The following is a 52,269-nucleotide window of genomic DNA, read 5'->3' on the forward strand; positions in this document are numbered from 1 at the left end:
CTCAGCGGCCGGAGCCGGCTGCGGAGCGGGGGCGGGCTGAGCAACCGGAGCCGGCTGAGGAGCCGGGGCGGGCTGAGCAACCGGAGCCGGCTGCGCAACCGGGGCAGGCTGAGCGACCGGAGCCGGGGCGGGCTGAGCCATCGGAGCACTCTGAACAGCCGGAGCGCTCTGAACCGGAGCGGCCTGAGCAACGGGAGCGCTCTGGGCGACCGGGGCAGCCTGCACGTCCGGAACGCTCTGAGCGGCCGGCGCGCTCGGGGCGACCATGGCGTCCTGGGCGAACGCGGGTGTGGCGGAACCGGCAGCGATCAAGGACCCGGCAAAGACGGCGGCAGCCTTCAGAGACTTCATCGTGTTCCTTTCTTCGGCAACGCGCGTCGCCGGAGGGAATTCTGTCGCCGTGCCTAACGAGCCCTGGCCTGGGCGGAAACCGGAGATGCCCAAGATTGCCGATACCTCATACGAGATCTATTAACAGACCGGGCCACGGAACGGAAAATGAATCGGAGGAATACGCGAAGTCGGGCGGGAAGAACGACAGTCGTGGCGCCGCTCCCTGAGGTCGGCACCACGACTGGACGCGGTTCAGGAGGCCGGCGGCACCACCCGCGTCAGCAGCGGGACGGCCGGGTACGTGACGGCCGCGGGCATCGTCGTCGGCACCGATGTCGACGACGTGCTGGACGACGGCGACGAAACGGAATCGTCCTGAAGCAGGTTGCCTCCGATCAGTCCGGCGAGGAGGTCGTCCACCCCGTTCAGCAGGTCGTCGACGGAGGGAAGGATGCCGCCGACACCGGAGGTGATGGCCTGCAGGAGACTGTCGACAGCTCCCAGCACGAGGTCCAGCAGGTCGGTCACGGGGTCGGCGGCGCGCCGGTCGGGCGCCCCGGGCACCAGGGCGGGCAGGGCGGGAGCCGGCAACAGCACGACCGTCGACGTCATCGAGGTTCGCTCGCCCTTGGCGGCCGCCTCGGTCAGGGCGGCCTTCGCTTCGGCTCCCAGCTTCCTGGCCTCGGACGCGGGCAGTCGGCCGTCGCTCCGGAGCACGGCGTGCAGCAGGTCGGCGACCGGGGTGAGCTCACCCCAGTTGAGTCTGTCGATCTGCGCGAGACGGGCATCCGCGCCGGGAAGCCGGGCGTCGGGCGCCACATGAGCGTGCCCGCGAGCCGAGTCGGCCGCCATGGCTACGGGGCCGGTGATCCCGACCAGAAGGGCGGCGCACAGGGCGCTGGACGCGATGCGCCGTGCGGGCAGAGCACACATGGAGATTCCTTTCGACGGCGTTGGATCTTGAGCCCACCGTGAAAGCGCCCGCGACTTCCCGCAACCGCTCATAGGCTTTTCGGGATTTAACAATTCCCCCATTCGCCGTGCCCGCCCTGATCAGACGGTATGTCAGGACGCCCCCTTCTCGGCCCCTGCCGGAGCAAGGCACCGGCCTCCCCCGAATGGAGGCGCTGACCGAGGCCGGAGGCGACGGCCGGAACCAGCAAGGACTTGCTGCTTCACGATTCCGACACACTTGTCAGACTTCACCGAATTTCTTCGACTATGTCCGATTGATGACTAGAGTTGCGAACCGCCCGACGCACTTCTCAGCGCGGACACATCGCTCTCGTGGCACTGCTGCCACGGCCACCTGTTCCGAAAGGGCAACGACCGGTCATGCGCCATTCTCTGGGCCCCGTGTTTCGCCGCGCGACCGTGGGCGTCCTGGCCCTTGCGGCCGTGTGGGCAGCAAGCAGTTCCCCGGCCGCCGCTCCGGCCGCCGCGCCCGCGCCGGAGGCCGAGAGCCTCGGCTTCGCCGAGCGGTACCGCACGCTCCAGCACGGCGGCATCGTACGCGCGGCCAACGCGTCGATCACCTGCCGCACGGCCCAGGCGCCTTCGTGCCCGGACGCCCAGGCAGGCGGGTCCGGTGTGAACGGCGACTTCGACATGTTCTACGTCGATGTCGACCGCGACCCCAACACCTACAACTCCTCCCGCGCGGAGGTCCGCCTCCCCAACGCCTCCCGGGTGACGTACGCGCGCCTCTACTGGGGCGGCAACCTGCGCGTGGGCGAACAGAAGCCGCCGCAGGACAACGAGCGCGTGCTGATCGCCGAACCCGGCGGAGAGTACAAGGAGTTGCTCGCCGACACGACGGTCGGACACCGGGTGGCGGACGGCATGGACGCCTTCCAGGCCTCGGCCGACGTGACACGGCTGGTGCGGGAGGGCGGGCCCGGCCTGTACACCGTGGCGCAGATCAACATCGCCATGGGCAGATCGGCGGCCGGGGCGTGGGGTGGCTGGACGCTCGTGGTGGCCTACGAGAACCCGTCGGAGCCACTGCGTCACCTCGCGCTCTGGGACGGCTTCACCCCGCTGAGGCCCGGTGCGGCACAGGAGATCCGGATGACCGATCTGGGCTTCGCCGCGGGCGCGTGGGGCCGTGCCGGCCTGGTGACGTACAACGGCGACCGCGGCACCACCGGCGACTCGCTCACCGTGACCACCGGCCAGTCCGAGTTCGCCCTCACCAACGCCGCCAACCCCCGGGACGACGTCCTCAATTCCACCATCAGCGAGCCCGGGGCGGATGCGGCACGGGTGCCCGCGCACGCCAACAACCTCGGCTACGACTCCGACGTGTTCGATCTCGGAAGTGGCCTGCAGCAGGCCGGTGACCAAGCGACCTTCCGGCTCCACTCCCAGCAGGACGCGGCGTGGGCCGGCGTGCTCTTCGCCGCCGTCGACGCACGGCGGTGACTCCGTCGCCGCCCGCCCCGAACACCTTCGCGAGCGAGGAATCCGCCCACATGCACACCGCCCCCCTCCCAAGAGTCCTGCACCTCACCCAACCGGTGGACGGCGGCGTCGCGCGCGTCGTGACGGATCTGGTCCGCGCCCAACTGTCGGACGGCCTGGACGTCACCGTGGCCTGCCCCGACAGCGCGCTCACCACGAAGCTGCGGACGCTCGGCGCGCGCGTACGGCACTGGCACGCGACACGGTCGCCGGGTACGTCGCTCGTCCGGGAGGTGCGGCACCTGGCGCGGGTGATCGACGAGGTGCGCCCCGATCTGGTGCACGCGCACAGCGCGAAGGCCGGGCTCGCCGGACGGCTCGCGGTACGCGGGCGGATTCCGACGGTCTTCCAGCCGCACGCCTGGTCGTTCGAAGCGGTCAGCGGGGGCACCGCGGCCCTGGCGCTCCTATGGGAACGCTGGGGGGCACGTTGGGCCTCACGCGTGGTGTGCGTGAGCGAGGCGGAACGCGCCACCGGCATGGACGCCAGGATCACCGGCCGGTGGACCGTCGTCCCCAACGGCATCGACCCGGAGCGCTTCCGCCCGGCCCCCGCGGGCGCCGTACGGGCCGGGCTCGCCCCGCTCGCCGGCATCCGCCCGGCGGCACCGCTCGCCGTGTGCGTGGGGCGGCTGTGCCGGCAGAAGGGGCAGGACGTCCTGCTGCGGGCGTGGGAAGCCGTCGTGCGGCAGGTGCCCGACGCCCGCCTGGTCCTCGTCGGCGACGGGCCGGACCACGACCGGCTCCGCGAAGGCGCCCCGGAATCCGTGGTGTTCACGGGAGCCGTCGCCGACGCCTCCCCCTGGTACCAGGCCTCCGATCTCGTCGTCCTGCCGTCCCGCTGGGAGGGCATGGCCCTGGCGCCGCTGGAGGCGATGGCCTGCGGGCGGCCCGTGGTGGTCACGGACGTCGACGGCGCCCGCGAGAGCCTGCCACCCTCCTTCGCCGCCCGGTGCCTGGTCCCGCCGGAGGACCCGGCCGCGCTGGCCGGGGCCGTCACCGAGTTGCTGGCCGATCCGCTGCTGCGCGAGTCGCTCGGCAGCCAGGGCCGTCGGCACGTGCTGTCCACCCACGACGTGCGCTACACCGCCGAGGCCGTCTCGGACGTCTATCGCGACCTGCTCGGCCCATGGACCGCCGCCACCCCCAGCGCTGAGCACGGTCAGCCGCTCGGCACCGGACGTGGCGCCGAGGCGAACCGGACACCACAGCGCGTCGAGCCCACCGAGTACAGGGAGTCCATCCACTCGTGACCGCCGAACGTACCGTGCCCTCCCCCGGCGTACCGCCACGGGACCACGGATCCTCACCAGTCTCGGTCATGCCGCCGCGCGGCACCGCCACCGGTTTCCGGCCGTCCGCACCGCGGCGGCCGGCCCGTCCCGCCTCCCCCGTGGCGCTGCTCGTCGCGGACGGCGTGGCCGCCCTGGCGGGCGCGCCGGCGCTCACCGATGCCCAGCGCCACCCACTGCTCGTCACCCTGCTGATCGTCATGTCGCTGCTGCTGCGCCGGCGCGACGGGCGGCCGCCGGTACCGGGGCTGCTGGAGGAACTGCCCGCCGTGTGCGGCCGCATCGCGGTGGCCTGGCTGGCACTCGCGGCGCTCCTGGCGGCGTACCGGCCGGAGCACGCGTTGACGCTCCGTACCGTGCTGACGGGCCTTGCCCTGCACGCGGCGGCCGGCTGTGTGCTGCGCGGAGCGGTGCACGCGCGGCGGCGCGCCGCGCTGCTGCGGCACCCGCACACCGCACTCGTCCTCGGCCCGGCGGCGACCGCGCAGCGCGTGGCCGCCGCCGTACTGCGTCACCCGCGGTGCGGTGTGCGGCCGGTGGGGATCGTCGCCGAGCAGCCGGACGGCAGCGAGAGCCTGCCGGTGCTGACGACCCCCGAGGAGGTCGAGCGTGCGGTCATCCAGAACGGGGTGCGGGCGGTGCTGGCCGTCCACCCCTCCGTACGCGCCGAACAGGAGCCGCTGCTGCGGGCACTGGCCGAGTCGGGCTGCGTGGTCTGGGAGGTCGACGCCGATTCCCCGTCGTACGCGACGCGGGAGCGGCTGGCCGGGTTCTCCTGCCGGCGCCTGGACATGTCCCCCGCCCGGCGCGGCAGCGCGGCCAAACGGGCGCTCGACATTCTCGTGTCGGGAACGCTGCTGGTGCTGGTCAGCCCGCTGCTGCTGGCCTTCGCCGTGGCGCTGCGGATCAGCGACGGGCCGGGCGTGGTGTTCCGGCAGGAGCGCATCGGCAGGAACGGCAAGCCGTTCACGCTGCTGAAGTTCCGTACGCACCGCCCGGTCGACGAGCACGAGTCGGCAACCCGGTGGAGCGTGGCGAACGAGAACGAGATGCGCTGGTTCTGCCGGATGCTGCGGCGTACCTCGCTCGACGAACTGCTCCAGCTGTGGAACGTGCTCCGGGGCGACATGAGCCTGGTCGGACCGCGGCCCGAACGCCCGTACTTCGTCGCGCAGTTCGGTCAGACGTACCCCGGTTACTCGGTCCGCCACCGCATGCGGACCGGCATCACCGGCCTCGCCCAGATCCACGGTCTGCGCGGCGACACCTCGATCGAGGACCGCTGCCGGTTCGACAACGCCTACATCGACGACTGGTCCCTGTGGCAGGACGTCTGCATCCTGCTGCGCACCGCGGCCACGGTGGTACGTCCCACGGGGAGCTGAGAGAGGTGAGCCTCGCAACTGCACCGCTCCCCCGCCGCGTCGGAGCGCTGACACCGGCCCTGGCCGTGGTGGCCGTACCCGCCCTGCTGGCGCTGCCGCTGACCCCGGACGGTGCGGGGCCCGCCGACGTGTTCTCCGGGCTGGTGGTGGTGTACTGCGTGATCCGTCTCCTGTTCGAACGGCGGCGCCCGCTGTCGCCCGCCGCGGCCGTGGTTCTGGGCCTGCCGGTCGTGGGGCTCGCCCTCGCCGCCATGGGGGCGTTCTCGTCCCAGGCCGGGCTCACCGGCCTGGGACGCTATCTGCAGACCTTCGTCCTCGTCCCGGCGGCCGTGCTGCTGCTGCTCCGCGACCGGGCCGGCTTCCGGTTGGTGGCCTGGTCGTTCGTGGGGCTCGGTCTGTGTCAGGGAGCCGTCGGCGTCCACCAGTTCGTCACCCGGACCGGCGCCTCCTACCAGGGCGAGAACATCCGGGCGGTCGGCACCTTCGGTGCGCACGACGTGATGGGCATGGCGACGGCGGTCTCCCTCGGCCTGGTGTGCGCGGTCGGGATCGCGCTGGGCCGGCTGTCCGTACGGCAGCGGGTGGCCGCCGCCGCGTGCGCTGTGCTGTTGCTGCTGCCGCTCGCGCTCTCCTTCAGCCGCGGAGCCTGGATCGCGACCGTCCTGACGTGCATCCTCCAGCTGGTACTGGCCGGGCTGCGGCGGGCGCTCAAGGTGGTGGCGGCCGCGTTCGCCGCGGGTGTCATCCTGGTGGGCGGGTTCGGTGTGGGCTCGGCGGTTCTGCAGCAGCGGATCGACAGCATCGCCCAGGTCACCGACGCACCCGACCAGTCCGTCGTCGACCGGTACACCCTGTGGGCGTCCGCCACGGAGATCTGGCGCCAGCACCCCCTGACAGGTGTCGGGCTGAAGGGCTTCCCCGAGTACCGGGACGGGCACGCCACGCTGGCGCTGTCGTCGGGCAGCGAGACCGACGGCGCGGGGATGGTGTACCAGAGGCAGCCGCTGCTGTCTCCGCACAACATGTACCTGCTGGTGCTGAGCGAGCAGGGCCTGATCGGGCTGCTGGCGCTCACCGGGAGCTGGCTGGCGCTGCTGGTGTGCGGGATGCGGCGCCTGCTGCGCGTCCGCGACCACGGCCCGGGACTCGACTGCGGGCTCGTCGCCTGCGGGCTGCTGGTCTGGCTGCTGACCGACTTCATGTACGGAGACATCGGCGGTCCCGCGACCGTGCTGACGGCCGTGGCCCTGGGGCTCGGGGCGTGGTGGGCGCTGACCGGCGAGGCGCGGGTGGAGGCGCCCCGCAGCGAGGTGCGGGAACGCGCCGAGGAGGCCCTGGCGCGATGACGGTGGTGCCTTCGCAGTCCCCCGGCCCCGAAACGGACGACGCGGCGACCGTGCCCCCGGCGCGTGCCGCCACCAGGGCCGGGGACGGTGCCGACCCGGCCTCGGCGGCGTCGGTCTCCGGAAGCTTCCTGGCCAGGGCCGCGCTCGTCACGGCGTCGCTGTCCATCGCCGGCTCACTGCTCGGCCTGGTGCGCGACCAGTCGCTGGCGCGGCTGTTCGGTGCCGGGAGCGACACGGACGCCTTCCTGGTGGCGTGGACCGTTCCGGAGTTCGCCGCCACGCTGCTCATCGAGGACGGGCTGGCGATCGCCCTGATCCCGGCGTTCAGCATGGCGCTGGCCCGCCGCGCCCGGGGCGTCCCGGGCGACCCGGTCCGCGCCCTGGTCGGCGCCACCCTGCCCCGGCTCTGCCTCGCCCTCGCCGCGGTGGCCGCGCTGATCGCCGCCACGGCTCCCTATCTGGTTCAGGCCCTCGCACCCGGCCTGCCCGACCCCGGGCTCGCCGCCGACTGCACCCGGATCACGGCGACCTGCGTGCTGGCCTTCGGGCTCGCCGGGTACTGCAGTGCCGCCCTGCGGGCACACCGCTGTTTCCTCGCGCCCGCGGCGATCTACGTCGCCTACAACACCGGCATCATCGCCGCGATGTTCCTCTTCGGCGAAGGCTGGGGCGTGCGCTCCGCCGCGGTCGGGGTCGCGGCGGGCGGCTGTCTGATGGTGGCGGTGCAACTGCCGTCGCTGTGGCGGCGACTGGCGTCGCCCGCGCCGCCCCTCGCCAGGGCGGGGGCGGAGGTCGGGGAGCGGCCGATGCAACTCGCCCTGGTCGCCGCCGTACTCCTCTTCGCCCTGTGCCGCCAGTCGCAGGTCCTCGCCGAACGCTTCCTCGCCTCCGTCCTGCCCGCCGGCGCCATCTCGCACCTGAACTACGCGCAGAAGGTCGCCCAGATCCCGATGACGCTGTCGCTGATGGTGTGCACCGTCACCTTCCCGGTGGTGGCGCGGGCCCTCGCGGACGGCGACACCGCGCGCGCCCGCAGCCGCGTGGAGCGGGATCTGGCGCTCGCCTCGTGTCTGGTGCTGCTCGGCATGTGCGCGGTGATCGCCTGCGCCCCGCAGATGATCGAACTGCTCTTCCAGCGGGGCGCGTTCACCGCGAGCGACACCGCGGCGACGGCTGACGTCATGCGCGTGTACGCCCTCGGGCTGCTGGGCCAGACCCTGGTGGGCGCCCTCGTGCGCTCCTACTTCTCGGCGGGCCGGGCCAGCTGGTACCCCCTCGGCGCGATGGCGGCGGGCATCGCCGTGACGTCCTGGATCGGCGCCGTCACCGTGCACTCCTGGGGCGTGGCGGGGATCGCCGCCGCCAACGCCCTCGGCATCACCGTCACGGCCGCCCTGCTGCTCGCCGGGCTGCGAACGGGCCGGCTGAACAGCCCGCACAGCGTCTCGGTCCGTGTCCGGCGGGTCCTGGCCGAACTGAGCAGGCTGGTGTGCGCCGCGGTCGTCGCCACGGCCGCGGGGGCGTTCGCCGCGAGCCGGCTGCCGTCCCCGGCGGCGGGCCTCGCGGCCGGCTGCCTGACCGTGACCTTCGTCTTCGTCCCGCTCACCTGGGCCCTCGGTGCCCAGAGTCCCGCGTCCGCTCTGCGCTTCCTACGCGCCGTCACACGAAGGCTCACACATGGCCGCTTCCGTTGACTCCCTCGACACCGGCAGACCCCCGGCCCCGCGCAGCGGTCCGGTCCCCTGGGTGGCGATGTACCACTCGGTGGGCGACTGCTCGGACGACCCGTACCGCATCACGGTCACGCCCGAGCGGCTCGGTAAGCAGCTGGCCTGGCTGCGCCGGCGCGGGCTGCGGGGCGTGTCCGTGGCCGAGCTGCTCGCCGCCCGCGCCCGGGGCGAGGGGCGGAACCTGGTCGGGCTGACCTTCGACGACGGGTACGCCGACTTCGTCACCGACGCCCTGCCGCTGCTGCACCGCTGGGACTGCGGCGCCACCCTCTTCGTACTGCCCGGGCGGCTCGGCGGCGACAACGCCTGGGATCCGCTCGGACCGCGCAAGCCGCTCCTGACCGCGGACGGCATCCGGCGCGCGGCCGCCGAGGGCGTGGAGATCGGCTCGCACGGGCTGACGCACGTCGACCTCACCAAGGCGGACGACCTCACCCTCAAGGCCGAGGTCGCCGAAAGCCGCGCCCAGCTCGAGGAGCTGACCGGCGCCCCGGTCGACGGCTTCTGCTACCCGTACGGCACGATCGACGCCCGCGCCGTCCAGGCCGTACGGGACGCGGGGTACACCTACGCCTGCGCCATCGACCCCGGCCCGCTGACCGGCCCGCACGCCCTGCCGCGCGTGTACGTCGGCCAGGAGGACACGGCCTGGCGCCTGCACCTCAAGCACTGGCTGCACCGGTTGCGCCGGCGGCCGGTGGAGGGCCTGTGAGATGAGGGTTCTGCACATCATCACGGGCCTCGGCGTCGGCGGGGCCGAGCAGCAGCTGCGCCTGCTGCTGCGGCACCTGCCCGTCGACTGCGACGTCGTGACCCTCACCAACCCCGGTGCGGTCGCCGCGGGCCTCGAGGCCGACGGCGTCCGCGTCACGCATCTCGGCATGGGCGGCAACCGTGACCTGGCCGCGCTGCCGCGCCTGGTCCGGCTGATCCGCGCCGGCGGCTACGACCTGGTGCACACCCACCTGTACCGCGCCTGCGTCTACGGCCGGTTCGCCGCGCGCGCGGCCGGGGTCCGGGCGGTCGTCGCCACAGAACACTCCCTGGGCGACTCGCAGATGGAGGGCCGCAGGCTGACGGCGGGGGTGCGCGGGCTGTACCTCGCCAGCGAGCGGCTCGGTTCGGCGACGGTGGCCGTCTCCCGGACGGTGGCCGAGCGCCTGAAGCGCTGGGGCGTGCCCGCGCCCCGCATCGAGGTCATCCCGAACGGCATCGACCTGGGCCGCTTCCGCTTCGACCCGGAGCGGCGCGAGCACACCCGCCGGCACCTCGGCGTGCCGGAGGGCACCCGGGTCGTGGGCGGAGTCGGCCGGCTCACCGCGGGGAAACGGTTCGACGTCCTCGTCCGCGCGCTCACCCTGCTCCCGGACGACCACCGGCTGCTGCTGGTGGGCGGCGGCCCCGAGGAGCACGCCCTGCGTCGCACGGCCCACGAGGCCGGCGTGGCCGGCCGGGTGGTGTTCACCGGCGAGCGGCCCTACGTGCCCGACGGCTCGCCCGGCCCGGACCTGCCCTCGCTCATGGCGGCGATGGACGTGCTCGCGTCCCCGTCCACGGAGGAGGCGTTCGGTCTGGCGGCCGTGGAGGCGCTGGCGTCCGGCCTGCCCGTGCTCTACGCCTCCTGTCCGGCCATCGAGGACGTGCGGCCGCCCGCCTCCGGCGCCCGGCGGGTGAGCGGCGGCCCCGAGGCGTACGCCCGCGCGATCGCCGAGGTCCGCGAGGCCGGGGCCCGGCCGCGCACGGCCTCGGAGGTCGCCCACCACTACAGCATCACCCACTGCGCGGCCCGTCTGACGGACGTGTACGCGGCAGCGGTCTCCAGTTCGCCGTCCCTCTCACCTCTGGGAGCCACCTCCTCATGACCGACACTCCGCCCCGTCAGCGCCGCTCGACCCTGGCTCGTCTCAGAGGGCTTCCGCTGTGGTCCGTGCTCGCGGCCGGCACCCTCGTCGGGGGTCTGCTCGGCGGTGCGTACGGCTTGCTCACACCGTCCACGTACACGGCCACGAGCTACGTCATCGCCGTACCGACCGAGAAGTCCACGCCGGACGCCGCCCTCGGATTCGCTCAGGCGTACGGCCGGGTCGCCACCCAGCTCGCCGTGCTCGGGGACGCGCAGGTGTACGCGGGTGTGCCCGTGAACACCCTGCAGCGCAGTGTGCGTACGGCGACGTCGCCGGACGCGCCGATGGTCGCCGTCTCGGCCACCTCCTCGCGCCCCGGCCTCGCCGTCGACATGGCCAACGCCGTCACCCGCGCGCTGACCCGACACGCCGACGACACCAGGAGCAACACCAATGTGCGGCTCGTGCAGTTCTCGCGGGCGGTGGAGCCTAACGAGCCGACGTCCGCGTCCCCGGCGGTGACCGGTCTGGTGGGGGCGAGCGCGGGCGGTCTGCTGGGCGGCCTGGTCCTGCTGGCGCGGCCGAGGAAGGCCGGCCAGGACGACGAACCCGCCCCGGCCCCCTCGGTGCCCGGCCCGGCCGCCGCCGCCGATGTGCGCGGACAACGGTGACGGCGGCGGGCCTGTCCGGACACGGCACCGGGGAGCGCTGTTTCGCCGCGGTCTACCACCAGTCGAAGCGGAGGCAGAGCTTCCCGCCGAGCCACTCCTCCACCCAACTGCCCAGGTCGATGGGCGTGCAGTCCGCCGGGGGCGGCGGTGTGCTGGGCGGGGTCGGCTTCGGCGTGGGCGTGAGGGGCGGCGTCGCCTGGTCCGTGCGGCCGAACAGGGCGGACCGGTAGAGGTGGGCCGACCTCGGGTTGGCCCCGCACTGCCACACACCGTGCGGGCAGTAGTCGGTCAGCGTGTTGTACAGCGGTTTGTGCTCCTCCATCCAGGCGAGCATGCGCCGCATGTACTCGGCATTGTCACCGTTGCGGAAGAGACCCCATTCCGGATAGGAAATGGGTTTGCCGTGAGCCTTCGCGAAATCCACGTGGTGCTGCAGCCCGTAGGGCTCATTCACCTGCTGGTCGAACGACATCCCGGCCGGCTGGTCATAGGAGTCCATGCCAATGATGTCGACCGTGTCGTCTCCCGGATAGCATTTCGTCCAGGGAACGGCGTCCACGCCACGACTCGGCGTGAAATCGAACCGAAATTTCTGGCCCGGCACGGAACGCATGGTGGTGACGATCCGATTCCAGTACTTCTTCCAGGCCTCCGGGTCCGGCCCACACCGATGGGTGTACGTGGTGCCGTTCATTTCCCAGCCGAGCACGATGATCGTGTCCGGCACCTTCAACTCCACCAGCCGCTCGGCGAGGACACGGAAGTGGTGATCGAACTCCCCGGCAGCGCCCTGCCGCAGCAGCCGCCGGACCTCGCTGTCGGAGACGCCCTCCTCGTTGCGCTCCTGCATGGGGACGTTGAGGACGAGCATCCGGTCGGCCTTCTTGTTGCGCCAGTGCGCCCACACCTTCAGGAAGTCGGCGGAACCCTCGATGTCGCGCCAGCGGTGGCCCGGCAGGTAGGTGTGGCCGGCGCGGAGGTCCGCGCCGCCCAGCCAGTGGCTGAACAGCGGCATCCGGGCCACACCGCGGCCGTCGGACTTGAGGAAGACACCGAAGGCCGGGGCTTCCTGGCCCGCCACCGGGGTGGTGGCCGGGGTGGGTGCCGAGGGCAGGGGGACGGCCGGAGGAGTGAGGGCCGAGGGCGTGGCCACGGGCGTCGTCGGGCTCGGTGCCGGAGCCCGAGGATCGGCGGCTCGCGCCACCCCCACCCCCGCCGCGGGGCCGGACGCCAGGGCGGCCGACGCGGCGACCGCTGCCGCGCCCAAGGCCAGCCGGCGGACCCCGGCCCGCTTGTGCTGTGGGGCCATGCCTGTTCCTTTCTTCGCTCTCGTCCGGACTACTGCCACCGTTTGTGTTATTGACGGGCAGTCATATGAAGTCAGTCACAGAAAAGCCATGAGCGCCACAACCATTACGACTTTCGAGTGCCGGGCTCGCCCGTGCGGGTGAGCCGATCGAAGAGAAAGAGAGAATTCGTGTCGCTGCTCGACACCCGCGTCCCCGCTGTGCTGCTGCGGATCGACCGGAATCCCTTTCACCACGGAACCCTGGGGGCCGCGCGTTCGCTCGGCAGGTCGGGCGTGGAGGTACACGTCGTCGCGGATTCCGCGGAAAGTCCCGTGGGCGCGTCACGTTACGTACGCCAAATGCATCCCCCGCCCCTCCCGGGAGCGTCCCCGGACGACATTCTCGCCGTGCTGCGCCGCGTGGCCGACGCGATCGCGCGCCCCGCAGTGCTGGTCCCGTTGGACGACGCGAGCGCGATCGCCGTGAGCCGGATGCGGGACGAACTCGCCCCTTCCTACCTCCTGCCCTCGATGCCGGGCACTGTGGCCGAACGCGTCGCCGACAAGGCGGAACTGGCCGCCGTGTGCGCGTCCACCGACGTCCCGCACCCGACGACACTGATCCCGGACAGTCCCGCGGAGGTCGCCGACGCCATGCGGCGGCTCGGACTGCCGGTGGTGGCCAAGTGGAGCCGGCCCTGGCTGCTGCCCGCCGGCGGCGGGCTGCGCAGCACGGTCCTGGTCCGGTCCGTGCAACAGGCCCGGGAGCTGTTCCTGCGCACCGAGGAAGCGGGCAGCCGGCTGCTGCTCCAGGCGTACCTGCCACCGGGGCCGGACCGGGACTGGTTCTTCCACGGCTACGCCGACCACTCGGGCACCGTGCGCGCGGGCGGACCGGGCCGCAAGCAGCTGGCCTGGCCGCGCGGGGCGGGGCTGACCGCGGTCGGCTGCTGGACGCCCAACACGCAGGTGCAGGCGCTGGCCGAGCGGCTCACCGGCGAGTTGGGCTACCGGGGCGTCTTCGACCTCGACTTCCGCCGCTGCGGCACGACGGGCCGCTACCACCTGCTCGACTTCAACCCGCGCGCCGGCGCCCAGTTCCGGCTCTTCGCGGACAGCGCGGGCCTGGACGTCGTACGGGCCCTGCACCTGGATCTGACGGGCCGTCCACTGCCGGACGGGGCCCCGCTGGCCGGACGGGCGTTCGTGGTGGAGAACTACGCGCCGCTGGCGGCGCTGCGTGCGGCGCCGGGCGGGCGTGAACTGGCCTGGTACGCCGCGGACGACCGCGCCCCCGGGCGGGTCATGTGGGCCCAGTGGTGCCGGCACGTGTCCCGCCGGCTGCGTGAGCGGCTGGGCACGACGACGACGGCACCGACGGCCCGGCTGATTCCCCGGGCAGCCTCGCCCTCCCTGACCGACAACGAGAAAGCGAGCAGTTGATGGTGTACGACCTTCTGGTGGTGGGCGCAGGCCCGTACGGCCTGTCGATCGCGTCCCACGCCGCGGCCGCCGGGCTGAACCTGCGCGTGTTCGGCCGGCCCATGGCCTCCTGGCGGGACAACATGCCCCGCGGCATGTTCCTGAAGTCGGAACCGTGGGCGTCCAACCTCTCCGACCCGGCCGGGCGGTGGCGACTGGACGCCTACTGTGCGGAGCACGGCCTGACGGCACGTCACGCGCATCCGATTCCCGTCGAGGCGTTCGCGCAGTACGGCCTGTGGTTCGCGCGCCACGCCGTGCCGGAGGTGGACGAGCGCACGGTGACCCGTGTGGCGGCCGGGCCCGGCGGTTTCACGGCGGTCACCGAGGACGGGCAGGAGGTGCACGCGCGGACGGTCGCCCTGGCGGTCGGTGTGATGCCGTTCGTCGAGGTACCGCAGGCACTGCGCGGACTGCACCCCGCGCTGGTGACCCACAGCAGCCACCACAGCGACCTCGACCGCTTCCGCGGCAAGGACGTCACGGTGATCGGTGGCGGTCAGGCGGCCCTGGAGACGGCGGCGCTGCTCGCCGAACAGGGCACCCGCGTCCGGGTGCTGGCGCGGGCGGCGCAGCTGCGGTGGAACGATGTGCCGCCGCCCTGGGAGCGCCCCTGGTGGCAGTCGGCCCGCTCCCCCCACAGCGGGCTCGGCCCCGGATGGCGGAACTGGTTCTACTCGGAGCGCCCCAACCTCTTCCGGCGGCTGCCGGAGCCGACCCGGGCCCGCATCGCGACCACGGCGCTGGGGCCGGCGGGCGCGTGGTGGGTGCGGGACCGGGTGGAGGGCGTGGTGGAGCTGCTGCCGGGCCATGAGGTCACCGCGGCCAGTGCGGTGCCGGGCGGGGTACGGCTGGACACGGTGAGCCGCGCGGGTGCCCTGCGCAGCCTGGAGACCGAACACGTCATCGCCGCGACCGGGTTCCGGGCGCGTTGCGACCGGCTCGGACTGCTCTCCCCCGAGTTGCGCGGCACGCTCGCGGCACTGCCGGACGGCTCCCCGGAGGTCGGGCGCAGCTTCGAGTCCTCCTACCCCGGCCTGTTCCTCGCGGGCCTGGTGACGGCCTCGGGCTTCGGCCCGGCCATGCGCTTCGTCCAGGGCGCGTCCTTCACGGCGTCGACCCTCGTCCGCGGTGTGCGCCGCCGGCTCGGGGCGACACCGGCGGGCCGCACCGTCCCCGCACCGGTGGACGGCAGCCGGAGCGAGTCGCCGTCTCCGGTACGGCGCTGACGGGGAACCGCGCGGGTGACACGGGGGCCGCTGACGGCGACGGAGTCGTCAGCGGCCCTTCCTTGTGCCGGGGGCGGCGGTGGGAGGTGCGGTGTGCGCGACGGCCGACACCCCCCGGATCATGTCGACGGGGGGTGCGGGTGGTGCTTGTCCCGGGAAGCCAGGGCTCGCGCCGGGACCCTGGAAGGTGCGGCGTGTGGTCCCCGGACCGGCTGTGGCCCGCCTCGGGTGGTGGCAGGCGCCGGTCCGGGGTGAGGTGCGGGTGCCGGGCGGGTCGCGTCCGGCACCCGGCGACAGCTAGCGGGACCAGGTGGTGCGACCGCGGCGGTACAGCATCACCCCGCCGGCCATCAGCGCGGCGCTGGCGACCGAGGCGGCCACCAGCGCCTCACTGCCGGTCTCGGCCAGCTGGGGCAGCGGGCCGCTCTCCTCTTCCGTGGTGGACGGCTTCTCGCTGTCCTTCTCGGGCGCGGGCGGGGAGTCCGGGGTCTCCTCGTCGTGCGGCGTGGGACGCTCCTTGGCCGGGGGTGTCCGGTCCTGACCACTCGGCTTCGGGGTGTCGTCCTCGCCGCCGTAGCCGCCGTGGCCGCCGTACGAGCCGTTGTGGCAGGAGTTCTCGGCCGCCTCGTTGAACAGCCCGAGTCCGGCGACGTTGTTGCCGCACGCGTTCACCGGCACGTCGACCGGCACCTGCACGACGTTGCTCGACCCCACGCCGGGGGAACCCTTCGCGACCCCCGAGGCGTCCGCGCCGGAGCCCTTCGACTTGTGCGAGGTGTTGCGGCAGACGTTGCCGAACGACTCGTTGAGCGCAGCGAGCACTTCGACGGTGTTGCCGCACAGGTTGACCGGCACGTGGACCGGCACCTGCACCGCGTTCCCGGACAACACACCGGGAGAGTCCTTCGCCACTCCCGACGCGTCCGAGTCAGCGAGGGCGGGGCTGCCATACAGGGACAGAATCCCCGTGGCGGCGACCGCCGCGAAAGCTCCCTTGCTCAGGGTCTGTCGCATTGCAGTTGTCCTCCTGCTTGAAGAATTGGGGCAGCCGGCCGCGGAACGGAGATCCACATCCAAGGTCGGCGGTGTGGCGGCACGGAAGGTCGCAGCGCTGGACAGGAATGAGGCGTGGTGGATGCGCGCTCGCGCCGAAGGGGCTGCGGAGTCGGTTCAGCGCTCCGCGCCCTTGCCCATCGCGACGACCGGTCCGTCGGCGAGCGCCGGGGCAGCGGCCGTCACCGGCATGTCGATGGCAGGAGCGGCGGCGGCCGCGACGTTCATTGCCTCCTGGAGCACTGCGCGTTCCTTTCTCGTAGCGCCGCATGCTCTACTGCCTCATCAACCCGGTGCAGGAGAATTGGTTCCGCAGGTTCACCCGGTTGGCCCGCGTCGCATTCCGAAGACCGCAACTGTGTTCAACCGCGGCGGTCTGCCTGTTCGATGGCCTCGGCCAGTTCGCGCACCGCCCTGTCGTCCGTGGTCCCGGCCAACGCGCGAGCACGGCCGGCGAGTTCAGCGAGGGGGACCGGGGCTCCCGGGAGGCGGTGGTAGCGGTCGTCGCCCGAGCGGAGGGCGTCGGCGAAGTAGGCCGCCACCGCGGTGACCTGGAAGCGGCTGGGGGCGGCACGCAGGGAGTCGTGGAGGGCACCGGTCTCGAGGTCGCCGGACTCCTCGTGCGGGTCGCGGGTGTCCGGGTCGAGCCAGCGGACGGTGGCGGTGGCCAGGTGGCCTTCGGCGCCCGGCTCGGTGCGGACGGCGTACAGGGCGGTGACGGTGTGGCCGGGACCGACCTCGCCGCCGTCGACGCGGTCGTCGCGGAAGTCCTCGTCGGCGACCCGGCGGTTGTCGTAGCCGACCAGGCGGAACTCCTCGACGGTCTCGGGGTCGAAGGCGACCTGGGCCTTGGCGTCGCGGGCGGTGAGGTCGATGTTGCGCGGGAGCTCCTCGCAGAAGACCTCGCGGGCCTCCTCGGTGCCGGACACGTACACGGTGTGGCCGTCGCCCTTGTCGGCGAGGCGTTCCATCAGGGCGTCGCCGTAGTCGCTGCCGACGCCGACACCGAAGAGGGTGATGCCGTGCTCGCGGCGTTCGCCGGAGATCCGCTCCAGGATCGTGTCGGCGTCGGTGTCGCCGGTGTTGGCGAGGGCGTCGGAGACGAGGACGACCCGGTTGGTCGCGCCCTCGCGCAGGCCCTCGACGGCCGTCTCGTAACCGGTCTCGACGCCCGCGCCGAGGTTGGTGGAGTCCCGGGTGTCCAGCTCGGAGATGACGTCGTGGATCTCGTCGCGGTTGCCGTCGAGGCGGGTCATGGGCAGGACGGTCTCCGCCTCGTCGCTGAAGACGACGATCGCGACCGAGTCGTCGTCGCGCAGCCGGTCCGTCAGCACCGAGAGGGACTCCTGGGCGAGATCCAGGCGGCCCGGTTCGGCCATGGAGCCCGAGACGTCGATGACGAAGGTGAGGGCGGCGGGCGGGCGTTCGCCGGTGCGTTCCGTGGTGCGGGTGGCCAGGCCCACGCGGACCAGGGACCAGTCCTCGTCATCGGTGCGGGCGCCGTCGACGGTGACCGAGAAGCCGTCGCCGTCGGGGCGTTCGTAGTCCTGGCGGAAGCTGTTGACGAACTCCTCGGGGCGGACCGTCGAGGGGTCGGGGCGCCGGCCGTCGGCCAGGGCACGGCGGGCGTAGTCGTAGGAGGCGGTGTCGACGTCGAGGGCGAAGGTGGACAGGTGGTCGGGGGCGGCTTCGCGGTCCTCCTGCTCGCCGGTGCCGTCCTCGTCTCCGTGGGCGGGCGCGGGCAGGCCCGCGGTGTGGTCGGGGCGGTCGGCGGCCCGGCTGTCGCTCCCGCTGTCGGTGGTCCCGCCGCACGCGGTGAGCAGCAGCCCGCCGGCCGCCGTGAGTGCGAGCAGCAGGTGTCGCGTCCGGTACCGCTCGTGCCTTCCGTACGGCTGCATCGTTCGTGCCCCCTGGGTCCGTTGGCGTCGGCTTCTTGCGACTGTGACGGCGCAGGGGGCCGGAACGTGCGGTACGGGGCGTTGCGGAAACGTCTCGAAGCGGCCACGGGGACCGGCCTTCGAGACCGGTGGGTGATCCTCCGTTGACCTAGGAGACGACGTCCTTGCGGGCGAAACCGCGGAAGGCCAGGGCGAACAGCACGAGCGCGTACGTTACGGAGATCGACGTGCCCTGGATCATGTCCGTCCACTGCAACTGCGGCTGGACGGCGTCGAGCCAGGCGTACTGCCAGTGCGCGGGCAGGAAGTGCCGCCAGTCGCCGAGGGCCGTCACCTCGTCGAGGACGCTGCCGATGATGGTCAGGAACACCGCGCCGCCGACCGCGCCGAGCGGTGCGTCCGTCCGGGTCGACAGCCAGAACGCGAGGGCCGCGGTGACCAGTTGGGACACCATGATGTACACGACGACGATCAGCAGGCGCTGGGCGGCGGTGCCGGTGGGCAGGGTGCCGCCGGTGGGCAGCTGGAGCGGGCCCCAGCCGTAGGCGGCCGTGCCGACGACGAGGGCGACGATCGGCAGCAGCACCAGCGCGGCGAGGCTCAGGCTGAGTCCGACGGCGAGCTTGGACCACAGCAGCCGGGCCCGGGGCACGGGCGCCGCGAGCAGATAGCGCAGGGACGACCAGCTCGCCTCCGAGGCGACCGTGTCGCCGCAGAACAGGGCGACGGGGATGACGAGGAGGAAGCCGGCGGCGGAGAAGAGGTTGACGGCGGCGAAGTTGGCCCCGGACGCCGTCGCCGTGTCCATGAGGTTCACGCGGTTGTTGTTGCCGCCCGGGTCGCCGCCGACCTGGAAGGCGATGAGCAGGATGACCGGCAGGGCGAACAGGACACCGCCCATGACCATCGTGCGGCGCCGCTTCAACTGCCGGACCAGCTCGACGCGGAAGGGCAGGGTGCGGCCCGCGCGGTAGCCGTCGGCGACCTCGACGGGCTCGGCCCGGTCGGCGAGCTTGCTCATGCTTCGGCTCCGATCAGGGTGAGGAAGGCGTCCTCCAGGCGGCGGTGCGGGCCGACCGACCGCACGGGCACGTCCAGGCGCACGAGTTCGGCGACCAGGCGCTGCGGGCTGCCGTCGGCGTCGAGCTGGACCAGGATGCCCTCGTCGACGGGCACGGCCGAGGCGACGCCCGGCAGGGCGGCGACCTTCTCGACGACGGGCTCGTCCACGGGCGTGGCCGTGCCCACCAGGAGGGTGTCGCCCGAGCCGACGATGTCCTCGACCGGACCGGCCTGGACGAGCTGCCCGTGGTCCATCACGACCAGGTGCGTGCAGGTCTGCTCGACCTCCGCGAGGAGGTGGCTGGAGACGATGACCGTGCGCCCCGCGGCGGCGTAGCGGATCATCACCTCGCGCATCTCGCGGATCTGGGGCGGGTCGAGGCCGTTGGTCGGTTCGTCGAGTATGAGCAGGTCCGGCAGGCCGAGCATGGCCTGGGCGATGGCGAGGCGCTGGCGCATGCCCTGGGAGTACGTGCGCACCGCACGGGCGAGCGCGTCGCCGAGGCCCGCGATCTCCAGGGCCTCCTCCATGTGCGCGTCCTCGGCCGGGCGGCCGGTGGCGCGCCAGTACAGCTCCAGGTTCTCCCGGCCGGACAGGTGCGGCAGGAAGCCCGCGCCCTCGACGAAGGCACCGACCCGGGACAGGACCGGGGCGCCCGGACTGATGGCGTGGCCGAAGACGCGGACCTCGCCGCCGTCCGGCTTGATCAGGCCCATCAGCATGCGCAGGGTCGTGGTCTTGCCGGCGCCGTTCGGGCCGAGCAGGCCGAGGACCTGGCCCTTCTCGACGCGGAAGGACAGGTCCTTGACGGCGTACCGGTCGGAGGCCTTGGCGTACCGCTTGGTCAGGTCCGTGATCTGCAGCGGTACTTCTGCCAGCTCGGGGTCCGGCGGGGCGGGTGCGGCCGTGCGGCGGCGTCCCGTGACGATCAGCGCCAGGGCGATCGCGGCGCCGGCCAGGGGCATCCACCACACCCAGGCGGGCAGCGGGCCCTGTGGGTTGCTCTCGCCGAGCGCCGACGGAACCTTCAGAGCGCCCTTGAGGGAGACGGTGTACGTGGCCGGGGCGGTCGGAGAGGCGTAGCCGAGGTCCGTGGAGGCCAGGACCAGGCGCAGCCGGTGGCCGTCGTCGACCTCGTGGTCGATCGCGGGGAGGGTGATCGTGACGTCCTTGCCGGCCTTGGCGCCCTCCACCCTGAGCGGCGTGACCAGCTGGGAGGGCAGCACCGGCTGGGTGCCGCCCGGGCCGACGTCGTAGACCTTGGCGAAGAGCACCGCGTCGTCGCTGGTGGACTTCACGTGGACCGTGGCCGTCGGGGAGCCGGTGATCTGGACGTCGTCCCGGAAGGGGGCCGACTCGAACGCGGCGAACTGGCCGGGGAAGTCGAGGGAGACCCCGACGCCGAGCGAGGACAGCTGGCTGAGGCCGCCCGCGCCGCCGAGGCCGGGCAGGGCCGAGACGCCGGGCGGGCTCGCGCCGGGCGGGTTGTCGAAGCTCTGCTCGCGGCCGGCCAGGGCGATGGAGCGCTGCTTGCTCTCCAGGCCGGGGTAGCGGTCCGAGGTCACGCCGGTCAGCCGGGGTTCGCCGTCTCCGGAGCCGAGGCCGAGGGTGCGGGTGACGCGGAAGGCGGGGCCGGTGTCGACGCCGTGGTCGTCCTTCAGGTAGCGGTCGAACCAGCTCCGCACGCGGCCCTGGACTCGGCTCGTCTCCATGTCGCCGCCGTCGTGGCCGCCGGCGATCCAGTCGACGTCGACCGGGGCGCCGCCCGCACGGATGACCTTCGCGGCCTGGTCGGCCTGGCCGAGCGGGAACAGGGAGTCGGACTGGCCCTGCATCAGCAGCGTCGGCACCTTGATGCGGTCCCCGACCGCGGACGGCGAACGCTCGTCGAGCATCTTGCGCGCCTCGGTGTCCGGTTTGCCCGACTCGGCGACCCGCTCGTACATCCGGCACAGCGCGGGCTCGAACCGCTCGCAGCCGCCGCCGGAGTTGACGAAGATGCCGGCCCACAGCTTCTTGAACACGCCGTTCGGGAACAGCGCGTCGGCGAGGTTCCAGTACGTGATGGCCGGGGCGATGGCGTCCACCCGGTCGTCGTGTCCCGCCGTGAGCAGCGCGATCGCGCCGCCGTAGGAGCCGCCGGCCATGCCGACGCGGGGGTCGCCGGGCTTGTCGAGTTCGACCTGGGGCTGCTTCGCCAGCCAGTCGATGAGCTTCGAGACGTCGGCGACCTCGCCCTTGGGGTCGTTCAGCCCGATCTTCCCGTTGGACTTGCCGAAGCCGCGCGCCGACCAGGTCAGGACCGCGTAGCCGTCTCTGGCGAGATCCTCGGCCTGCTGCCGTACGTCGTTCTTGCTGCCGCCGAAGCCGTGGCCGAGCAGGACGGCGGGGCGGCGGCCGGCTCCTTGGGAGGTGAAGTAGGAGGTGTCGATACGCACCCCGTTCCCCGTGTCCAGGATCCGGTCGGCGCGGTCGACCGGGGGCGCCTCGTCGGACGCGACGGCCGTCCATGTCCCCGCGCCCGCGAGAACGACGACGGCGGCCCCGGCGGCGAGCAGCCTCCGGGGCCTCCGAAGCAGCCCGTTCAGTCCGGGCAGTCGAAGATCCATGCGTCAACGGTACGGGGTGAAGCTGTCGAACAGTTGTCGACCGGAGGCTGAAGTGGGGGGCCTCCTGGGGGAGTACGCAGGGCCTTCGGCGTACCGCGGGTGGTGTACGGCATCGAGCCCGGTCCCTGTGGTGCGCGGCCGTCCGCGGGTGCGCTGTGGCTTGTCGCGCGGTTCCCCGCGCCCCCTTGGGGCATGCGGTCACTCTTGCGGGATCGACACCAGCCAGCGGGTCTCCGGTCGCGGGCGCAGGTAGAGGGCCCAGTACAGGGTCGCCGCCGCCGTGATGCCGCCCGTCCAGAGGAGGTACGTCGGGTCCTGTTGGATCAGGATGTAGACCAGGAACACGATCAGGAGGAGCGGGGCGGCCGGCCAGAGGGGCATGCGCCAGGCCGGGGTGTGCTGGTGGGTTCCTCGGCGGGAGCGCAGCGCGGCGACGGCGACCAGGAGGTACATGCCCGTCACCGAGACGCCCGTGACGCCGTAGAGGGTGTCCAGGTTCACGAAGCACAGGGCGGCGCCCGGGATGCCCACCGCGAGGGTGGAGACCCAGGGGGAGCCGAAGCGGCCGAGGCGGGAGAAGAGGGTGTTGACCGGGTCGGGCCAGGCCTTGTCCCGGGCCGAGGCGAACAGGACGCGGGAGTTCTGGATGACCATGACGATGCCGGCGTTGATGATCGCGAGGGCCACGCAGAGGCTGACGAACGTGCCGACGGCCGTGTTGGACCAGGCGGTGACCATGGTGCCGATGTCCCCGCCGGTCAGTGCGGCGAGGTCCGGGGCGCCCAGGGTGATCGCGGCGACCGGGACCAGGATGATGACGGTGGAGATGGCGAGCGTGGCGAGGACCGTGCGGGCCACTGAGCGGCGCGGGTTCTCCAGCTCCTCGGATAGGTAGACGGCGGTGGAGAAGCCCTGGGTGACGAACAGGGCGATCGCGAGGCCGGAGACCACGAGCAGGGCGGTGACCGTGTCCGGGGTGCCGTCCGGGGCCGCCACCTGCATCGAGACCAGGCTGCCGGTGCCGCGCTCGGCATGGGCGAAGCCCAGCACCGCCACCACCGCAGCCGCGATGACTTCCAGGACCAGGAAGACGCCGGTGATCCAGGCGTTGGCGCGCAGGTCGAGCAGGCCGGCGAGGGTCGCGAGGAGCATCACGGAGGCGCCCGTCCAGGACGGGTCGAGGTGAACGAGGGGGGCGAGGTAGTCGGCCGTGCCCATCGCGATGACCGGCGGGACGATCATCACGACCAGGAGGGACAGGACGAAGACCAGCCAGCCGGCGAGCCTTCCGGCCAGCGTCGAGACCATGGCGTACTCGCCGCCGGCGCTCGGGACCAGGGTGCCCAGCTCCGAGTAGCAGAACGCCACCGCTACGCAGAGCAGCGAGCCGATGGCGATGGTGAGGGCGGTGGCGGTGCCGAGCGAGCCGAACAGGTCGGGGACCACCACGAACAGTGTGGAGGCGGGCGTGACGCAGGAGAGGGTGAGCAAGGTGCCGCCGACGACTCCGATGGAGCGCTTGAGCTTCCTGGGACGCCTGTCCGGCGCGTGCGCGACGGCGGTCTCGACAGGGCGGAGCGTGTCGGTCATGCGGCGGTTCCCATCGGCTCGGTGGCTCGGCGGTGGATGTGCGCAGCATCGAACCCCGACGAAAGCAGCACGTCAATGGCTGTTTACCTACGAAATCCGCAGTGAACTAGCCCATCGACTGTCCTTTTGAGCACAAGTCGTCAATGGGAACAGGTCCGGGGGTGCCTGCGAGAACCGCAGGCACCCCCGGAGAAAAATCTCAGTGGTTGCGCGGGAAGCCCAGGTCCACGCCCGCCGGGGCGTCGGCCGGGTCCGGCCAGCGGGTGGTGACGACCTTGCCGCGGGTGTAGAAGTGCGTGCCGTCGTTGCCGTAGATGTGGTGGTCGCCGAAGAGCGAGTCCTTCCAGCCGCCGAAGGAGTGGTAGCCCACGGGGACCGGGATCGGGACGTTCACGCCGACCATGCCGGCCTCGACCTCCAGCTGGAAGCGGCGGGCCGCGCCGCCGTCCCGGGTGAAGATCGCGGTGCCGTTGCCGAACGGCGAGGCGTTGATCAGGTCCAGGGCCTCCTCGTAGGTCTCGGTGCGCAGCACGCACAGGACCGGGCCGAAGATCTCGTCCTGGTAGGCCTTGGCGGACGTGGGCACCTTGTCGAGCAGGGAGATGCCGATCCAGTGGCCGTTCTCGAAGCCGTCGACGGTGTGGCCGGTGCCGTCCAGCACGACCTCGCAGCCCTCGGCCGCCGCGCCCTCGACGTAGGACGCCACCTTGTCGCGGTGGACCTTGGTGATCAGCGGGCCCATCTCGGAGGTCGGGTCGTTGCCGGGGCCGATCTTGATCTTCTCGGCGCGCTCGCGGATCTTCTCCACCAGTTCGTCGCCGATCGCGCCGACCGCGACGACCGCGGAGATGGCCATGCAGCGCTCGCCCGCCGAGCCGTAGGCGGCGGACACGGCGGCGTCGGCGGCCGCGTCGAGGTCGGCGTCCGGGAGGACCAGCATGTGGTTCTTGGCGCCGCCGAGCGCCTGGACGCGCTTGCCGTTGGCGGAGGCGGTGGTGTGGATGTAGCGGGCGATCGGGGTCGAGCCGACGAACGAGACGGCCTTGACGTCCGGGTGCTCCAGGAGGCGGTCCACGGCCACCTTGTCGCCGTGGACGACGTTGAACACGCCATCGGGCAGGCCCGCCTCGGCCAGCAGTTCGGCGATCCTGACCGACGCCGACGGGTCCTTCTCGGACGGCTTCAGCACGAAGGTGTTGCCGCACGCGATGGCGACGGGGAACATCCACATCGGCACCATCGCCGGGAAGTTGAACGGCGTGATGCCGGCGACGACACCGAGCGGCTGACGGATCGAGGACACGTCGACGCGGCTCGCCACCTGCGTGGACAGCTCGCCCTTCAGCTGCACGCTGATGCCGCAGGCCAGGTCGACGATCTCCAGGCCGCGGGCGACCTCGCCGAGGGCGTCGGAGTGCACCTTGCCGTGCTCGGCGGTGATCAGCTCGGCGATCTCGTCGCGGTGCGCGTCGAGCAGCGCCCGGAACTTGAAGAGGATGGACGTGCGCTGGGCCAGGGAGGACTGGCCCCAGGTGGTGAAGGCCTCCTTGGCGGCTGCCACCGCCGCGTCCACCTCGTCGACCGAGGCGAACGCGACCTTCGTCGTCACCTCGCCGGTCGCCGGATCGGTCACCGGCCCGTGTGTGCCCGAGGCGCCTTCGACGGTCTTGCCGCCGATCCAGTGGTTGACGATCTTCGTCATGGCCGGGAACTCCTTCACAGATGGCGGCGTCGGGTGGAGACGTGCCGTTCGTACAGCTCACGTGCCTTGACCGCGGACGGCCGTGTCGCGGTTTCGGCCACGGGTACATCCCACCAGGCCTGCGCGGGAGGCGCGCCCGACACTGTGTCTGCCGTTTGGGTCTCCACGTAGACACATGTGGGAGTGTCGGCGGCCCGGGCCTCGGCGAGCGCCGCCTCGAGGTCCCGCACGGTCTTCGCGCGCAGTACGCGCATGCCGAGGCTGGCCGCGTTCGCGGCGAGGTCCACCGGCAGCGGCGGCCCCGTGTACGTGCCGTCCTCGGACGGGAAGCGGTAGGCGGTGCCGAACCGCTCGCCGCCCACCGACTCGGACAGCCCGCCGATGGACGCGTAGCCGTGGTTCTGGATGATCAGGACCTTGATCGCGATGCCCTCCTGCACGGCCGTCACGATCTCCGTCGGCATCATCAGGTACGTGCCGTCGCCGACCAGCGCCCACACGGGACGGTCGGGGGCGGCCAGCTTCACGCCGATGGCGGCCGGGATCTCGTAGCCCATGCAGGAGTAGCCGTACTCCAGGTGGTACTGGTCGCGGGACCGGGTCCGCCACAGTTTGTGCAGGTCGCCGGGGAGGGAACCGGCGGCGTTGATGAGGATGTCCGACTCGTCGACCAGGGCGTCCAGGACGCCGAGGACCTGCGGCTGGGACGGGCGGGTGTCCGGCTCGTCCACCTCGTAGCAGGCGTCGACGCGCTGCTCCCAGCGCTCCTTGTCCTCGGTGTACTCGGTGGCGTACGACGGTGCGACCCGGTGGCCGTGCATCTGCAGCCGCTCGGTCAGCTCCTCGAGGCCGGTGCGGGCGTCCGCGATCAGGGGCTGCCCGGCGAGCTTGTGGCCGTCGAACGAGGCGATGTTGAGGTTGAGGAACCGGACGTTCTCGCCGGTGAAGAGGGTGCCGGAGGCGGTGGTGAAGTCGGTGTAGCGGGTGCCGACGCCGATCACCAGGTCGGCGGTGCGGGCGAGTTCGTCCGCGGTGGCCGTGCCGGTGTGGCCGATACCGCCGACGTCCTGGGGGTGGTCGTGCCGCAGGGAGCCCTTGCCGGCCTGGGTGGAGGCGACCGGGATGCCGGTGGTCCCGGCGAACTCGGCGAGCGCCTCCTCGGCGCGGCTGTGGTGGACGCCGCCGCCCGCGACGACCAGGGGCCTCCTCGCCGCGCGGATGGCCCGTACCGCCTCGGCGAGTTCCGCCGGGTCGGCGCCGGGACGCCGTACGGTCCAGACGCGCTCGGCGAAGAACTCGTCGGGCCAGTCGTACGCCTCGGCCTGCACGTCCTGGGGCAGCGCCAGGGTGACGGCGCCGGTCTCGACGGGGTCGGTGAGCACGCGCATCGCGTTCAGCGCCGAGGGGATCAGGGCCTCCGGGCGCGTGATCCGGTCGAAGTACTTCGACACCGGGCGCAGGCAGTCGTTGACCGAGACGTCGCCCGCGTACAACACTTCGAGCTGCTGGAGGACCGGGTCGGCGGGGCGGGTCGCGAACACGTCGCCGGGCAGGAGCAGCACCGGCAGGTGGTTGATGGTCGCCAGGGCGGCGCCGGTGACGAGGTTGGTGGCGCCCGGGCCGATGGAGGTCGTCACCGCGTGCGTGGACAGCCGGTTGGACTGGCGGGCGTAGCCGACCGCCGCGTGCACCATGGCCTGTTCGTTGCGGCCCTGGTGGTAGGGCATCTCCTCGGTGTGCTCCAGGAGCGCCTGGCCGAGTCCGGCGACGTTGCCGTGGCCGAAGATGCCCCAGGTGGCGCCGATGAGCCGCTGCCGTACGCCGTCGCGTTCGGTGTACTGGGCGGCGAGGAAGCGTATGAGCGCCTGTGCGGCCGTCAGCCTCGTCGTCGGGGTCATCGGTGTCCCTCCCTGTGGATGGAGACGGGTACGCAGGGGCCGCCGCGGGCGTTCAGCACGTGCGCCTCGCGTGGGGGACCTCCGGCGCGGGGCCGTAGCGGGCGGGGAGTTGTCGCTCGCACTTCGCTCCTGCCAAAGCAAAGCGGCTTCCCGCGCCGGAGGCGATCTGGGCCCGGGACCTGCCCGGGAGACGGAACTCCTGGTCTTCTGTGCGCACACGGGTCATGAGGCGGCCCTCACAGCAGTCCTACGGCGGTGTCCACGGCGGCGGCCACATCGCCGTCCGCCGGGTACAGCAGCGAACGGCCGACCACCAGCCCGCGCACGGTGGGCAGTTGGAGAGCGCCGCGCCACTTCTCGTACGCCCCGTCCTGATCGTCGCCCACCTCGCCGCCCAGCAGTACGGCGGGCAGCGTGGAGGCGGCCATGACCTCGGCCATGTCGTCGGGGTTGTCGGTGACCGGCACCTTCAGCCAGGTGTAGGCGGAACTGCCGCCCAGGCCCGAGGCGATGGCGATGGACCGGGTGACGGCCTCGGCGGACAGGTCGTTGCGCAGCCGGCCCGTCTCGTCGCGGCGGGAGATGAACGGCTCGACGAAGACGGGGAGCTTGCGGGCCGCCATGTCGTCGACGGCGCGGGCGGTGGACTCCAGGGTGGTGAGGGAGCCCGGGTCGTCGTAGTCGATGCGCAGGAGCAGTTTGCCCGCGTCGAAGCCGAGGCGCTCGAGGTCCTCGGGGCGGTGGCCGGTGAAGCGGTCGTCGAGTTCGAAGCGCGCGCCCTGGAGGCCGCCGCGGTTCATCGAGCCCATGACGACCTTGCCGTCGAGCGCGCCGAGCAGGAGCAGGTCGTCGAGGATGTCGGCGGTGGCGAGGACGCCGTCCACGCCCGGGCGGGACAGCGCCAGGCAGAGGCGTTCCAGCAGGTCGGCGCGGTTGGCCATGGCCATGCTGCGGCCGCCGACGCCCAGGGCGCCGCGGGCCGGATGGTCGGCGGCGACGATCATCAGCCGGCCGTTGTCGTTCAGCAGGGGCCGACGGGGGCGGCGGGCGGCGGCCTCGGCGATCGCCTCCGGTCGCCGGCTGCGGAGGCGGACGAGTTCACTCACGTCGACGGTCACTTGACGGCCCCCGCGGTGACGGCCGCCTCGATCTCGTCCTCGGTGGGCATCGCGGAGGAGCACTCCAGGCGGGAGGCGACGATGGCGCCGGCGGCGTTGGCGTGCCGCATGGTCTTCTCCAGGTCCCAGCCGGCCAGGAGACCGTGGACGAGGGACCCGCCGAAGGCGTCTCCGGCCCCGAGGCCGTTGAGGACGTTCACGGGCAGCGGCGGGACCTCGGCGGTGGCGCCGTCGCGGTCGACGGCGAGGACGCCCTTCGGGCCCTGCTTGACGACGGCCAGCTCGACACCGGCGTCCAGCAGTGCCCGGGCGGCGGCGTGGGGCTCGCGCACGCCGGTGGCGACCTCCACCTCGTCGAGGTTGCCGACGGCGACGGTGGTGTGGCGCAGGGCCTCCTCGTAGAAGGGGCGGGCCGCGTCCGGGTCCGTCCAGAACATCGGGCGCCAGTCGAGGTCGAAGACCGTCGTGCCGGACTTGGCGCGGTGGGCGAGGGCCGCGAGGGTCGCCGTACGGCTCGGTTCCTCGCTCAGGCCCGTGCCCGTGATCCAGAAGACGCGGGCGTCACGGATGGCGTCCAGGTCGAGCTCGTGGGCGTCGATCTCCAGGTCGGGGGCCTTGGGCCGCCGGTAGAAGTACAGCGGGAAGTCGTCCGGCGGGAAGACCTCGCAGAAGGTGACCGGGGTGGGCAGGCCGGGGACCGGGGTGACCCAGCGGTCGTCCACGCCGAAGCCCTTCAGGGCCTCGTGCAGGTAGGTGCCGAACGGGTCGTCGCCGGTGCGGGTGATCACCGCCGTGTGCCGTCCCAGGCGGGCCGCGGCGACCGCGACGTTCGTGGCCGAGCCGCCGAGGAACTTGCCGAAGGAGGTGACCTGCGGCAGCGGGACGCCCGTCTGGAGCGGATACAGATCCACTCCGATGCGCCCCATGGTGATCAGGTCGTACGCCATCGGCTTCCCCTCGGTGTCGGCTCTCCCCGGCTTTGTAGTCCCCTTCCCGAAGCGCTGTCAATGTTTTGTCCGGACATTCGGACCAGATCATGACAGCGCTTTCCGGATGCCGGGGGCGCATGTGCGTCAAGACGCCCCGCCGGAGCTCCGCCGTGCCCGTGTGCCCCGGCCGTGTCACGAACACCCCCGTCCTGTCACAGGTGTCGCAGGTACCCGGGCCTTCCGTCACACCCGGCGCACAGGCCCTGCCCTGCGTCACCGGGCGTCGTTGACACGGACACAGGCTTGTTGATCGCCAGCGCAGCGCCCGGCTCCCCCGGACGGCCGTCCCCGGCCGCCGCCGTGGCGCGCGCGGGGAGGTGCACGTCATGACCGACCGAAGGCTCTGGTCCTACAAGGAGATCGCCGCACACATCCGGGTGCAGCCGGACACCGTGCGGTCCTACCGCAAGCACGGGCTGCTGCCCCCGCCCGACCACGTCGAGAACGGCAAGCCCTACTGGTACGCCGACACGGTCCGGGCCTGGGTGGCGTCCCGGCCCGCCAACCGCGCCCGAAGAGCCGACTGACCCTCCCGGCCCGACCCCGTGCCCCACCGTCGCGTGGGGCACGGGTGTCTCCGGGGGAGGGTCAGCGCCACGGCTCGATCACCGTCGCGCCCGCCGGTGACGCCGTCCCCATCGCCGCCAGGGCGGGCGGCGCCTCGTCCAGCGGGATCGTGGAGGTCACCAGCAGGTCGGGGCGCAGGACGCCGCTGCGGACCAGCTCCAGCATCGGCGGGTAGCCGTGCGCGGCCATGCCGTGGCTGCCGAGGAGTTCCAGCTCCAGGGCGATCGCGCGGGCCATCGGCACGGGTGTCGTGCCGGTCGGCGAGGGCAGCAGGCCGACCTGGACGTGCCGGCCGCGACGGCGCAGGCCGTTCACGGAGGCGGCGCAGGTGGCGGGGGAACCGAGCGCGTCGAGGGAGAGGTGGGCACCACCACCGGTGAGGTCACGGACCGCCGCCGCCGGGTCCGGCACGGCCGACGCGTCCAGGCACCGCGCCGCCCCGAACTCCCGCGCCAGGTCCAGCGCTCGGGCCGACACGTCGACGGCCACGACCCGCGCGCCCGACGCCGCCGCGATCATCACCGCGGAGAGACCGACCCCGCCGCAGCCGTGCACCGCCACCCACTCCCCCGCCGCGACGCGGCCCTGCCGCACCACCGCCCGGTACGCCGTGGCGAACCGGCAGCCGAGGGAGGCCGCCGTCGCGAAGGACAGCTCCCCGGGGAGCGCCACGAGGTTGACGTCGGCGTGGTCCAGGGCCACGTACTGGGCGAAGGAGCCCCAGTGCGAGAAGCCGGGCTGGGTCTGCCGCTCGCACACCTGGTGGTCGCCCGCCGCGCAGGACGGGCAGGTGCCGCAGGCGCAGATGAACGGCACGGTGACCCGGTCGCCGGGCCCCCAGCGGGTCACCCGGTCGCCCACCGCCTCGACGACCCCGGCGAGTTCATGCCCCGGCACGTGCGGCAGCGCGATGTCCGGGTCGTGGCCCTGCCAGCCGTGCCAGTCGCTGCGGCACAGCCCCGTGGCCTCGACCCGCACGACGACCCCGTGCTCCGCCGGCTCCGGATCGGCGACGTCCCGCACCTCGGCCGGCTCCCCGTCCCGCTCGAACACCACGGCCCGCATGATCTCCCCGCCTTCCGTTCGCGTCCGGGGCGCCGGGGGTCCCGGCGCCCCGGGCAGTCAGCGCCTCGGGGAACGCTAGCCCGTGCCGTACCCGCGACCGCCGGCCGGGGGCGTCGTGAACTCATACCCCCTAGGGGTACAGTTGGACGAGTGGGGACCCCACAGGTCCCCATCGCCACACATGCCTCGACGAGGAGTAACGACATGACCGCCCAGACCGACACCACGGGACCCGTCACCACCGTCTACAAGGTGAGCGGCATGAGCTGCGGACACTGCGAGGGTGCCGTCTCCGGGGAGATCTCCCAGATCTCCGGCGTCAGTTCCGTGACGGCCGTCGCCTCGACCGGCGAGGTCACCGTCGTCTCCGCCACCCCGCTCGACGACGGGGCCGTGCGCGCGGCCGTCGACGAGGCCGGTTTCGAGCTGGCCGGGAAGGCCTGACCGGTTTCCCGAGCCCGAGACGCACAGGCCTGAGACACCCCGGTCCTGGCACTCATACAGACGTACGGGCCGTACGCCGCCGCCCCGGCCCGTACGGCCCGTCCCGCTTCCCGGGCGCCCCGCACCTCCTGGAGTACGGACATGACCAGCACCACCGCCAAGGCGCCGGCCGACCGCGAGCCGGCGCTCGCCGAGGTCGAGCTGCTCATCGGCGGGATGACCTGCGCCTCCTGCGCGGCCCGCGTCGAGAAGAAGCTCAACCGCATGGACGGCGTCACCGCCACGGTGAACTACGCGACGGAGAAGGCCCGGGTCACCTACCCGGCGGGCACCGAGGTCGCCGACCTGATCGCGACCGTGGTGAAGACCGGGTACACCGCCGAGGAGCCCGCGCCGGTGCGGGAGGAGGCCTCCGCCGTCGAGCAGGAGGACCCCGAGCTGTCGGCCCTCCGCCGGCGCCTCACCGTCTCCACCGTCCTCGCCGTCCCGGTCGTCCTGCTCGCGATGGTCCCCGCGCTGCAGTTCGACAACTGGCAGTGGCTCTCGCTCACCCTCGCCGCACCGGTCGTCGTCTGGGGCGGGCTGCCGTTCCACAGGGCGGCCCGGACGAACGCCCGGCACGGCGCCGCCACCATGGACACGCTGGTCTCCCTCGGCACGCTGGCCGCGTTCGGCTGGTCCCTGTGGGCGCTGTTCCTCGGCGACGCGGGCATGCCCGGCATGCGGCACCCCTTCGAGCTCACGGTCTCGCGCGGCGACGGCGCCTCCTCGATCTACCTGGAGGTCGCCTCCGGCGTCACGGCCTTCATCCTGCTGGGCCGCTACCTGGAGGCCCGGTCCAAGCGCCGTGCGGGAGCGGCCCTCAAGGCGCTGATGGAACTGGGCGCCAAGGAGGTGGCCGTGCTGCGGGACGGGCGCGAGGTGCGGATCCCGGCGCAGCGGCTGGCCGTCGGCGACCGGTTCGTCGTACGGCCCGGCGAGAAGATCGCCACCGACGGCACGGTCGTCGAGGGCGCCTCGGCGGTGGACGCCTCGATGCTGACCGGCGAGTCCGTGCCGGTGGACGTGACGGCCGGGGACGCGGTCACCGGCGCGACGGTCAACGCGGGCGGCCGGCTCGTCGTCCAGGCCACCCGGATCGGTGCCGACACCCAGCTCGCGCGGATGGCGAAACTGGTGGAGGACGCGCAGAACGGCAAGGCCGAGGTGCAGCGGCTCGCCGACCGGATCGCCGGGGTCTTCGTGCCGGCGGTCCTGCTGATCGCCGCCGCCACGGCCGGGGCGTGGCTCGGGCTGACCGGCGACGGCGTCGCCGCGTTCACCGCCGCCGTCGCCGTCCTGATCATCGCCTGCCCGTGCGCACTGGGCCTGGCCACCCCGACCGCGCTGATGGTCGGCACGGGCCGCGGCGCCCAGCTCGGCATCCTCATCAAGGGCCCGGAGGTCCTGGAGTCCACGCGCCGGATCGACACGGTCGTCCTGGACAAGACCGGCACGGTCACCACGGGCCGGATGACCCTCCAGGAGGTCCATGTCGCCGAGGGCGCCGACGAGAAGGAGGTGCTGCGGCTCGCGGGCGCCGTCGAGCACGCCTCCGAGCACCCCGTGGCCCGTGCGATCGCGCTGGGTGCCGCGGAGAGGGCCGGACAGCTCCCGGACGTCGAGAGCTTCGAGAACGTCCCCGGGCGGGGCGTACGGGGGCGCGTGGAGGGCCGTGAGGTCGCCGTGGGACGGCTCTTCGACGACGTACCGCCGGAGCTGGCCCGCGCGCGGGACGAGGCCGAGCGGGCCGGCCGTACGGCCGTCCTGGCCGGCTGGGACGGGACGGCGAAGGCCGTCCTGGCCGTGGCGGACGCGGTCAAGGAGACCAGCGCGGAGGCGGTTCGCGAGCTGCGCGCGCTGGGGCTCACTCCGGTGCTGCTGACCGGGGACAACCGGGCGGTGGCCGAAGCGGTGGCCGAGGCCGTCGGGATCGACCGGGTGATCGCGGAGGTCCTGCCCGAGGACAAGGTCGACGCCGTACGGCGGCTGCGGGCCGAGGGGCGGGTCGTCGCCATGGTGGGCGACGGCGTCAACGACGCGGCCGCGCTCGCCACCGCCGATCTGGGCCTGGCCATGGGCACCGGCACGGACGCGGCGATCGAGGCGGGCGACCTGACGCTGGTGCGCGGCGATCTGCGGGTGGCCGCGGACGCGATCCGGCTGTCCCGCCGGACGCTGGCCACGATCAAGGGCAACCTCGTCTGGGCCTTCGGCTACAACGTGGCCGCGCTGCCGCTGGCCGCCGCGGGACTGCTGAACCCGATGATCGCCGGGGCCGCGATGGCCTTCTCGTCGGTCTTCGTCGTCACGAACAGTCTCCGACTTCGGACATTCCGGTGAAGTCCCCCGAATTCGCCCTAAGTTCGCGGCGAACGCGATATGAGCCCCTCTGGAGTCCCGGGCCCGGCTCACATAAGCTCTTCACAAGGCTCGCGCATCATCCTTACGCTAGAGCCCCGGACGGTATATCCGGGCTCTTGCGTATCTACCGGACATACGCAAGAGACGCAGATCACAGTGATGTGAACGTAACCATCGAAGGAGTTCGAAGGTCTAAGTTGACGATGTCAGGGAGCGTCTTGGGGGGCGCCACCTGGCATCTGGAGATGTCTTGGGGGACTTCTCCAGAGATGCGTTGCCGGGGCACGTACACCGGGAAGCTTTGAGCGGCCCTCCCGGTCGTGCGCTGTCCCGGCAGACCGCACACCGCAGTACGGCGAGTTCTGCTCGTTGTGCTCAACAGCGATTCAGGCGCTGTCCTCACAGACGCCCGGCCGGATCCCGTGGGGGGAATCCGAACCGGGACTGGGAAGGCGCCCTGGCCGTCGGCCCGTGGGGGGACCGGCGCTCCAGGGCGCCTTCTTTATGTGCGCGCGGATACCCGAAATCCGCGCCCGTGGTGACCCGAAAGCCCCCGCATCCGGCAGTCGGATACGGGGGCTCGAACGGGCTGGCGCCTCAGCGCTCCTCGACGGGCACGAAGTCGCGCTCGACGACGCCCGTGTAGATCTGGCGCGGGCGGCCGATGCGGGAGCCCGGCTCCTTGATCATCTCGTGCCACTGGGCGATCCAGCCCGGCAGCCGGCCGAGGGCGAACAGGACCGTGAACATCTCGGTCGGGAAGCCCATGGCCCGGTAGATCAGGCCGGTGTAGAAGTCCACGTTCGGGTAGAGGCTGCGCGAGACGAAGTAGTCGTCGGAGAGCGCGTGCTCCTCCAGCTTCAGCGCGATGTCCAGCAGCTCGTCGGACTTGCCGAGGGCGGACAGCACGTCGTGCGCGGCGGCCTTAATGATCTTGGCGCGCGGGTCGAAGTTCTTGTAGACCCGGTGGCCGAAGCCCATCAGGCGGACGCCGTCCTCCTTGTTCTTCACCTTGCGGATGAAGTTGTCGACGTCGCCGCCGGAGTCGCGGATGCCCTCCAGCATCTCCAGCACGGACTGGTTGGCGCCGCCGTGCAGCGGGCCCCACAGGGCGTTGATGCCGGCGGAGATCGAGGCGAACATGTTCGCCTGCGAGGAGCCGACCAGGCGGACCGTGGAGGTCGAACAGTTCTGCTCGTGGTCCGCGTGCAGGATCAGCAGCTTGTCGAGGGCGGAGACCACGATCGGGTCGAGGTCGTACTCCTGCGCGGGGACCGAGAAGGTCATGCGGAGGAAGTTCTCGACGTAGCCCAGGTCGTTGCGCGGGTAGACGAACGGGTGGCCGATCGACTTCTTGTACGCGTACGCCGCGATCGTCGGGAGCTTGGCGAGCAGGCGGATCGTGGAGAGGTTGCGCTGACGCTCGTCGAAGGGGTTGTGGCTGTCCTGGTAGAACGTGGACAGCGCCGAGACGACCGAGGACAGCATGGCCATCGGGTGCGCGTCGCGCGGGAAGCCCTTGTAGAAGTTCTTGACGTCCTCGTGCAGCAGGGTGTGCTGCGTGATGTCGTTCTTGAACGTCGAGAGCTCGTCGACGGTCGGCAGCTCGCCGTTGATCAGCAGATAGGCGACCTCCAGGAAGGTGGAGCGCTCGGCCAGCTGCTCGATCGGGTAGCCGCGGTACCGCAGGATGCCCGCTTCGCCGTCCAGGTAGGTAATGGCGGATTTGTAGGCGGCGGTATTGCCGTAACCGCTGTCCAGCGTCACCAGACCGGTCTGGGCGCGGAGCTTGCCGATGTCGAAGCCCTTGTCACCGACGGTGCTGTCGATCACCGGGTAGGTGTACTCGCCGTCGCCGTACCGCAGTACTACAGAGTTGTCGCTCACGTCATCCCTCACCGACGTTGTGCCTCTTCTTCGAGGTGCCCTGACTGTCTCTACCATCCCCCACTCGGCTCAGGAGAGTGCACTCGGGGTCGACCATCGGGCCTATTGACGGCACTGAGTGCCGCCAACTTCCTCATCCTGCCCCCTGTGTTCCCCATCTGGAAGTGCTCTGTGACCTTCACGACTCATTTGATCGATCATTTTTCTGCGAACCGAGCCGGAAGTCGAGTGCCGTGCACCGGCGGCCCGCCGAAACGGAGCGCACCGCCTGGCCGATCGCCCTGCGCGAACCGACGAGGACGACCAGCTGCTTGGCCCGGGTGACCGCCGTGTAGAGCAGGTTCCGCTGGAGCATCATCCAGGCGCCGGTGGTGACCGGGATGACGACCGCCGGGTACTCGCTGCCCTGGGAACGGTGGATGGTCACGGCGTAGGCGTGAGCCAGCTCGTCGAGCTCGTCGAACTCGTAGGGGACCTCCTCGTCCTCGTCCGTCAGCACCGTCAGGCGCTGGTCGACCGGGTCGAGCGAGGTGACCACGCCGACGGTGCCGTTGAAGACGCCGTTCTTGCCCTTCTCGTAATTGTTGCGAATCTGGGTGACCTTGTCGCCGACGCGGAACACCCGTCCGCCGAGTCTCTTCTCGGGCAGGTCGGGGCGACCCGGGGTGACGGCCTGCTGGAGCAGGCCGTTGAGGGTGCCCGCGCCCGCCGGGCCCCGGTGCATGGGGGCGAGGACCTGGACGTCCCGGCGCGGGTCCAGTCCGAACTTGGCCGGGATGCGGCGGGCCGCCACATCGACCGTGAGCCGGCCGGCCGCTTCCGTGTCGTCCTCGACGAAGAGGAAGAAGTCCTTCATGCCGTCGGTGAGCGGGTGTTGGCCGGCGTTGATCCGGTGCGCGTTCGTCACCACGCCCGACTGCTGGGCCTGCCGGAAGACCCGGGTGAGGCGGACGGCGGGGATCGGGCTCCCGTCGGCCAGGAGGTCGCGCAGCACCTCGCCCGCACCGACGCTGGGCAGCTGGTCCACGTCCCCGACGAACAGCAGATGGGCTCCCGGGGGGACGGCCTTCACCAGCTTGTTGGCGAGGAGCAGGTCCAGCATGGACGCCTCGTCGACCACCACCAGGTCGGCGTCCAGCGGGCGGTCCCGGTCGTAGGCCGCGTCGCCGCCGGGTTTCAGCTCCAGCAGGCGGTGCACCGTGGAGGCCTCGGCGCCGGTGAGCTCGGACAGGCGCTTGGCGGCCCGGCCGGTCGGGGCGGCGAGCACGACCTTCGCCTTCTTGGCGCGGGCCAGCTCCACGATCGAACGGACCGTGAAGGACTTGCCGCAGCCGGGACCGCCGGTGAGGACGGCGACCTTCTCGGTCAGCGCGAGCCTGACGGCGGCCTCCTGCTCCGGGGCGAGGTCGGCGCCCGTACGGCCCTTGAGCCAGCCGAGCGCCTTGTCCCAGGCCACTTCCCGAAAGCCCGGCATCCGGTCCTCCTCGGTGCGCAGCAGGCGCAGCAGCTGGGCGGAGAGGGAGAGTTCGGCGCGGTGGAAGGGCACGAGGTAGATCGCGGTGACGGGCTCGCCGCCGTCAGGCCCCGGGACCTTCTCCCGGACGACGCCGGGGTCCTCGCCCTCCTGCGCGGGTTCGGCCAGCTCGGCGAGGCACTCGATGACCAGGCCCGTGTCGACCTGGAGGAGCTTGACCGCGTCCTTGATCAGCTGCTCCTCCGGGAGGAAGCAGTGGCCCTGGTCGGTGGACTGCGACAGCGCGTACTGCAGGCCCGCCTTGACGCGCTCCGGGCTGTCGTGCGGGATGCCGACGGACTGGGCGATCTTGTCGGCGGTGAGGAAGCCGATGCCCCAGACGTCGGCGGCGAGGCGGTAGGGCTGGTTCTTCACGACGGAGATGGACGCGTCGCCGTACTTCTTGTAGATGCGCACGGCGATGGACGTGGACACCTCGACGGTCTGGAGGAAGAGCATGACCTCCTTGATGGCCTTCTGTTCCTCCCAGGCGTCGGCGATCTTCTTCGTCCGCTTGGGCCCGAGGCCCGGGACCTCGATGAGCCGCTTGGGCTCCTCCTCGATGATCTGGAGGGTGTCCAGGCCGAAGTGCTGCGTGATGCGGTCCGCGAAGACCGGGCCGATGCCCTTGACCAGGCCGGAGCCGAGGTAGCGGCGGATGCCCTGGACCGTGGCCGGCAGGACGGTCGTGTAGTTCTCCACGTGGAACTGCTTGCCGTACTGGGGGTGCGAGCCCCAGCGGCCCTCCATGCGCAGCGACTCCCCCACCTGGGCACCGAGCAGCGCGCCCACGACCGTGAGCAGATCGCCGCCGCCTCTGCCGGTGTCGACCCGGGCGACCGTGTAGCCGTTCTCCTCGTTGGCGTACGTGATCCGCTCCAGAACGCCTTCGAGCACGGCGAGCCGCCGTTCGCCGGCGGGGGTTCCCGTCTGGTTGGGCATGATCCGACCGTACCGCCGGGGTGTGACAGCCGAAGCGGGGGCGGCCATGTCATATCGACCGATGGTGAGTTCGGCAGCACTTCGGTCCGCGGTGATCGTCCAGCCGGGCGTGATCAAGATCTGGTCGGCAGGCGCTGATCCACACCATGCTCAGGTGGAACCTGCCACCGGGTTTCACGCACACCCGGTTCGAGCAGCTGCGCCTGGACGTCCAGGGGCGCCGGTTCGCCACGTGGCAGGAGTGGCGACGCTACAGCCTGGTCACCACCCCGTTCGCGCTGCGCGCTGCCTCGCCGATGATGCGGGTCGCGGGCCTGCCTGCCGAACCGGACGCGATCGCCTCAGTCGTACCGGAGGCGGCGGTGGCGTCACGGACGGCAGCGGACGCCATCATCCTCACCGACGCCCTCGTCGGCCTCTCCGAGGACCTGGCCGACGGCCATGTGCCGCGAGCAGTGCGCCCGCCGCACCCGCCGCTACGGCTCCGTCCCCCGCATCCCCGTCCAGCCCGGCCCGCGCACAGGGCGTGAGCCGGGCCATTACCAGGGACGTAATTGAGGACCTGCGCTCACCCGCGCACGCTCACCCCCATGTCCTTCCTCTGCATAAGCGCCGCCGCGCTGTTCTTCCTGGGTATGGGGCTCTTCGGGCTTGTCGCTCCCGGCGCGCTCATCCGCCCCTTCGGCATCGAGCTGTCCGTCCCGGAAGCGCGCAGTGAAGTCCGCGCCGTCTACGGCGGGTTCGGGGTCGCCGTCGGTGCGTTGCTCGCCTGGGCGGCCCTCGGCGCTTCCGGTGATCTGCGGTCGGGGGTGGTTCTCACGGTGGCGGTGTCGCTGGCGGGGATGGCGTTCGGGCGGCTGGTATCCCGTGCGGTGGAGCGCCCGTCGGCGTTCTTTCCGTCCTGGTTCTACTTCTGGGTCGAGATCCTGGGCGCCGCTCTGCTGATCAGCTGTGCGTAGCGGGTCATCCCGAGCCGCTGCGGCGGGCGTAGGCGCGGGCCGCGCGGGCGCGGTCGCCGCAGCGGGTGGAGCACCAGTGGCGGCGGCCGTGGCGGAGCAGGTAGCGGTTGCAGGGCGGGGAGCCGCAGGCGGTGAGGCGGTCGGCGTCGGGAGAAGTGAGCAGGTCGGCGGCGTCGGCGGCGAGGGTGGCCAGGGCGAGGTCGACGATCGCGGTGGTGGGGTGGGGGGCGGTGCGGTAGGGGCCGGTCCTGTCGTCCCACCGCAGCAGCGGGGCGGTGGGGACCCGGGTCATCGCGTCGTTGACGGCCGTCACGGCCGCGGGGTGGGCGGGCAGGCCTTCGGCACGGGAGGCGAACAGCGACCTGATCTGTTCGCGCAGGGAACGCAGCTGGGTCGCGCACATCTCCCGCATGCCGGCGTCGACCGGGGCGAGGCCGCGCTGTGTCAGCCAGTGGTTCGCCTGTGCGGGCGTGCCCAGGAAATCGACCGTGCGCCCGCCGGGCAGGGCGATCGCGCTGTTGGCGAGGGCGAGGGAGGGGTGCTCCTCCTCTCCCTGTGCGGGCGGCGGGGCGGGCTGTTCGATCACGGGCTCCTCCATGCTTCTCATGGTACGGCTTGCCTTTATCCGTGAGGAGCGGCTACGGTCATCTCACGGTTCGATGGTATCTATCCGTGAGGTTCTCGATGTCTGCCCTTCCTGCGCCGACCGCGCCCTTCCCCGTCCGCGTCCTCGGTGGCCCGACCGCCCTCTTCGAGTACGGCGGCCTGCGCTTCCTGACCGACCCCACCTTCGACGCCCCCGGCGACTACGCCCGCGGTGACGCCCGGTTCCTGACCAAGACCGCGCCCTCCGCCACCACCCCCGCCGACCTCGGCCGCATCGACGTGGTGCTGCTCTCCCACGACGAGCACCCCGACAACCTCGACGTCTCCGGCCGGGCCCTGCTCGCCGGCATACCCCTGACCCTGACCACGCCCGGCGGCGGCGAGCGGCTGCGCGAGAGCCTGGGAGACAGGGCCAGGGGCCTGGCCGACTGGGAGTCGATCGAGCTGGACCGCCCCGACGGGGGCACGGTCACCGTGACCGGCGTGCCCGCCCTGCACGGCCCCGGCCCCCGCGAGGAGGTCGAGCCGGTCACCGGCCAGGTCGTCGGCTTCGTCCTGACCGGCGAGGGCCTGCCCACCGCCTACGTCAGCGGCGACAACGCCTCCCTCGAAGCGGTCCGCGAGATCGCCGGCCGCTTCGGCCCCGTCGACACCGCCGTCCTCTTCGCCGGTGCTCCCCGCTTCCCCGTCCTCTTCGACAACCAGGTCATCGTGCTGGACAGCGCCATGGCGGCGGAGGCCGCGCGGATCCTCGGCGCCCGCCGCGTCGTCCCCGTGCACTACGACAGCTGGGCCCACTTCACCGAAGGCCGCGAGGAGCTGGAAGCCGCCTTCACCGCAGCCGGGCTCGCCGACCGCCTGGACTGGGGCAAGGGCGCCTGACCTTCCGTCACCGGAAGCCGTCACTTCCTCCAGAACAGGTGATGGATCACCCCGCTGGGACTGGGCACCACATCGCAGTGGAAGCGGTCGAACAGCTCCTCGGGGGACTCCCACAGCCGTGATCCCGATCCGAGCACCACGCCGGGCGAGACCGCCACATGCAGTGTGTCCACCAGGTCGGCGTCGAGGAACTCCCGGATGGTGGTCGCCCCGCCGCCCAGCCGGACGTCCTTGCCCTCGGCCGCCTTGCGCGCCTGCTCCAGGACCTCGGCCGGGTCGCCGCCGACGAAGTGGAACGTGGTGTCGGAGAGGGTGAACGACGGACGCTCGTGGTGGGTCATCACGAACACCGGCGTGTGGAACGGCGGCTCGTCGCCCCACCAGCCCTTCCACTCGTGGTCCTGCCAGGGGCCGCGCTGCGGGCTGAACTTGTTGCGGCCCATGATCTCGGCGCCGATGTTGTTCGTGAAGTCACGAGTGAGGTAGTCGTCGAGACCGCGGCTGCCGCCGGGGTCGGTGCGGTTGGGCCAGCTCGCGGTGGCGCCGGCCCAGGCGAACATCTGCCCCGGGTCGGCGTGGCCGAAGGGCCGCTCCAAACTCTGGTGCTCACCGGCACCGAATCCGTCACTGGAGACGTTGAAGTTCTGCACTCGCAGTAGCTGCTGGGGCACGGCGCTCCTCCTGTGGTGGTCGACGAGGGGACAGACCGCCCGGGCCGGCGAAACTCATCGGCGGCCCGGCGTTCTCCCTCGGCTCACCGGCGGTCGGCTCCCCGCGACCACCGCCCGCCGGTTCTCCGGCTCACCGGCCGTCGGCCCTCCCGCTCACCCGGCCTGCGCGACCACGTGATCGATCACCTGCTGGAAGTCCTCACTCGGGGAGAACTCCACGAACTCGCTGTCCTCCAGGGCGACCGGGACGTGCCCGGGGCCCCAGTAGTACGCCTGTCCCGCCTCGTACTCCTCCTCACCGGAAGCCGTGCGCATCCTGATCCGGCCCTTGAGCAGATAGCCCCAGTGGGGGCACTGGCACGCGTCGTCGGGCTGCCCCTTGAGGGCCGGGCCCATGTCCGTGCCCTGGGGCAGGCTGACGTAGCCCACCGACATGCCGCCCCCGATCGGCATGAGGCGCAGTTCCACGCCGTTGCCCTCAAGGGCAACGGGTACGTCGTTCCGGGTCGCCGCCGTCATGACTCCTCCGCTCCGGCCCGGCCGGGCCTCGCGACAACGGACCTCCTCCCTCCACCCTGAACCGCCGGGGAGCCGCCCGCGACATCACGATCCGGTCAAGAGGTGCCCTCGGGGGCTTGATTTACCGGCGTGTAATCGATTCCATCCACCCGTCGATGTAATCGATTCCACGAGCGCTGCGCCATGTGCGCTCCCACGACTGATCCACAAGGAGGTGGAGCGGCGGTGGCCAGCATCAAGGACGTCGCTGCCGAGGCAGGCGTATCCGTCGCCACGGTCTCGCGCGTCCTGAACGACCACCCGTCGGTCAGCGCCGACGCACGCAGGCGCGTGCTGGCCGCCGTCGAGTCCCTGGGCTACCGCCCGAACGCCGTCGCCCGCTCTCTGCGCACCGACCAGACCCACACCCTCGGCCTGGTCATCAGTGACGTACTGAACCCCTACTTCACCGAACTGGCCCGCTCCGTCGAGGAGGAGGCCCGCGCGCTCGGCTACAGCGTCATCATCGGCAACGCCGACGAGCGGCCCGACCTCCAGGACCACCACGTACGCAACCTGCTGGACCGGCGGATCGACGGGCTGCTCGTCTCCCCCACGGACGGCGGCTCGCCGCTGATGCTGGACGCCGCGCGGGCGGGGACGCCCATGGTGTTCGTGGACCGGTGGATCCCGGGCGTGGACGTGCCGGTGGTCCGGGCGGACGGCCGGGCCGCCGTCCGGGATCTCGTGGCGCATCTGCACGGGCTCGGGCACCGGCGGGTCGCGATCATCGCGGGTCCCGCCGCCACCACCACCGGGCGGGAACGTGTCGAGGCCTTCCGGGAAGCCCTGGGCGCGTACGGCCTCGCCCTGCCCGACGCCTACATAGGGCAGGGCGACTTCCAGGCCGGCAGCGGGCGCCGGGTCACCGAGGGGTTCCTCGACCTGGCCGAGCCGCCCGAGGCCGTGTTCGCGGCCGACAACCTGATGGCGCTCGGCGCGCTGGACGCCGTACGCGCGCGTGGCCTGCGCGTGCCGGACGACATCGCGCTGGCCGCGTTCGACGACATCCCGTGGTTCGTGCACACCGATCCGCCGGTCACCGCGATCGCCCAGCCGACCGGTGAGCTGGGGCGTGCCGCCGTGCGCGCTCTGGTCGACCGGATCGAGGGGCGGCCCGGCGAGTCCGTCACCCTTCCCGCCCGGCTCGTCGTGCGCCGCTCGTGCGGCGAGCCGTATCCGGCCTCCCCCGAGCCGGACCCTGCACAGGCCCCCGCTGTGCAGCACCCCGCAGAGAACAGGAGCCAGTCGTGAGCAACGCGGACGAGTTGCTGCGCATCGAGGGCATACGGAAGACCTTCCCGGGTGTGGTCGCGCTGGACGGCGTGGACTTCGACCTGCGCCGGGGCGAGGTGCACGTGCTGCTCGGTGAGAACGGCGCGGGCAAGAGCACCCTCATCAAGATGCTCTCCGGCGCCTACACACCCGACGCCGGGCGGATCCTGGTCGGCGGCGAGGAGGTGCGCATCCAGGGTGCGCAGGACTCCGAGCGGCTCGGGATCGCCACCATCTACCAGGAGTTCAACCTCGTTCCGGATCTGACGGTCGCCGAGAACATCTTCCTGGGGCGGCAGCCGCGCCGCTTCGGGATGATCGACCGGAAGCGGATGGAGGCCGACGCCGAGGTCCTCCTCGCGCGCGTCGGGGTGAACGTGTCGCCCCGCGCGCGTGTCCGCGAACTCGGCATCGCGCGCCTGCAGATGGTCGAGATCGCCAAGGCGCTCAGCCTCGACGCGCGCGTGCTGATCATGGACGAGCCGACGGCCGTGCTCACCTCCGAGGAGGTCGACAAGCTCTTCGCGATCGTGCGCACGCTGCGCGAGGACGGCGTCGGGATCGTGTTCATCACGCACCACCTGGAGGAGATCGCCGCCCTGGGCGACCGGGTGACGGTCGTCCGGGACGGCAGGAGCGTCGGGCAGGTCCCGGCCTCCACCCCCGAGGACGAGCTCGTACGGCTCATGGTGGGGCGCTCCATCGAGCAGCAGTACCCGCGCGAACGGGCCGACAGGGGCGCCGCGTTGCTCACCGTCGAAGGGCTGACCCGGGACGGCGTCTTCCACGACGTCAGCTTCGAGGTGCACGCCGGTGAGGTGGTCGGCATCGCGGGGCTGGTCGGCGCCGGCCGTACGGAGGTCGTACGGGCCGTGTTCGGGGCGGACCCCTACGACAAGGGGGCCGTGAAGGTCGCCGGTTCCACCGTCCCCAAGTACGACGTCAACGCGGCGATGACCGCGGGCATCGGGCTCATCCCCGAGGACCGCAAGGGCCAGGGCCTGGTGCTGGACGCGTCGGTCGAGGAGAACCTCGGGCTGGTGACGCTGCGGTCGGCCACCCGCGCCGGGCTCGTCGACCTCAAGGGGCAGCGCGAGGCCGCCGAGCGGATCGCGGGCCAGCTCGGGGTGCGGATGGCGGGCCTCGGCCAGCACGTGCGCACGCTGTCCGGCGGCAACCAGCAGAAGGTCGTCATCGGCAAGTGGCTGCTCGCCGACACCAAGGTGCTGATCCTCGACGAGCCGACGCGCGGCATCGACGTCGGCGCCAAGGTCGAGATCTACCAGCTCGTCAACGAACTCACCGCCGCCGGCGCGGCCGTCCTGATGATCTCCAGCGACCTTCCCGAGGTGCTCGGCATGAGCGACCGGGTGCTGGTGATGGCGCAGGGCCGGATCGCCGGCGAACTCTCCGCCGACGAGGCGACCCAGGACGCCGTGATGGCACTCGCCGTCAGTACCCCCACCGCAACGACCACGACCGGAACGGAGGCCTCCCGTGGCCACTGACACGCTCAAGAGCACGACGGGCGCGGGTGGCGCCTCGGGCGGCCTGCGCCGTCTCCTGCTCGACAACGGCGCGCTCACCGCGCTCATCGTCCTCGTCATCGCGATGTCGGCGCTGTCCGGCGACTTCCTGACGACGGACAACCTCCTCAACGTCGGCGTCCAGGCGGCCGTGACCGCCATCCTCGCCTTCGGCGTCACCTTCGTGATCGTCTCGGCGGGCATCGACCTGTCGGTCGGCTCGGTCGCCGCGCTGTCGGCCACGGTCCTCGCGTGGAGCGCCACGTCGGCGGGCGTCCCCGTGTTCCTCGCCGTCCTGCTCGCCATAGCGACCGGCATCGCGTGCGGCCTGGTCAACGGCATCCTGATCTCCTACGGCAAGCTGCCGCCGTTCATCGCGACGCTGGCGATGCTGTCGGTGGCCCGCGGCCTGTCCCTCGTCATCTCCGAGGGCTCCCCGATCGCCTTCCCCGACTCGGTCTCCCACCTCGGCGACACACTCGGCGGATGGCTGCCGGTGCCGGTGCTCGTCATGGTCGTGATGGGCCTGATCGCCGCGTTCGTGCTCGGCCGGACGTACATCGGCCGCTCGATGTACGCGATCGGCGGCAACGAGGAGGCCGCGCGGCTGTCCGGGCTGCGCGTGAAGAAGCAGAAGCTCGCGATCTACGCGTTCTCGGGCGTCTTCGCCGCCGTCGCCGGTGTCGTCCTCGCCGCCCGGCTGTCCTCCGCGCAGCCGCAGGCCGCCGACGGCTACGAGCTGGACGCGATCGCCGCGGTCGTCATCGGCGGCGCCTCCCTCGCGGGCGGCACCGGCAAGGCGTCCGGCACACTCATCGGCGCGCTGATCCTGGCCGTGCTGCGCAACGGGCTCAACCTGCTGAACGTGTCGGCGTTCTGGCAGCAGGTCGTCATCGGCGTCGTCATCGCGCTGGCCGTGCTGCTCGACACCGCGCGCCGCAAGGCCGGGGCCACCCCGGTCGCGGCCGGCACCGGCGGCGACAAGGGCAGGCAGGCGGCGACCTACGCGCTCGCGGCCGTCGTCACCGTCGCGATCGTCGGCGCCACGTCCTTCCTGCACAACGGCTCCTCCGCCGCGAGCACCCCGAAGATGGGCCTGTCGCTGTCCACCCTCAACAACCCCTTCTTCGTGCAGATCCGGGCGGGCGCCCAGGCCGAGGCGAAGAAGCTGGGCGTGGACCTGACCGTCACGGACGCCCAGAACGACGCCTCGCAGCAGGCCAACCAGCTCCAGAACTTCACCAGTTCCGGGCTCGGCGCGATCATCGTCAACCCGGTCGACTCGGACGCGGCGAGCAACTCCGTGAAGGCCGCCGACAAGGCGAAGATCCCGGTCATCGCCGTCGACCGCGGCGTGAACAACGCCAGGACGGACACCCTCGTCGCCTCCGACAACGTCACCGGCGGTGAACTCGCCGCCAAGACCATCGCCGACAGGCTGGGCGGCAAGGGCAAGATCGTGATCCTCCAGGGGCAGGCCGGCACCTCCGCCGCCCGCGAGCGCGCCCAGGGCTTCGCGAACGGCCTCAAGGCCTACCCGGGCATCCAGGTCGTCGCCCAGCAGCCCGCCGACTTCGACCGCACCAAGGGCCTCGACGTGATGTCGAACCTGCTCCAGGCCCACCCGGACGTCCAGGGCGTCATCGCCGCCAACGACGAGATGGCGCTCGGCGCGATCAAGGCCCTGGGCTCCAAGGCCGGCACGTCGGTCTCCGTGGTCGGCTTCGACGGCACGCCTGACGGACTGAAGGCGGTCGAGGGCGGCACGCTGTACGCGTCCGTGGCGCAGCAGCCGTCCCAGCTCGGGAAGATCGCCGTGGACAACGCGCTGAAGGCCCTCCAGGGCAAGAAGGTCGAGGAGACGGTGAAGGTGCCGGTGAAGGTGGTCACGAAGGAGAACGTGGCCGGGTTCAGCGGCTGACCTCGGGGAACGGCGGGCGGTCGTCCACCGTTGGTGGGGCCGCCCGCCCATGTCACTCACGTGGGGAGACAACTCATGTACGACTACGACCTCCTGGTCGTGGGGTCGGCCAACGCCGACCTCGTGATCGGTGTCGAGCGCCGGCCCGGTGCCGGCGAGACCGTGCTCGGCTCCGACCTGGCCGTCCACCCGGGCGGCAAGGGCGCGAACCAGGCGGTCGCGGCCGCCCGGCTCGGAGCCCGTACGGCGCTGCTGGCCCGGGTCGGCGACGACGCGTACGGCCGGCTGCTGCTGGACTCGCAGCGCTCGGCCGGCGTGGACACGGTGGGTGTCCTGGTGGGCGGCGCGCCGACCGGGGTCGCGCTGATCACGGTCGACCCGTCCGGGGACAACAGCATCGTCGTCTCGCCGGGTGCGAACGGCCGGCTGGCCCCGGAGGACGTCAGCGCCGCAGGGTGCCTCTTCCAGGGCTCCCGGGTGGTGTCGGCGCAGTTGGAGATCCCGCTGGAGACGGTGGTGGAGGTCGTACGGAACCTGGCGCCGGAGAGCCGTTTCGTGCTGAACCCCTCGCCGCCGCGGCCTCTTCCGCAGGAGGTGCTGGCGGCGTGCGATCCGCTGATCGTCAACGAGCACGAGGCGAAGGTGATCCTGGGCTCGGCCGCGGTCGGGGACAGCCCGGAGGACTGGGCGCGGATCCTGCTCGCGAAGGGGCCGCGGTCGGTGGTGGTGACGCTGGGCGCTCAGGGCGCGCTGGTCGCCTCCGCGGAGGGCGTCTCCCGGGTGCCGTCCGTGAAGGTGAGCGCGGTGGACACGACCGGCGCGGGTGACGCGTTCACCGCCGCGCTGGCGTTCCGGCTGGGGGCCGGTGAGTCCCTCGCGGAGGCGGCCGCCTACGCGGCACGGGTCGGGGCGGTGACCGTGACGAAGGAGGGCGCGCAGGCGTCCTTCCCCACGGCGGCGGAGGTCGCTGCGCAGTGAAGAAGGCCGGAATACTGAACCGTCACCTCGCCGGTGCGCTGGCCGAGCTGGGCCATGGCGACGGGGTGCTGGTGTGCGACGCGGGCATGCCCGTACCCGACGGCCCGCGGTTGGTCGACCTGGCCTTCCGGGCCGGGGTACCGGCGTTCGCGGAGGTGCTGGAGGGGCTGCTGGCGGAGCTGGTCGTCGAGGGGGCGACGGCGGCGACGGAGGTACGGGAAGCGAACCGGGAGGCTTCGGAACTCCTGGCCGGGCACTTCCCGTCGCTGGAGCTGGTGTCGCACGAGCGGCTCAAGGAGCTGTCGGCCGGGGCCCGGCTGATCGTCCGCACGGGTGAGGCACGGCCGTACGCGAACGTGCTGCTGAGGTGCGGTGTCTTCTTCTGAAGCCCGGAAAGGTTTCGAGGGGGCCCGGTCCGTCGACCGGGCCCCCTCGGCTTTTCCCCTCCCGTCAGGAACCCCCGCGATCCCCCCGGATCCCCCTCCAGAAGTCCTGACACCAAGTACGACCCGCACAGGGCGGAAAGGGTTGCACGGCGGAGTAAGAAATTCTTGCCGGATTTTCGGAAAGATCACCGCGCGGGCCGGGTCAGCACGCGGGTGAGGCCGCCGTCGTCCTCCTCGACGTCCCTGACGTGCGCGAACCCGATCCGGCCGAGCAGGCGCAGCGAGGCCTCGTTCTGCGCGGCGACGGTGGCGTGCACCTCGGTCAGCCCGAGCGTGTCGAAGCCGTACCCGACGAGCGCCTCCGCCAGCTCCGTCCCGAGCCCACTGCCCCAGGCCTCCGGGGCCAGGGCATAGACGATCTCGTGACCGTCGACGACGTCCGTCCGCTTGATCTCCGCATGCCCGACCAGTCGCCCACCGCGCCGGACCGCCCACACGTCGAACAGGTCCTGGGCGTACACCTTGGTGAAGATCCGTCCGAACAGGGCACGGTCGTCAGCCTCCGCCGCCGGGCCGTCACCCATCCACCGGGAGACCCGGGTGTCCTGGAAGAGGGCGACGAAGGCCTCTTCGTCCTTTGGGGTGTAGGCGTCGAGGAGGAGGCGGGGCGTTCGCAGGCTCGGGGGCACGGGCGGCGACGCTAGCGGCGCGGGCAGCGGGGCCGCAATCCATTTGCCGGCCGTCGCCCTTCGAGCGGCTCGTCCTCAGCGGCTGAGTCGCCGGCGGAACCACCGCGTCAGGACGTCGTCGACGGCCCGGGCGGCAGGCAGCTGCGGAGCCGGTTCCAGGCCGGGTTCGGCGGCCAGCGGGTGCGCCAGGTCCGGCACGGTGATCAGCTCGACCTCGTCCGGGCGCGCGTACCGCTCGCGCAGTGCGTCGACCAGGGCGGCGGCGTCCGTGCGGAACTCCGGGTGGTCGCGCTCCCCGCTGACGAGCAGCAGCGGCGGGTGGGCGGTGAGGTCTCCGGCACGGGCGACGAAGTCCAGTTCGTCGGCGGCCCCACGGGACTCCTCGGTCCACCGGTACACCTGTCCGGTGAGGTCCTGGACGCGTTCGACGGCGGAGCGTATCCGCACGGCGGGGTTGACCAGGGCGACCGCCCGGACCGGAATCCGCCGCGTGGTGAGCACCCGCAACGCCACGGCTCCGCCGAGCGAGGCGCCGAGGAGACCGACCGGCCCGTCGTCGACGGGCAGTTGCTCGCGCAGCGCGGCGAGCGCGGCCGGGAACTCGTCGGCGGCCTGACGGGCGAACGGGGCCAGGAAGGACAACAGCGCGTCCTCGCGGGCACGTCGGAGGGCGGCGTCGACACGGCCGTCGACCATCCGCGCGCCACACATCGGCATGCCCAGGTGGATCCGCCAGGCGGGCACCCCGGTCATGGGCAGGGCGGCCGCGAACGCCGCGTCCGTGCGCGGCGCGTCCAGCATGTGCCAGGTCACGAGCAACGGCGCGGGACCGTCGGCAGCTCCGGCCGGCGGGAGCGCGGTGAACGGAACTCCGGCCGCGGTACCGGTGATCGTCTCCATGACTCTCCCTGTCTCCCTCGGGTCGGGGAGGGCGAGCGTAGACGGCTCGACGGAGGCGACGGCCCTGCTTCTGCCCAGGGCAGAGGCGTCCGGCCCGCCGTAATCACCGTCGGCCGCCTGCCACTTCGGCATAGCTTTGGGGGGACGGGCCGTCCCGGCAGCCCGGCAGGGGCGCGCAGGCGAGGAGTTGAACGTGGACGCGGAGGACACCGCCAAGAAGCTGCGGATGATCGGCGACGAGATGTCGGAGCGGTTCTACGAGCGGGCCGACGTCGTGCGGACGCTGGTCGTGGCGCTGCTGGCCGGGCAGCACTCGCTATTGCTCGGTCCGCCCGGGACGGCGAAGTCCGAGATGGCGCGGGAGCTCACGGGCCGGATCGACGGCGCGGCCTACTGGGAGATCCTGCTGTCGAAGTTCACCGCGCCGACGAGGATGTTCGGTCCCATCGACGTCGCCGCGCTCGCCCGGGGCGAGTACCGCCAGGTCTACGACGGCCGCGCCACCACCGCGCACGTCGCGTTCATCGACGAGATCTTCAAGTGCTCCACGGCGGCGCTGAACGAGACGCTGGGCTACCTCAACGAGCGGATCTACCACCCCGAGAACGGCGGCGAGCCGATCCGCTGCCCCCTGATCGGGGCCATCACGGCGAGCAACGAACTGCCGAGCGAGGACGACGCGGCGGCGATCTACGACCGGCTGCTGGTGCGGATCGAGGTCGGGTACCTGGAGAACCCCTCGAACTTCGCCGAGCTCGTACGGTCCGCCGTCCGGCGGCCGGCGGCGCCGGCCAGGACCACCGTCGAACTGGCCGCGCTGCAGCACGCCGTGACCGAGGCCGTCCCGGCCGTGGACGTCCCGGACGCGATCGTGGACGCGGTGTGCACGCTGCGCTCCGCCCTGCGCCGCAGGGAACTCGTCGCCTCCGACCGCCGCTGGCGGCAGGCGGTGGGGCTGCTCCAGGCCTCCGCGTACCTCGACGGGCGCCCGGCGGTCGACGAGACCGACCTGTCGATGCTGACGCACGTGCTGTGGGACTCCCCCGCCGACCGCCCCACCGTCGAGCGCGAGGTGCTGCACCTGGTCAACCCCGACGCCAAGGAGGCGCTCGACCTGGCCGACGCCATCGACGAACTGGAAGCGCAGCTCGACGCCATGGCCGGGCAGTCCCGCGAGGCGCTGAGCGACTGGGTCATCAAGAAGGCCCACAACAAGCTCGCCACGGCGGGCAAGCGGCTGGAGAAGCTGCGCGAGGAGGCGGTGAGCGCCGGCCGCTCCACCGCCGCCATCGACCGGGTCACCGGCCGCCAGCGCGCCGTCCGCGCCCGGGTCCTCACCGAGGCCCTCGGCATGGACGCGAGCATGGTGCAGGCGCAGCTCTGAACGCCGGGGTGACCATGGACGGGGCTTCGAGCGGGCCGGACGAACTGGACGGACTGAACGAACTGGCGAGCCTGGCCGGGAAGTGGCTGGGGCTGTCCTCCGCCGTTTTGGGGCGGCACACGGCGGCCGTGGTCGCGGACCGGTTCGACCGGATGACCTGGCGCGACACCTACGAGCAGTCGGCCGCGCTGCGCGAGCTGGCCCGGGAGCTGGAGGCGCGCCACGACCACGCCACGGACCTCCTGACCGACGTGTTCCTGGCGGCCTACAAGGCCGGCCCGCGGTTGCGCGAGCCCGCCGAGATGGATCCGTCCCGGCTGGTCGACCACCAGGTCGTCACCGCGCTGGTGGAGTCACCCGGGTTCACCGAGCTGCGCCGGGAGACGGCGGGTGACCCCTACGCCGCCGCCATGGCCGTACTCGCCCAGGCCGCCGCGCTGCGGGGGCTGCTGGAGCGCACCCGGCAGGCCCGGGAACAGGCCGGGCGGGCGGGGCAGGGGCAGCAGGACGCCGAAGAGGCGGCGTCCGTCGCGGCCGAGGCGCTGCGGCAGGCCGCCGAGGAGGCCGGCCAGGACGGCACCGTGCCGGCTCCGGCCGCCGACGCCGTACGACGGGCGGTCCGGACCGCCGAAGCCGCCGCGGCCGCCGCACGGCAGGCCGCCCAGGACGCCGCCCGGGCCCTCGGGACGTCGGCCGCCGCCGTCCGGGCCGGTGCGCGGAACGCGGCGGCGCAGGCCGCCGAGGCCGTGCGGCAGGAGTCCGCGCTGCTGCGGGCGTGGGGCGTCGGCCCGGGCGAGCTGGAACGGATGCCGTTCGACCAGCGCGCCCGGCTCGCCGAGCGGCTGCGCACAGGCCGGCTCGCGGAGTGGGCCGAGCTGATCGGCCGCTTCCGGCAGATGGCCAGGGGCGAGCGCGCCCGCAGGGTGGAGAACGCCGCCGGCGAACTGGTCGGCGTCACGCTCGGCGACGACCTCTCCCGGGTCATCCCCTCCGAGTTGGCGGGCCTCGGGGTGCCCGAGCTGCGTGCGGTGTTCGCCGTGCGCTACGCCGCCGGGGAGCTGATGCTCTACGACAGCCAGGGGGAGCAGGCCACCGGCCGGGGCGCGATCATCGCGTGCGTGGACACCTCGCACTCGATGTACGAGGCCGGGCCCGGCGGGATCACCCGGGAGGCGTGGGCCAAGGGGTGCGCACTGGCGCTGCTGGACCAGGCCCGCGAGTCGGGGCGTGACTTCGTCGGCATCCTGTTCTCCGCGCCCGGCAGGATCCAGGTCTTCCGCTTCCCGGCCGGCCGGTCCGCCGGCACGGGCCGGGTCCTGGACTTCGCGGAGACCTTCCTGGGCGGCGGCACCAGCTACCAGACGCCGCTGTCAGCGGCCGGCGAGCTGCTGGCGGACGAGTTCGGCGACACCGCCCGCAGGCGCGGCGACATCGTGATGATCACCGACGACGACTGCGGTGTCACCGAGGAGTGGATGCGCGGCTGGAACGACGCCAAGCACCGGCTCGGCTTCCGGGTGTTCGGCGTGGTCGTCGGTGCCCCGCGCGTCGGCGAGGCCGGCTCGGTGCTGGAGGCGCTGTGCGACAACCTCCGCTCCGTCGAGGACCTCACCGACGTCCACGCCGCCGCCGATCTGTTCCGCGTGATCTGACCGCCCGGGCGGTTGCCGAGCGATCAGGGCTGCCTCGATGCGGCCGAGCCGCCTGTGCCGAGTCCCGGTCGGGGGTGG

Annotated in this window: 43 protein-coding genes and 1 pseudogene; 23 read left to right on the plus strand and 21 right to left on the minus strand. The window is 72.2% G+C overall.

Annotated features, from left to right (window positions below):
* Nucleotides 1-585: 585 nt before the first annotated feature.
* Nucleotides 586-1,266 (minus strand): hypothetical protein, encoded by a 681-nt coding sequence (locus GTY47_RS23600; protein ID WP_029181652.1) that lies wholly within the window; start codon nucleotides 1,264-1,266, stop codon nucleotides 586-588.
* A 402-nt stretch (nucleotides 1,267-1,668) separates the two neighbouring features.
* Here GTY47_RS23600 and GTY47_RS23605 point away from each other — a divergent pair, with 402 nt between their 5' ends.
* Genes GTY47_RS23605 through GTY47_RS23640 form a run of 8 tightly spaced genes read left to right on the plus strand, consistent with a single transcriptional unit; the run spans nucleotide 1,669 to nucleotide 11,064 of the window.
* Nucleotides 1,669-2,757 carry a hypothetical protein gene (locus tag GTY47_RS23605; protein WP_010046798.1) on the plus strand — a complete coding sequence of 363 codons (1,089 nt, stop codon included), beginning with the start codon at nucleotides 1,669-1,671 and terminating at the stop codon, nucleotides 2,755-2,757.
* Between the two features lie 50 nt (nucleotides 2,758-2,807).
* Nucleotides 2,808-4,049 carry a glycosyltransferase family 4 protein gene (locus GTY47_RS23610; protein ID WP_010046802.1) on the plus strand — a complete coding sequence of 414 codons (1,242 nt, stop codon included), beginning with the start codon at nucleotides 2,808-2,810 and terminating at the stop codon, nucleotides 4,047-4,049.
* Nucleotides 4,046-5,473, plus strand: a complete 1,428-nt coding sequence (locus GTY47_RS23615) for an exopolysaccharide biosynthesis polyprenyl glycosylphosphotransferase (RefSeq protein WP_029181653.1) — start codon at nucleotides 4,046-4,048, stop codon at nucleotides 5,471-5,473. The genes GTY47_RS23610 and GTY47_RS23615 overlap by 4 nt, the downstream gene beginning before the upstream one ends.
* A 5-nt stretch (nucleotides 5,474-5,478) precedes the next feature.
* A complete protein-coding gene (locus GTY47_RS23620; RefSeq protein WP_029181654.1) occupies nucleotides 5,479-6,819 on the plus strand; it encodes an O-antigen ligase family protein in 1,341 nt (446 codons plus the stop codon).
* Complete coding sequence (locus GTY47_RS23625; protein WP_010046806.1) at nucleotides 6,816-8,513, plus strand: lipid II flippase MurJ; 1,698 nt, start codon at nucleotides 6,816-6,818, stop codon at nucleotides 8,511-8,513. Before GTY47_RS23620 ends, GTY47_RS23625 begins: the two co-directional genes overlap by 4 nt.
* Nucleotides 8,497-9,261 (plus strand): polysaccharide deacetylase family protein, encoded by a 765-nt coding sequence (locus tag GTY47_RS23630; RefSeq protein ID WP_010046809.1) that lies wholly within the window; start codon nucleotides 8,497-8,499, stop codon nucleotides 9,259-9,261. The genes GTY47_RS23625 and GTY47_RS23630 overlap by 17 nt, the downstream gene beginning before the upstream one ends.
* Nucleotide 9,262: 1 nt before the next feature.
* A complete protein-coding gene (locus GTY47_RS23635) occupies nucleotides 9,263-10,411 on the plus strand; it encodes a glycosyltransferase (RefSeq protein WP_010046811.1) in 1,149 nt (382 codons plus the stop codon).
* Nucleotides 10,408-11,064: a hypothetical protein gene (locus GTY47_RS23640; RefSeq protein ID WP_029181655.1), complete on the plus strand. Its 657-nt coding sequence runs from the start codon at nucleotides 10,408-10,410 to the stop codon at nucleotides 11,062-11,064. Before GTY47_RS23635 ends, GTY47_RS23640 begins: the two co-directional genes overlap by 4 nt.
* Nucleotides 11,065-11,116: 52 nt before the next feature.
* On the opposite strand, the gene GTY47_RS23645 is transcribed toward GTY47_RS23640, so the two are convergent.
* Nucleotides 11,117-12,373 carry a glycosyl hydrolase gene (locus GTY47_RS23645; protein ID WP_010046816.1) on the minus strand — a complete coding sequence of 419 codons (1,257 nt, stop codon included), beginning with the start codon at nucleotides 12,371-12,373 and terminating at the stop codon, nucleotides 11,117-11,119.
* 168 nt (nucleotides 12,374-12,541) lie between these two features.
* Here GTY47_RS23645 and GTY47_RS23650 point away from each other — a divergent pair, with 168 nt between their 5' ends.
* Together GTY47_RS23650 and GTY47_RS23655 are read left to right on the plus strand one after the other, a co-directional pair.
* On the plus strand, nucleotides 12,542-13,795 hold the full coding sequence (locus tag GTY47_RS23650; RefSeq protein ID WP_010046817.1) for a hypothetical protein: 1,254 nt from the start codon (nucleotides 12,542-12,544) through the stop codon (nucleotides 13,793-13,795).
* Between the two features lie 2 nt (nucleotides 13,796-13,797).
* Nucleotides 13,798-15,063, plus strand: a complete 1,266-nt coding sequence (locus tag GTY47_RS23655) for an NAD(P)-binding domain-containing protein (protein WP_029181656.1) — start codon at nucleotides 13,798-13,800, stop codon at nucleotides 15,061-15,063.
* Between the two features lie 297 nt (nucleotides 15,064-15,360).
* Here the strand turns inward: GTY47_RS23655 and GTY47_RS23660 are convergent, their stop codons facing one another.
* From GTY47_RS23660 to iolC, 11 genes and pseudogenes are all read right to left on the minus strand, one after another.
* Complete coding sequence (locus tag GTY47_RS23660) at nucleotides 15,361-16,077, minus strand: chaplin (RefSeq protein ID WP_010046819.1); 717 nt, start codon at nucleotides 16,075-16,077, stop codon at nucleotides 15,361-15,363.
* 156 nt (nucleotides 16,078-16,233) lie between these two features.
* Complete coding sequence (locus GTY47_RS41685; protein WP_267880849.1) at nucleotides 16,234-16,359, minus strand: hypothetical protein; 126 nt, start codon at nucleotides 16,357-16,359, stop codon at nucleotides 16,234-16,236.
* Nucleotides 16,360-16,478: 119 nt separating this feature from the next.
* The gene (locus tag GTY47_RS23665) at nucleotides 16,479-18,014 is read right to left on the minus strand and encodes a VWA domain-containing protein (protein WP_010046824.1); all 1,536 of its coding nucleotides are present in this window, start codon (nucleotides 18,012-18,014) and stop codon (nucleotides 16,479-16,481) included.
* Nucleotides 18,015-18,162: 148 nt separating this feature from the next.
* Complete coding sequence (locus GTY47_RS23670; RefSeq protein ID WP_010046827.1) at nucleotides 18,163-19,035, minus strand: ABC transporter permease; 873 nt, start codon at nucleotides 19,033-19,035, stop codon at nucleotides 18,163-18,165.
* Nucleotides 19,032-21,686, minus strand: coding sequence for a CocE/NonD family hydrolase (locus tag GTY47_RS23675; RefSeq protein ID WP_010046831.1), 2,655 nt, complete (start codon nucleotides 21,684-21,686; stop codon nucleotides 19,032-19,034). Before GTY47_RS23675 ends, GTY47_RS23670 begins: the two co-directional genes overlap by 4 nt.
* Nucleotides 21,687-21,884: 198 nt before the next feature.
* Complete coding sequence (locus GTY47_RS23680) at nucleotides 21,885-23,276, minus strand: APC family permease (protein ID WP_010046834.1); 1,392 nt, start codon at nucleotides 23,274-23,276, stop codon at nucleotides 21,885-21,887.
* 199 nt (nucleotides 23,277-23,475) lie between these two features.
* Nucleotides 23,476-24,978, minus strand: coding sequence for a CoA-acylating methylmalonate-semialdehyde dehydrogenase (mmsA, locus tag GTY47_RS23685; RefSeq protein ID WP_010046836.1), 1,503 nt, complete (start codon nucleotides 24,976-24,978; stop codon nucleotides 23,476-23,478).
* 14 nt (nucleotides 24,979-24,992) lie between these two features.
* Nucleotides 24,993-26,876, minus strand: a complete 1,884-nt coding sequence (gene iolD, locus GTY47_RS23690; RefSeq protein WP_010046837.1) for a 3D-(3,5/4)-trihydroxycyclohexane-1,2-dione acylhydrolase (decyclizing) — start codon at nucleotides 26,874-26,876, stop codon at nucleotides 24,993-24,995.
* Nucleotides 26,877-26,949: 73 nt separating this feature from the next.
* A pseudogene (locus tag GTY47_RS41185) lies at nucleotides 26,950-27,054 on the minus strand (5-deoxy-glucuronate isomerase); the annotation flags it as partial.
* 58 nt (nucleotides 27,055-27,112) lie between these two features.
* Entirely contained in the window at nucleotides 27,113-27,994 is an 882-nt protein-coding gene (locus tag GTY47_RS23700) for a hypothetical protein (RefSeq protein ID WP_010046839.1), read from the minus strand.
* Entirely contained in the window at nucleotides 27,991-28,941 is a 951-nt protein-coding gene (iolC, locus tag GTY47_RS23705; protein ID WP_010046843.1) for a 5-dehydro-2-deoxygluconokinase, read from the minus strand. The genes GTY47_RS23700 and iolC overlap by 4 nt, the downstream gene beginning before the upstream one ends.
* Before the next feature lie 368 nt (nucleotides 28,942-29,309).
* Here iolC and GTY47_RS23710 point away from each other — a divergent pair, with 368 nt between their 5' ends.
* Nucleotides 29,310-29,510: a MerR family transcriptional regulator gene (locus GTY47_RS23710; protein ID WP_010046844.1), complete on the plus strand. Its 201-nt coding sequence runs from the start codon at nucleotides 29,310-29,312 to the stop codon at nucleotides 29,508-29,510.
* Between the two features lie 61 nt (nucleotides 29,511-29,571).
* On the opposite strand, the gene GTY47_RS23715 is transcribed toward GTY47_RS23710, so the two are convergent.
* Entirely contained in the window at nucleotides 29,572-30,615 is a 1,044-nt protein-coding gene (locus GTY47_RS23715) for a zinc-dependent alcohol dehydrogenase family protein (RefSeq protein ID WP_010046846.1), read from the minus strand.
* 204 nt (nucleotides 30,616-30,819) lie between these two features.
* Between GTY47_RS23715 and GTY47_RS23720 the strand changes: the two genes are divergently transcribed.
* Both GTY47_RS23720 and GTY47_RS23725 read left to right on the plus strand, forming a co-directional pair.
* Complete coding sequence (locus GTY47_RS23720) at nucleotides 30,820-31,059, plus strand: heavy-metal-associated domain-containing protein (RefSeq protein ID WP_010046849.1); 240 nt, start codon at nucleotides 30,820-30,822, stop codon at nucleotides 31,057-31,059.
* A 141-nt stretch (nucleotides 31,060-31,200) separates the two neighbouring features.
* A complete protein-coding gene (locus GTY47_RS23725; protein ID WP_010046851.1) occupies nucleotides 31,201-33,441 on the plus strand; it encodes a heavy metal translocating P-type ATPase in 2,241 nt (746 codons plus the stop codon).
* 618 nt (nucleotides 33,442-34,059) lie between these two features.
* Here the strand turns inward: GTY47_RS23725 and GTY47_RS23730 are convergent.
* On the minus strand, nucleotides 34,060-35,349 hold the full coding sequence (locus tag GTY47_RS23730) for a citrate synthase (RefSeq protein ID WP_010046855.1): 1,290 nt from the start codon (nucleotides 35,347-35,349) through the stop codon (nucleotides 34,060-34,062).
* A 178-nt stretch (nucleotides 35,350-35,527) separates the two neighbouring features.
* Nucleotides 35,528-37,804, minus strand: coding sequence for an ATP-dependent RecD-like DNA helicase (locus GTY47_RS23735; protein ID WP_010046857.1), 2,277 nt, complete (start codon nucleotides 37,802-37,804; stop codon nucleotides 35,528-35,530).
* A 146-nt stretch (nucleotides 37,805-37,950) separates the two neighbouring features.
* Between GTY47_RS23735 and GTY47_RS23740 the strand changes: the two genes are divergently transcribed.
* Entirely contained in the window at nucleotides 37,951-38,334 is a 384-nt protein-coding gene (locus tag GTY47_RS23740) for a hypothetical protein (protein WP_010046858.1), read from the plus strand.
* Nucleotides 38,335-38,394: 60 nt separating this feature from the next.
* Nucleotides 38,395-38,763, plus strand: a complete 369-nt coding sequence (locus tag GTY47_RS23745; protein WP_010046866.1) for a DUF4345 family protein — start codon at nucleotides 38,395-38,397, stop codon at nucleotides 38,761-38,763.
* A 4-nt stretch (nucleotides 38,764-38,767) separates the two neighbouring features.
* Here GTY47_RS23745 and GTY47_RS23750 read toward each other — a convergent pair whose 3' ends face one another.
* Nucleotides 38,768-39,370: an ABATE domain-containing protein gene (locus tag GTY47_RS23750; protein WP_102514868.1), complete on the minus strand. Its 603-nt coding sequence runs from the start codon at nucleotides 39,368-39,370 to the stop codon at nucleotides 38,768-38,770.
* Nucleotides 39,371-39,447: 77 nt separating this feature from the next.
* Between GTY47_RS23750 and GTY47_RS23755 the strand changes: the two genes are divergently transcribed.
* Nucleotides 39,448-40,251, plus strand: a complete 804-nt coding sequence (locus GTY47_RS23755; protein ID WP_010046870.1) for an MBL fold metallo-hydrolase — start codon at nucleotides 39,448-39,450, stop codon at nucleotides 40,249-40,251.
* Nucleotides 40,252-40,271: 20 nt separating this feature from the next.
* Here the strand turns inward: GTY47_RS23755 and GTY47_RS23760 are convergent, their stop codons facing one another.
* Both GTY47_RS23760 and GTY47_RS23765 read right to left on the minus strand, forming a co-directional pair.
* Nucleotides 40,272-40,922 carry a dihydrofolate reductase family protein gene (locus GTY47_RS23760; RefSeq protein ID WP_010046871.1) on the minus strand — a complete coding sequence of 217 codons (651 nt, stop codon included), beginning with the start codon at nucleotides 40,920-40,922 and terminating at the stop codon, nucleotides 40,272-40,274.
* Nucleotides 40,923-41,075: 153 nt separating this feature from the next.
* Nucleotides 41,076-41,441 carry a hypothetical protein gene (locus GTY47_RS23765; RefSeq protein WP_010046874.1) on the minus strand — a complete coding sequence of 122 codons (366 nt, stop codon included), beginning with the start codon at nucleotides 41,439-41,441 and terminating at the stop codon, nucleotides 41,076-41,078.
* 225 nt (nucleotides 41,442-41,666) lie between these two features.
* On the opposite strand from GTY47_RS23765, the gene GTY47_RS23770 reads away from it, so the two are divergent.
* The 5 genes from GTY47_RS23770 (at nucleotide 41,667) to rbsD (ending at nucleotide 47,566) form a co-directional block, all read left to right on the plus strand.
* Complete coding sequence (locus GTY47_RS23770) at nucleotides 41,667-42,734, plus strand: LacI family DNA-binding transcriptional regulator (RefSeq protein ID WP_010046876.1); 1,068 nt, start codon at nucleotides 41,667-41,669, stop codon at nucleotides 42,732-42,734.
* Nucleotides 42,731-44,263, plus strand: coding sequence for a sugar ABC transporter ATP-binding protein (locus GTY47_RS23775; protein ID WP_010046880.1), 1,533 nt, complete (start codon nucleotides 42,731-42,733; stop codon nucleotides 44,261-44,263). Before GTY47_RS23770 ends, GTY47_RS23775 begins: the two co-directional genes overlap by 4 nt.
* Entirely contained in the window at nucleotides 44,253-46,202 is a 1,950-nt protein-coding gene (locus GTY47_RS23780) for a substrate-binding domain-containing protein (RefSeq protein ID WP_010046883.1), read from the plus strand. The genes GTY47_RS23775 and GTY47_RS23780 overlap by 11 nt, the downstream gene beginning before the upstream one ends.
* 75 nt (nucleotides 46,203-46,277) lie before the next feature.
* On the plus strand, nucleotides 46,278-47,180 hold the full coding sequence (locus tag GTY47_RS23785; RefSeq protein WP_010046885.1) for a ribokinase: 903 nt from the start codon (nucleotides 46,278-46,280) through the stop codon (nucleotides 47,178-47,180).
* Entirely contained in the window at nucleotides 47,177-47,566 is a 390-nt protein-coding gene (gene rbsD, locus GTY47_RS23790) for a D-ribose pyranase (RefSeq protein ID WP_010046887.1), read from the plus strand. Before GTY47_RS23785 ends, rbsD begins: the two co-directional genes overlap by 4 nt.
* Nucleotides 47,567-47,751: 185 nt before the next feature.
* Here rbsD and GTY47_RS23795 read toward each other — a convergent pair whose 3' ends face one another.
* Complete coding sequence (locus GTY47_RS23795) at nucleotides 47,752-48,255, minus strand: GNAT family N-acetyltransferase (RefSeq protein ID WP_010046888.1); 504 nt, start codon at nucleotides 48,253-48,255, stop codon at nucleotides 47,752-47,754.
* Nucleotides 48,256-48,330: 75 nt separating this feature from the next.
* Nucleotides 48,331-49,155 (minus strand): prolyl oligopeptidase family serine peptidase, encoded by an 825-nt coding sequence (locus tag GTY47_RS23800; protein ID WP_010046889.1) that lies wholly within the window; start codon nucleotides 49,153-49,155, stop codon nucleotides 48,331-48,333.
* Between the two features lie 226 nt (nucleotides 49,156-49,381).
* On the opposite strand from GTY47_RS23800, the gene GTY47_RS23805 reads away from it, so the two are divergent.
* Together GTY47_RS23805 and GTY47_RS23810 are read left to right on the plus strand one after the other, a co-directional pair.
* On the plus strand, nucleotides 49,382-50,539 hold the full coding sequence (locus tag GTY47_RS23805; RefSeq protein ID WP_050810326.1) for an AAA family ATPase: 1,158 nt from the start codon (nucleotides 49,382-49,384) through the stop codon (nucleotides 50,537-50,539).
* Nucleotides 50,540-50,553: 14 nt separating this feature from the next.
* Nucleotides 50,554-52,191, plus strand: a complete 1,638-nt coding sequence (locus GTY47_RS23810; RefSeq protein WP_010046891.1) for a VWA domain-containing protein — start codon at nucleotides 50,554-50,556, stop codon at nucleotides 52,189-52,191.
* Nucleotides 52,192-52,269: the final 78 nt, after the last annotated feature.

Origin of the sequence: Streptomyces sp. SID5464, from assembly GCF_009862985.1 — a bacterium.
Lineage (GTDB): Bacteria > Actinomycetota > Actinomycetes > Streptomycetales > Streptomycetaceae > Streptomyces > Streptomyces chartreusis_D.

Coding starts and splice junctions, on each gene's coding strand:
- GTY47_RS23600 (WP_029181652.1), bottom strand. CDS start 1,266: ATGTGTGCTCTGCCCGCACGGCGCATCGCGTCCAGCGCCCTGTGCGCC.
- GTY47_RS23605 (WP_010046798.1), top strand. CDS start 1,669: ATGCGCCATTCTCTGGGCCCCGTGTTTCGCCGCGCGACCGTGGGCGTC.
- GTY47_RS23610 (WP_010046802.1), top strand. CDS start 2,808: ATGCACACCGCCCCCCTCCCAAGAGTCCTGCACCTCACCCAACCGGTG.
- GTY47_RS23625 (WP_010046806.1), top strand. CDS start 6,816: ATGACGGTGGTGCCTTCGCAGTCCCCCGGCCCCGAAACGGACGACGCG.
- GTY47_RS23630 (WP_010046809.1), top strand. CDS start 8,497: ATGGCCGCTTCCGTTGACTCCCTCGACACCGGCAGACCCCCGGCCCCG.
- GTY47_RS23635 (WP_010046811.1), top strand. CDS start 9,263: ATGAGGGTTCTGCACATCATCACGGGCCTCGGCGTCGGCGGGGCCGAG.
- GTY47_RS23640 (WP_029181655.1), top strand. CDS start 10,408: ATGACCGACACTCCGCCCCGTCAGCGCCGCTCGACCCTGGCTCGTCTC.
- GTY47_RS23645 (WP_010046816.1), bottom strand. CDS start 12,373: ATGGCCCCACAGCACAAGCGGGCCGGGGTCCGCCGGCTGGCCTTGGGC.
- GTY47_RS23660 (WP_010046819.1), bottom strand. CDS start 16,077: ATGCGACAGACCCTGAGCAAGGGAGCTTTCGCGGCGGTCGCCGCCACG.
- GTY47_RS23665 (WP_010046824.1), bottom strand. CDS start 18,014: ATGCAGCCGTACGGAAGGCACGAGCGGTACCGGACGCGACACCTGCTG.
- GTY47_RS23670 (WP_010046827.1), bottom strand. CDS start 19,035: ATGAGCAAGCTCGCCGACCGGGCCGAGCCCGTCGAGGTCGCCGACGGC.
- GTY47_RS23675 (WP_010046831.1), bottom strand. CDS start 21,686: ATGGATCTTCGACTGCCCGGACTGAACGGGCTGCTTCGGAGGCCCCGG.
- GTY47_RS23680 (WP_010046834.1), bottom strand. CDS start 23,276: ATGACCGACACGCTCCGCCCTGTCGAGACCGCCGTCGCGCACGCGCCG.
- mmsA (WP_010046836.1), bottom strand. CDS start 24,978: ATGACGAAGATCGTCAACCACTGGATCGGCGGCAAGACCGTCGAAGGC.
- iolD (WP_010046837.1), bottom strand. CDS start 26,876: ATGACCCCGACGACGAGGCTGACGGCCGCACAGGCGCTCATACGCTTC.
- iolC (WP_010046843.1), bottom strand. CDS start 28,941: ATGGCGTACGACCTGATCACCATGGGGCGCATCGGAGTGGATCTGTAT.
- GTY47_RS23710 (WP_010046844.1), top strand. CDS start 29,310: ATGACCGACCGAAGGCTCTGGTCCTACAAGGAGATCGCCGCACACATC.
- GTY47_RS23715 (WP_010046846.1), bottom strand. CDS start 30,615: ATGCGGGCCGTGGTGTTCGAGCGGGACGGGGAGCCGGCCGAGGTGCGG.
- GTY47_RS23720 (WP_010046849.1), top strand. CDS start 30,820: ATGACCGCCCAGACCGACACCACGGGACCCGTCACCACCGTCTACAAG.
- GTY47_RS23725 (WP_010046851.1), top strand. CDS start 31,201: ATGACCAGCACCACCGCCAAGGCGCCGGCCGACCGCGAGCCGGCGCTC.
- GTY47_RS23735 (WP_010046857.1), bottom strand. CDS start 37,804: ATGCCCAACCAGACGGGAACCCCCGCCGGCGAACGGCGGCTCGCCGTG.
- GTY47_RS23740 (WP_010046858.1), top strand. CDS start 37,951: ATGCTCAGGTGGAACCTGCCACCGGGTTTCACGCACACCCGGTTCGAG.
- GTY47_RS23745 (WP_010046866.1), top strand. CDS start 38,395: ATGTCCTTCCTCTGCATAAGCGCCGCCGCGCTGTTCTTCCTGGGTATG.
- GTY47_RS23750 (WP_102514868.1), bottom strand. CDS start 39,370: ATGAGAAGCATGGAGGAGCCCGTGATCGAACAGCCCGCCCCGCCGCCC.
- GTY47_RS23755 (WP_010046870.1), top strand. CDS start 39,448: ATGTCTGCCCTTCCTGCGCCGACCGCGCCCTTCCCCGTCCGCGTCCTC.
- GTY47_RS23765 (WP_010046874.1), bottom strand. CDS start 41,441: ATGACGGCGGCGACCCGGAACGACGTACCCGTTGCCCTTGAGGGCAAC.
- GTY47_RS23785 (WP_010046885.1), top strand. CDS start 46,278: ATGTACGACTACGACCTCCTGGTCGTGGGGTCGGCCAACGCCGACCTC.
- GTY47_RS23800 (WP_010046889.1), bottom strand. CDS start 49,155: ATGGAGACGATCACCGGTACCGCGGCCGGAGTTCCGTTCACCGCGCTC.
- GTY47_RS23805 (WP_050810326.1), top strand. CDS start 49,382: ATGATCGGCGACGAGATGTCGGAGCGGTTCTACGAGCGGGCCGACGTC.
- GTY47_RS23810 (WP_010046891.1), top strand. CDS start 50,554: ATGGACGGGGCTTCGAGCGGGCCGGACGAACTGGACGGACTGAACGAA.